This window comes from Enhydrobacter sp. (assembly GCF_030246845.1).
In the GTDB taxonomy this organism is placed as follows: Bacteria; Pseudomonadota; Alphaproteobacteria; order Reyranellales; family Reyranellaceae; genus Reyranella.
The window spans coordinates 5140895-5196379 of sequence record NZ_CP126889.1; the positions used below are offsets into that span (position 1 = coordinate 5140895).

54 protein-coding genes and 1 pseudogene (2 of these 55 only partly in view) are annotated in these 55485 nt (G+C 67.8%); 19 read left to right on the forward strand and 36 right to left on the reverse strand.

Annotated features, from left to right (window positions below; genetic code table 11):
• Positions 1 to 243, forward strand: partial view of an FkbM family methyltransferase gene (locus OJF58_RS25545; RefSeq protein ID WP_300780681.1) — the 3' portion only. Its footprint begins 837 nt before the window's first position; the window shows 243 of its 1080 coding nt (coding positions 838–1080); the start codon falls outside the window, past its left edge; the stop codon is at positions 241 to 243.
• A 1-nt stretch (position 244) separates the two neighbouring features.
• On the opposite strand, the gene OJF58_RS25550 is transcribed toward OJF58_RS25545, so the two are convergent.
• Together OJF58_RS25550 and OJF58_RS25555 are read right to left on the reverse strand one after the other, a co-directional pair.
• Positions 245 to 694 (reverse strand): DNA polymerase III subunit chi, encoded by a 450-nt coding sequence (locus OJF58_RS25550; RefSeq protein WP_300780682.1) that lies wholly within the window; start codon positions 692 to 694, stop codon positions 245 to 247.
• A 7-nt stretch (positions 695 to 701) separates the two neighbouring features.
• Complete coding sequence (locus tag OJF58_RS25555) at positions 702 to 2195, reverse strand: leucyl aminopeptidase (RefSeq protein ID WP_300780683.1); 1494 nt, start codon at positions 2193 to 2195, stop codon at positions 702 to 704.
• A gap of 146 nt (positions 2196 to 2341) precedes the next feature.
• Between OJF58_RS25555 and OJF58_RS25560 the strand changes: the two genes are divergently transcribed.
• A complete protein-coding gene (locus tag OJF58_RS25560; RefSeq protein WP_300780684.1) occupies positions 2342 to 3676 on the forward strand; it encodes a nucleotide sugar dehydrogenase in 1335 nt (444 codons plus the stop codon).
• Positions 3677 to 3690: 14 nt separating this feature from the next.
• Here the strand turns inward: OJF58_RS25560 and OJF58_RS25565 are convergent, their stop codons facing one another.
• The 5 genes from OJF58_RS25565 to OJF58_RS25585 form a co-directional block, all read right to left on the reverse strand.
• Complete coding sequence (locus tag OJF58_RS25565) at positions 3691 to 5268, reverse strand: hypothetical protein (protein WP_300780685.1); 1578 nt, start codon at positions 5266 to 5268, stop codon at positions 3691 to 3693.
• 24 nt (positions 5269 to 5292) lie between these two features.
• The gene (locus OJF58_RS25570) at positions 5293 to 6492 is read right to left on the reverse strand and encodes a tetratricopeptide repeat protein (protein ID WP_366526798.1); all 1200 of its coding nucleotides are present in this window, start codon (positions 6490 to 6492) and stop codon (positions 5293 to 5295) included.
• 72 nt (positions 6493 to 6564) lie between these two features.
• Complete coding sequence (locus OJF58_RS25575; protein ID WP_300780687.1) at positions 6565 to 7992, reverse strand: mannose-1-phosphate guanylyltransferase/mannose-6-phosphate isomerase; 1428 nt, start codon at positions 7990 to 7992, stop codon at positions 6565 to 6567.
• Positions 7993 to 8010: 18 nt separating this feature from the next.
• On the reverse strand, positions 8011 to 9159 hold the full coding sequence (locus tag OJF58_RS25580) for an AGE family epimerase/isomerase (RefSeq protein ID WP_300780688.1): 1149 nt from the start codon (positions 9157 to 9159) through the stop codon (positions 8011 to 8013).
• Positions 9160 to 9166: 7 nt separating this feature from the next.
• Entirely contained in the window at positions 9167 to 10156 is a 990-nt protein-coding gene (locus tag OJF58_RS25585) for a glycosyltransferase family 2 protein (protein ID WP_300780689.1), read from the reverse strand.
• 392 nt (positions 10157 to 10548) lie between these two features.
• On the opposite strand from OJF58_RS25585, the gene OJF58_RS25590 reads away from it, so the two are divergent.
• The 3 genes from OJF58_RS25590 to rsmA are packed head-to-tail and all read left to right on the forward strand — an operon-like array spanning position 10549 to position 13677.
• The gene (locus OJF58_RS25590) at positions 10549 to 11817 is read left to right on the forward strand and encodes a peptidylprolyl isomerase (protein WP_300780690.1); all 1269 of its coding nucleotides are present in this window, start codon (positions 10549 to 10551) and stop codon (positions 11815 to 11817) included.
• Positions 11814 to 12845 (forward strand): 4-hydroxythreonine-4-phosphate dehydrogenase PdxA, encoded by a 1032-nt coding sequence (gene pdxA, locus OJF58_RS25595; RefSeq protein ID WP_300780691.1) that lies wholly within the window; start codon positions 11814 to 11816, stop codon positions 12843 to 12845. Before OJF58_RS25590 ends, pdxA begins: the two co-directional genes overlap by 4 nt.
• Positions 12829 to 13677, forward strand: a complete 849-nt coding sequence (rsmA, locus tag OJF58_RS25600) for a 16S rRNA (adenine(1518)-N(6)/adenine(1519)-N(6))-dimethyltransferase RsmA (protein WP_300780692.1) — start codon at positions 12829 to 12831, stop codon at positions 13675 to 13677. The genes pdxA and rsmA overlap by 17 nt, the downstream gene beginning before the upstream one ends.
• 1 nt (position 13678) lies before the next feature.
• Here rsmA and gmk read toward each other — a convergent pair whose 3' ends face one another.
• Both gmk and OJF58_RS25610 read right to left on the reverse strand, forming a co-directional pair.
• Positions 13679 to 14329 carry a guanylate kinase gene (gene gmk / locus OJF58_RS25605; protein WP_300780693.1) on the reverse strand — a complete coding sequence of 217 codons (651 nt, stop codon included), beginning with the start codon at positions 14327 to 14329 and terminating at the stop codon, positions 13679 to 13681.
• Positions 14319 to 15200, reverse strand: coding sequence for a YicC/YloC family endoribonuclease (locus OJF58_RS25610; protein ID WP_300780694.1), 882 nt, complete (start codon positions 15198 to 15200; stop codon positions 14319 to 14321). Before OJF58_RS25610 ends, gmk begins: the two co-directional genes overlap by 11 nt.
• Positions 15201 to 15310: 110 nt before the next feature.
• On the opposite strand from OJF58_RS25610, the gene OJF58_RS25615 reads away from it, so the two are divergent.
• Positions 15311 to 16057 carry an SDR family NAD(P)-dependent oxidoreductase gene (locus OJF58_RS25615; RefSeq protein WP_300780695.1) on the forward strand — a complete coding sequence of 249 codons (747 nt, stop codon included), beginning with the start codon at positions 15311 to 15313 and terminating at the stop codon, positions 16055 to 16057.
• A 9-nt stretch (positions 16058 to 16066) separates the two neighbouring features.
• On the opposite strand, the gene OJF58_RS25620 is transcribed toward OJF58_RS25615, so the two are convergent.
• Positions 16067 to 16774 (reverse strand): VWA domain-containing protein, encoded by a 708-nt coding sequence (locus OJF58_RS25620; protein ID WP_300780696.1) that lies wholly within the window; start codon positions 16772 to 16774, stop codon positions 16067 to 16069.
• Between the two features lie 69 nt (positions 16775 to 16843).
• Between OJF58_RS25620 and OJF58_RS25625 the strand changes: the two genes are divergently transcribed.
• Complete coding sequence (locus OJF58_RS25625) at positions 16844 to 18361, forward strand: hypothetical protein (RefSeq protein ID WP_300780697.1); 1518 nt, start codon at positions 16844 to 16846, stop codon at positions 18359 to 18361.
• Between the two features lies 1 nt (position 18362).
• Positions 18363 to 19622: an MFS transporter gene (locus OJF58_RS25630; protein WP_300780698.1), complete on the forward strand. Its 1260-nt coding sequence runs from the start codon at positions 18363 to 18365 to the stop codon at positions 19620 to 19622.
• On the opposite strand, the gene OJF58_RS25635 is transcribed toward OJF58_RS25630, so the two are convergent.
• Both OJF58_RS25635 and OJF58_RS25640 read right to left on the reverse strand, forming a co-directional pair.
• Positions 19537 to 20469, reverse strand: a complete 933-nt coding sequence (locus tag OJF58_RS25635; protein WP_300780699.1) for a division plane positioning ATPase MipZ — start codon at positions 20467 to 20469, stop codon at positions 19537 to 19539. The genes OJF58_RS25630 and OJF58_RS25635 overlap by 86 nt on opposite strands.
• Positions 20466 to 22577: a molybdopterin oxidoreductase family protein gene (locus OJF58_RS25640; protein WP_300780700.1), complete on the reverse strand. Its 2112-nt coding sequence runs from the start codon at positions 22575 to 22577 to the stop codon at positions 20466 to 20468. Before OJF58_RS25640 ends, OJF58_RS25635 begins: the two co-directional genes overlap by 4 nt.
• A gap of 59 nt (positions 22578 to 22636) precedes the next feature.
• Between OJF58_RS25640 and OJF58_RS25645 the strand changes: the two genes are divergently transcribed.
• Positions 22637 to 24277 (forward strand): AMP-binding protein, encoded by a 1641-nt coding sequence (locus OJF58_RS25645; RefSeq protein WP_366526799.1) that lies wholly within the window; start codon positions 22637 to 22639, stop codon positions 24275 to 24277.
• Between the two features lie 114 nt (positions 24278 to 24391).
• Here OJF58_RS25645 and OJF58_RS25650 read toward each other — a convergent pair whose 3' ends face one another.
• Positions 24392 to 26146, reverse strand: a complete 1755-nt coding sequence (locus OJF58_RS25650) for an ABC transporter transmembrane domain-containing protein (RefSeq protein ID WP_300780702.1) — start codon at positions 26144 to 26146, stop codon at positions 24392 to 24394.
• Positions 26143 to 26448 (reverse strand): iron donor protein CyaY, encoded by a 306-nt coding sequence (gene cyaY / locus OJF58_RS25655; RefSeq protein ID WP_300780703.1) that lies wholly within the window; start codon positions 26446 to 26448, stop codon positions 26143 to 26145. The genes OJF58_RS25650 and cyaY overlap by 4 nt, the downstream gene beginning before the upstream one ends.
• Positions 26449 to 26579: 131 nt before the next feature.
• Between cyaY and rpmE the strand changes: the two are divergent.
• A pseudogene (gene rpmE, locus OJF58_RS25660) lies at positions 26580 to 26783 on the forward strand (50S ribosomal protein L31); the annotation flags it as partial.
• 165 nt (positions 26784 to 26948) lie between these two features.
• A complete protein-coding gene (locus OJF58_RS25665) occupies positions 26949 to 29000 on the forward strand; it encodes a molybdopterin-dependent oxidoreductase (protein WP_300780704.1) in 2052 nt (683 codons plus the stop codon).
• 7 nt (positions 29001 to 29007) lie between these two features.
• Here OJF58_RS25665 and OJF58_RS25670 read toward each other — a convergent pair whose 3' ends face one another.
• Positions 29008 to 30393, reverse strand: a complete 1386-nt coding sequence (locus OJF58_RS25670) for an MFS transporter (RefSeq protein ID WP_300780705.1) — start codon at positions 30391 to 30393, stop codon at positions 29008 to 29010.
• A gap of 94 nt (positions 30394 to 30487) precedes the next feature.
• On the opposite strand from OJF58_RS25670, the gene OJF58_RS25675 reads away from it, so the two are divergent.
• Positions 30488 to 31162, forward strand: coding sequence for a metalloregulator ArsR/SmtB family transcription factor (locus OJF58_RS25675; protein WP_300780706.1), 675 nt, complete (start codon positions 30488 to 30490; stop codon positions 31160 to 31162).
• Here OJF58_RS25675 and OJF58_RS25680 read toward each other — a convergent pair.
• The 3 genes from OJF58_RS25680 to OJF58_RS25690 form a co-directional block, all read right to left on the reverse strand.
• The gene (locus OJF58_RS25680) at positions 31149 to 31553 is read right to left on the reverse strand and encodes a nuclear transport factor 2 family protein (protein WP_300780707.1); all 405 of its coding nucleotides are present in this window, start codon (positions 31551 to 31553) and stop codon (positions 31149 to 31151) included. The two genes, OJF58_RS25675 and OJF58_RS25680, sit on opposite strands and share 14 nt — an antisense overlap.
• 68 nt (positions 31554 to 31621) lie before the next feature.
• Positions 31622 to 32530 (reverse strand): hypothetical protein, encoded by a 909-nt coding sequence (locus OJF58_RS25685; RefSeq protein WP_300780708.1) that lies wholly within the window; start codon positions 32528 to 32530, stop codon positions 31622 to 31624.
• A 246-nt stretch (positions 32531 to 32776) separates the two neighbouring features.
• Positions 32777 to 33088 carry an antibiotic biosynthesis monooxygenase family protein gene (locus OJF58_RS25690; RefSeq protein WP_300780709.1) on the reverse strand — a complete coding sequence of 104 codons (312 nt, stop codon included), beginning with the start codon at positions 33086 to 33088 and terminating at the stop codon, positions 32777 to 32779.
• 136 nt (positions 33089 to 33224) lie between these two features.
• On the opposite strand from OJF58_RS25690, the gene OJF58_RS27215 reads away from it, so the two are divergent.
• From OJF58_RS27215 to OJF58_RS25715, 4 genes are read left to right on the forward strand one after another with little or no spacing between them, the layout of a single operon-like run.
• Positions 33225 to 34304, forward strand: coding sequence for an AlkA N-terminal domain-containing protein (locus tag OJF58_RS27215; RefSeq protein WP_366526800.1), 1080 nt, complete (start codon positions 33225 to 33227; stop codon positions 34302 to 34304).
• The gene (gene ogt, locus OJF58_RS25705; protein ID WP_300780710.1) at positions 34297 to 34818 is read left to right on the forward strand and encodes a methylated-DNA--[protein]-cysteine S-methyltransferase; all 522 of its coding nucleotides are present in this window, start codon (positions 34297 to 34299) and stop codon (positions 34816 to 34818) included. Before OJF58_RS27215 ends, ogt begins: the two co-directional genes overlap by 8 nt.
• The gene (locus OJF58_RS25710) at positions 34815 to 35168 is read left to right on the forward strand and encodes a nuclear transport factor 2 family protein (RefSeq protein WP_300780711.1); all 354 of its coding nucleotides are present in this window, start codon (positions 34815 to 34817) and stop codon (positions 35166 to 35168) included. The genes ogt and OJF58_RS25710 overlap by 4 nt, the downstream gene beginning before the upstream one ends.
• 39 nt (positions 35169 to 35207) lie before the next feature.
• Positions 35208 to 35600, forward strand: coding sequence for a hypothetical protein (locus OJF58_RS25715; protein WP_300780712.1), 393 nt, complete (start codon positions 35208 to 35210; stop codon positions 35598 to 35600).
• Here OJF58_RS25715 and OJF58_RS25720 read toward each other — a convergent pair.
• Genes OJF58_RS25720 through OJF58_RS25740 form a run of 5 tightly spaced genes read right to left on the reverse strand, consistent with a single transcriptional unit; the run spans position 35578 to position 39489 of the window.
• Positions 35578 to 36042 (reverse strand): DUF934 domain-containing protein, encoded by a 465-nt coding sequence (locus OJF58_RS25720; RefSeq protein ID WP_300780713.1) that lies wholly within the window; start codon positions 36040 to 36042, stop codon positions 35578 to 35580. The genes OJF58_RS25715 and OJF58_RS25720 overlap by 23 nt on opposite strands.
• The gene (locus OJF58_RS25725) at positions 36029 to 37702 is read right to left on the reverse strand and encodes a nitrite/sulfite reductase (protein ID WP_300780714.1); all 1674 of its coding nucleotides are present in this window, start codon (positions 37700 to 37702) and stop codon (positions 36029 to 36031) included. The genes OJF58_RS25720 and OJF58_RS25725 overlap by 14 nt, the downstream gene beginning before the upstream one ends.
• Positions 37695 to 38009 (reverse strand): DUF2849 domain-containing protein, encoded by a 315-nt coding sequence (locus tag OJF58_RS25730; protein WP_300780716.1) that lies wholly within the window; start codon positions 38007 to 38009, stop codon positions 37695 to 37697. Before OJF58_RS25730 ends, OJF58_RS25725 begins: the two co-directional genes overlap by 8 nt.
• The gene (gene cysG, locus OJF58_RS25735; RefSeq protein WP_300780717.1) at positions 38009 to 39349 is read right to left on the reverse strand and encodes a siroheme synthase CysG; all 1341 of its coding nucleotides are present in this window, start codon (positions 39347 to 39349) and stop codon (positions 38009 to 38011) included. The genes OJF58_RS25730 and cysG overlap by 1 nt, the downstream gene beginning before the upstream one ends.
• On the reverse strand, positions 39346 to 39489 hold the full coding sequence (locus OJF58_RS25740; RefSeq protein ID WP_300780718.1) for a hypothetical protein: 144 nt from the start codon (positions 39487 to 39489) through the stop codon (positions 39346 to 39348). Before OJF58_RS25740 ends, cysG begins: the two co-directional genes overlap by 4 nt.
• 247 nt (positions 39490 to 39736) lie before the next feature.
• On the opposite strand from OJF58_RS25740, the gene OJF58_RS25745 reads away from it, so the two are divergent.
• Positions 39737 to 40186, forward strand: a complete 450-nt coding sequence (locus OJF58_RS25745; protein ID WP_300780719.1) for an Hsp20 family protein — start codon at positions 39737 to 39739, stop codon at positions 40184 to 40186.
• 106 nt (positions 40187 to 40292) lie between these two features.
• A complete protein-coding gene (locus tag OJF58_RS25750; RefSeq protein ID WP_300780720.1) occupies positions 40293 to 40859 on the forward strand; it encodes a DUF924 family protein in 567 nt (188 codons plus the stop codon).
• Here the strand turns inward: OJF58_RS25750 and OJF58_RS25755 are convergent.
• On the reverse strand, positions 40847 to 41791 hold the full coding sequence (locus tag OJF58_RS25755; RefSeq protein WP_300780721.1) for a fumarylacetoacetate hydrolase family protein: 945 nt from the start codon (positions 41789 to 41791) through the stop codon (positions 40847 to 40849). The two genes, OJF58_RS25750 and OJF58_RS25755, sit on opposite strands and share 13 nt — an antisense overlap.
• The gene (locus tag OJF58_RS25760; RefSeq protein ID WP_300780722.1) at positions 41788 to 42120 is read right to left on the reverse strand and encodes a carboxymuconolactone decarboxylase family protein; all 333 of its coding nucleotides are present in this window, start codon (positions 42118 to 42120) and stop codon (positions 41788 to 41790) included. The genes OJF58_RS25755 and OJF58_RS25760 overlap by 4 nt, the downstream gene beginning before the upstream one ends.
• 63 nt (positions 42121 to 42183) lie before the next feature.
• Here OJF58_RS25760 and OJF58_RS25765 point away from each other — a divergent pair, with 63 nt between their 5' ends.
• Complete coding sequence (locus OJF58_RS25765) at positions 42184 to 43131, forward strand: VOC family protein (RefSeq protein WP_300780723.1); 948 nt, start codon at positions 42184 to 42186, stop codon at positions 43129 to 43131.
• A gap of 22 nt (positions 43132 to 43153) precedes the next feature.
• On the opposite strand, the gene OJF58_RS25770 is transcribed toward OJF58_RS25765, so the two are convergent.
• The 11 genes from OJF58_RS25770 to OJF58_RS25820 all read right to left on the reverse strand — a co-directional run.
• The gene (locus OJF58_RS25770; RefSeq protein ID WP_300780724.1) at positions 43154 to 44023 is read right to left on the reverse strand and encodes a fumarylacetoacetate hydrolase family protein; all 870 of its coding nucleotides are present in this window, start codon (positions 44021 to 44023) and stop codon (positions 43154 to 43156) included.
• Positions 44024 to 44086: 63 nt separating this feature from the next.
• A complete protein-coding gene (locus OJF58_RS25775; protein ID WP_300780726.1) occupies positions 44087 to 46420 on the reverse strand; it encodes a xanthine dehydrogenase family protein molybdopterin-binding subunit in 2334 nt (777 codons plus the stop codon).
• Between the two features lie 39 nt (positions 46421 to 46459).
• Positions 46460 to 47689, reverse strand: a complete 1230-nt coding sequence (locus OJF58_RS25780; RefSeq protein WP_300780727.1) for a VOC family protein — start codon at positions 47687 to 47689, stop codon at positions 46460 to 46462.
• 9 nt (positions 47690 to 47698) lie between these two features.
• Positions 47699 to 48481, reverse strand: a complete 783-nt coding sequence (locus tag OJF58_RS25785) for an FCD domain-containing protein (RefSeq protein WP_300780728.1) — start codon at positions 48479 to 48481, stop codon at positions 47699 to 47701.
• A 7-nt stretch (positions 48482 to 48488) separates the two neighbouring features.
• Positions 48489 to 49196 carry an ABC transporter ATP-binding protein gene (locus OJF58_RS25790; protein ID WP_300780730.1) on the reverse strand — a complete coding sequence of 236 codons (708 nt, stop codon included), beginning with the start codon at positions 49194 to 49196 and terminating at the stop codon, positions 48489 to 48491.
• Entirely contained in the window at positions 49186 to 50931 is a 1746-nt protein-coding gene (locus OJF58_RS25795) for a branched-chain amino acid ABC transporter ATP-binding protein/permease (protein ID WP_300780731.1), read from the reverse strand. The genes OJF58_RS25790 and OJF58_RS25795 overlap by 11 nt, the downstream gene beginning before the upstream one ends.
• On the reverse strand, positions 50928 to 51779 hold the full coding sequence (locus tag OJF58_RS25800) for a branched-chain amino acid ABC transporter permease (protein WP_300780732.1): 852 nt from the start codon (positions 51777 to 51779) through the stop codon (positions 50928 to 50930). The genes OJF58_RS25795 and OJF58_RS25800 overlap by 4 nt, the downstream gene beginning before the upstream one ends.
• A 6-nt stretch (positions 51780 to 51785) precedes the next feature.
• A complete protein-coding gene (locus OJF58_RS25805) occupies positions 51786 to 53009 on the reverse strand; it encodes an amino acid ABC transporter substrate-binding protein (protein WP_300780733.1) in 1224 nt (407 codons plus the stop codon).
• A 122-nt stretch (positions 53010 to 53131) separates the two neighbouring features.
• Positions 53132 to 53839 (reverse strand): ABC transporter ATP-binding protein, encoded by a 708-nt coding sequence (locus OJF58_RS25810; protein ID WP_300780734.1) that lies wholly within the window; start codon positions 53837 to 53839, stop codon positions 53132 to 53134.
• Positions 53832 to 54581: an ABC transporter ATP-binding protein gene (locus OJF58_RS25815; protein WP_300780735.1), complete on the reverse strand. Its 750-nt coding sequence runs from the start codon at positions 54579 to 54581 to the stop codon at positions 53832 to 53834. Before OJF58_RS25815 ends, OJF58_RS25810 begins: the two co-directional genes overlap by 8 nt.
• Positions 54578 to 55485: the 3' portion of a branched-chain amino acid ABC transporter permease gene (locus tag OJF58_RS25820; protein WP_300780737.1), read on the reverse strand. The gene runs 58 nt beyond the window's last position; 908 of the gene's 966 nt are visible here — the last part of the coding sequence; its start codon lies off the right edge, out of view; it ends in the stop codon at positions 54578 to 54580. The genes OJF58_RS25815 and OJF58_RS25820 overlap by 4 nt, the downstream gene beginning before the upstream one ends.

Here is a 55485-nt window from a genome sequence, read left to right on the forward strand (position 1 = left end):
GATGCCGCGGCCGAGCTCGTGCTTGCGAGGCGCCACTCGTTCGAGCCGCTGTTCGCCGTCGACCGGGCCCTCGACGCCCTGGCGGCGCAAGCGCAGCCCGATCGCCTGCGGCCGCTTTCCTACGCCGACTACCTCGCCGAGTTCGAGAAGGACGAGCCGTCGTTCTACCGCCGCGAAGGTCCGATCGGGCTCGGCGAGCGGCTTTCGGCCGCCTGGAAGGCATACCGGCGCCCGCGGCGGTGAGTCACGCCTTCTTCTCCCAGCCGCCGCCCGTCTGCTGCCAATAGACCACCGTGTGGCCGGCGGCCTTGTAGGCTCTCCACCGCTCGCGGGCCTCGGCCACGGCCTGCTCGTCCCGCCCGTCGAACAGCTCGAAACAGCGCTTGTAGTCGTCGAGTCGCTCGGAGCGCGCGCGATCGCCGACGAACAGAAAGCGCGCGCCGTTGGGATTCTCGTCGCGATGGGTGAGCCAGATCGGTTGACGATCGGCCTCGCCTTCGCGCACCGAGCCGTGTGGCAGAAAGCTGTCGGCGCCGTAGGTCCAGAGATGCGTGTTGAGCGCCTCGACCCGCTCGGGCGAGCCCAGCAGGACGACCGCCCGTTCGCCCGCCTGCAGGGTCTTTACCAGCAGGCGGGGCAGCGTGTCTTCGAGCGAAGACCGGGTCAGATGGTAGAAGTTGATTTCGCTCGCCATCGCGGGCTCAGCGCTCGTAGTTGTCCGCAACCCATCGGTCGAGCAGCCGCACGCCGTAGGCGGTGGCGCCCTTGGGCGTGGTGTCGTTGCCTTTGGTCGACCACGCCATTCCCGCGATGTCGAGATGCGCCCACGCCACGCCCTCCTGCACGAAGCGTTGCAGGAACTGGGCCGCCGTGATCGATCCGCCATCGCGCCCGCCGCTGACGTTCTTCATGTCGGCGATGTCGGAATCGATCAGCTTGTCGTACTTCGGCCCGAGCGGCATGCGCCACAGCTTCTCGCCCACCTCCGACCCCGCCGCACGCAGCTTGTTCGAGAGCGCGGTGTTGTTCGAGAACAGGCCCGCGCGCTCGTGGCCGAGCGACACGATGATGGCGCCGGTGAGCGTCGACAGCTCGACCATCGCCTGCGGCTTGAACTTGTCCTGGGCGTACCACATGGCGTCGCACAGGATCAGGCGGCCCTCGGCGTCGGTGTTGATCACCTCGACGGTCTGGCCTGACATGGTCTTGACCACGTCGCCCGGCCGCTGGGCCTTGCCGTCGGGCATGTTCTCGACGAGGGCGCAGATGCCCACGACGTTGGCGCGGGCCTTGCGGCCCGCCAGCAGCATCATCGCGCCGGTGACGGCGCCGGCCCCGCCCATGTCCCACTTCATGTCTTCCATGCCGCCTGCCGGCTTGATGGAGATGCCGCCGGTGTCGAAGCAAACGCCCTTGCCGATCAGCGCGACCGGGGCCTGGCTCTTGGGCCCGTTCAGCCAGCGCATGACGAGGAGCTGCGAGTCGCGCTCGCTGCCCTGCCCCACGCCCAGCAGCGCCCCCATGCCGAGCTTCTTCATCTCGGCTTCGCCCAGGATCTCGATCTTGACGCCGAGCTTGGTGAGATCGCCGCGCGCGCGGCGCGCGAACTCGGCCGGATACAGGACGTTGGCCGGCTCGCTCACGAGGTCGCGCGTGAAGAAGACGGCGTCGACCGTCGGCTCCAGCCGCGCATAGGCGCGCCGCGCGTCGGCCAGCGTCGACACGACCACGGTGACCTCCTCCAGGGTCGGCTTCTGCTCGGGCTTCTCCTTGGTCTTGTACCTGTCGAAGCGATAGCCGCGCAGCCGTGCGCCGAGGGCGATGTGGGCCGCGATCTCGGCCGGCGGAAGTCTCGTTCCCTTGACCGGATCGACGACGACGGTCACGGCCTTCTGGCCTGCGGCATTGGCGTCGGCAACGACCTGGCCGCCCAGGCTTTCCGCGGCACGGACGTCGAGCTCGCGCGCCTTGCCCACGCCCAGCAGCAGCAGCCGGCCGGTCTTTTCCTGACCCAGCACGGTCAATGACTGACCCTTGGCGCCGGTGAAACGGCTTGCCGCGATGGCCCGTCCGAGAGCGCCGCCCGCCTGCTGATCGAGCGTCTTTGCCGTCGCCAGGAGCTGCCTTTCGGCCGCGACGAAGACAGCGACATTGCCGGAGAAGGCCTTGGGAAAGGCCGAAAATTCCACTTTCATTCAGTTTCCTCGCATTCTGGCCGATTTTTCGCCCCTGCGACCGGACGGCGCAAGCCGCGAATAGTACCCCTTCTGGCGGGCGATTCGGGGCTGGCGTCGCGGCGCGCGCGACAGTATCAGTACCGGCCCTCGAACTGGGAATGGAAATGACCTCAGCCTCTCTGCCTCGTGTTTCGGTCATCGGCCTTGGCAAGCTCGGCGCGCCACTCGCGGCGGTCCTGGCCAGCCGCGGTTTCACGGTCATCGGCCTCGACGTCAACAAGACGTTCGTGGATGCCATGAATGCCGGCAAGATGCCGATCGTCGAGCCGCAGCTCAACGAGCTGATCGCCGCCAACAGGGAGCGGCTGTCCGCCACCATGGACGCCAACGAGATCGTGCAGAAGAGCGACGCCAGCTTCGTGATCGTGCCGACGCCGTCCGACAGCACCGGCTTCTTCTCCAACCGCTTCGTGCTGCAGGCGATGGAGACGCTCGGCAAGGCGCTGCGCAACAAGAAAGGCTACCATGTCGTGGTCATCACCAGCACGGTGATGCCTGGCACGACCGGCAGCGAGATCAAGGCGGCCCTGGAGGCGGCCTCCGGCCGCAAGGTCGGACCGGAGCTCGGCCTCTGCTACAATCCGGAGTTCATCGCGCTCGGCAGCGTGGTGCGCGACATGCTCTACCCCGACTCCATCCTGATCGGCGAGAGCGACGCCAAGGCGGGCGACATGCTGCAGACGATCTACCTACGGCTCTGCGAGAAGAAGCCGCCGGTGCAGCGGATGAACTTCGTCAATGCCGAGCTCACCAAGATCTCGGTGAACACCTACGTCACGACGAAGATCTCCTACGCCAACATGCTGGCCGACCTGTGCGACCGCCTGCCGGGCGCCGATGTCGACGTGGTCACCAAGGCCCTCGGCGCCGACAGCCGCATCGGGGCGAAGTACCTCAAAGGCGCCATGGGCTATGGCGGCCCCTGCTTCCCGCGCGACAACGTCGCGTTCGCGGCGCTCGCCCGCAAGATCGGTGCGCGCGCCGACGTTGCCGAGGCGACCGACCGGGTCAACAACCACCAGGTCGAGCGCGTCACCGGCCTCGTGGCGAAGTTCGCCAGGTCGGGCACCCGCATCGCCCTGCTCGGCCTTTCGTACAAGCCTCACACGCCGGTCGTCGAGGAAAGCCACAGCGTCAAGATCGCGGCCAAGCTCGCCGATGCCGGCTACGTCGTGACGGTGCACGATCCGCTGGCGCAGGATTCGGCGCTTGCCGTGCTGGGCGACAAGGTGGTCGAGGCTTCCTCGCTCGACAGCACGGTGCGCGACTGCGATCTCTTGATCGTCGCCACCGGCTGGCCCGACTACAAGGCGATCGATCCGGCCTGGTGCAAGCGTAACGGCCAGCGCCTCACCATCCTCGACCTCTGGCGGACCCTGCCGGCGGACAAGTTCGCCGATGTGGCGGACGTGCTCTACCTGGGGTCGGGTCGCATGTAGCCCGAACGGCGCCGTCAGATGGCGTGCCGCCCCCTGAAGCGCAGCACCTTGCCCTTCATCCCGGGCGCAAGGCGCGGGATGCCGGCCAGGACCTGACCGCAGAACGGGTTGATGTTGGCGCTCACGTAGTCGGTGAAGAGCGGCCAGAAGCGGTTGTAGATCACGTTCACGCCGATGAAGCGGCGAGGCAGACGGCGTGCCCTGGGCCGCGTCTCGTCCTCCAGCGATGCCGCCTGTCTCAACAATCTGCTCACGACCTTCAGGCGCTTCTCGTCGAGCGGCTGCGGATGGCGGCCCGTTCGCACCGGATCGCTGATGCCCTGGGTCGCAAGGCCGAACTCGAAGATGAACATGTCCGACCGCCGCAGCAGCTCGGCGAAAGGCCCGGCCTCGACTCCCGGCAGGTCGGTCGGCAGGCCCTCGCATTCGTCGGGCACCAGGATGGGGCCGGTGAAGCCCATGGCGCGCCAGGCGATCGCGAAATGGCGCAGGAAGTCGGCACGCGTGCCCACGAGCATCAGGGCGGAGTCGCGCGGATAGGTCAGCACCTGGTCGCAGACGAACGGCAGCGTGTGCGGCAGGTCGTAGGTCAGATCGTGGAACAGGTGCCACTCGACGTTGGTCGTCCGATAGGGCTCGGTCGCGGGCTGGATCGCGGCGCCCACCCCGGCGGCGAAGCGTTCGAAGGCGGTGTCCCTGTCGAGCCGGATCTCCTCGATCTCGAGGTCGGGCCATCCCCATGTCTCGGCCTGCGCCGGCAGATAGGGCGAGGACACATTCCAGAGGAAGCGGTCGTGGTCGTTCATCTTGGTCTGGCGGCCCTTGTTGTTCGCGGCGGCGACCCGGGTGTGGTCGCAGTGATAGCCGAAGACCTTGTCGATCAGCGTGTCGACCGAGCCGCGATAAAGCGCAAGCCGTGCCGCCAGGTTGGAATCGCAATGCCAGCCCAGCAGCATCTCCTCGTCGAAGCCATGGATCGCGAACATGTCCTCGCGGAGCACGGCCTGGAAGTCGCCCAGCGCGTCGTAGCGCATGGGCATGTGATTGAGGACGACCTGGTTGAGGTGAAAGCGCATCGACCAGTCGCGCAGCTTGGCGAGGTTTGCGGCCGGATCGCGGCGGTCGAAGGCGGCTTCCCAAAGCATCTCCGGCAGCTCGAACCGCGGCACCTGATAGAAGCCGTCGGGAACGGCCGCCAGGATGTCGCTCAACGACTCCTTCTCGTTGCGCGGCACCAGCAGCATGTCGGTGTTGGTGTAGAGGATCCAGCGATTGCGCGGATTGGAGCGCCGCAGCGCCACGTTGCGCGACTGGGCCTCCAGCGCGACCAGATGCGTGCGCGCCCTCAGGTGCACGTGCTGCTCCGGCCGGACGCGGAAGATGCGCATCACCTTCTTGGCCTTGTCGGTCAGCGTGTCCTGGATCGCCTCGGGAAAGGTCGGGTGATCGTCCGGCGTGTTGTAGTCGACGAACAGAAGCTCGTCGTCGGGATCCGACATCACCTCGGCGATGGCGTTGAAGCTGATCGCCGCCCGCTTGTGCAGGTTGTAGCCGTGGCTGTCGTTGCGGCCGTACAGAATGACGGAAAACATCGGTTCCTCGCTCGCCTGGGGCAGCTAAGCGCCGAGCCGGGCCAGCTCGTGGCGCGCCGCGGCATGCTCGATCATCGACGGGGGAGCCTTCTCGACGACTTCCCCGAATCGTCTCCGCGCCTCGTCCGGATCGGCCGGCAGCGCAAGCGCACCGAGCTGGAAAAGGGCCTCCGCCGCGCGGTCACCGTTGTCGGCCCGCGCAAGCACCGCCTCGGCCGACGGCGGCTCGACATAGAGCTCGAACAACGGGCCCGGCCAGGAGTCATGTCGGGACATGTTGCCCGGCATCGTCGGATGCCCGAGGCGGTGCCGCGCCGCCAGCCGGTAAAGCTGCCAGTACGGATCGCACGGCTCCTTCTCCAGGGCGCGCTCGAGCTCGGGCAGGGCCTGCTCGTAGTCGGCCAGACGCAGCGCCACGCAGGCCCGGGCCGACGCCCGCTCCTTCGGCAAAAGATCGAGCTGAAGGCGCCAGTCGGCATCGGCATCCTGCAGACGGTCGAGCGCCATGCGGGCGATGGCGCGGCCGCTCAGGAAATCCGTGTTCCTGGGCTGCACGGCGCACGCGCTGTCGAATGCGGCCGCCGCCCGCTCGAGCTGCCCCATCATCAGCAGCGCTTCGCCCTTGAGGGCCAGCACATCGGAAAGCCCCGGCTTCACCTTGAGGGCAGCCTCATAGTCGGCGAGCGCCGGAGCGGGCCGGCCTTCCACGAGAAAGGCGTTGCCGCGGGCGATGAGCGGAAGAACCCTTTGCTTCACGGACTGGATGACCGTCGTGTAGGCCGCGATTTCCGCCGTCGAGCGTCCCGCACGGCGCAGCACGAAGAACCGATCGGGCGCGCCCGGCCGCAGCTTCCGCTTCAGCTTGCGTCCCGCCTCGTACAGGGACATCGCCTTCTCCGGCTGCCCCAGCATGTCGTAGAGCTCGCCCTGCGTCTCGAGCGCCGCGACGAGATCGGGGGCAATCGCCGTTGCGTCGGCGAGGGCGGCGGCCGCTTCCTCGAATTCGCCTGCCCGCACTAGGTCGTGAGCGCGGATGAAAAGCTCCTCCTCTTTCGTCCTGGGGTTGCCGGTCGACCGACGTCCAGCAAGGAAGTCGAGGCTCTTCCGCCAAGCACCCGCAATCTTGTCAGAAAGCCTTGTCACAATGCCGATCTCACTCAAACACCACCCTGCCCGGGCGCCGTGCCAATCGGGGCGGGCTGGACAAAGCGCCTGAACTTGCACGGTGCGCGCCGGCTCGGGCGCCGATGGACGTCCGCCGGAGCGTCCTCGCTGGATGCGCGAACACGGCCCGATTCACGAGCCGACCTGCCCGGCGTCAGGGGCCTCCTCATAGCGAACGAAATCCTCCTCGTCGAGGTGGTCGCCGGTTTGGACCTCGATGAATTCCAGCACCGCCGATCCGGGATTGCGAAGGCTGTGAGGCGCATTCCTGGGAATCAGCACCGAATCGTTGACGTTCAAGAGACGCCTCCTTCCGTCCAACAGCAGCTCGCCGCTTCCGTTCACGACGAACCAGTGCTTGTCGCGGCGGCGGTGGCTCTGCAGGGCGAGCTGCTCTCCCGAATTCATCGTGAGGTGCTTGGCCCTGAAGTACGCCCCTCGGCAAACCTCCTGGGCCGTGCCCCAGGAACGGTGGATCCTCGCATGCTCGGTTGCGGCCTTGTGATTGCCGTCGGACATGCGCTGCACGACATCCTTCAGCCGCGGCAGGTCGTCGTGATGGCCGACAAGGACGGCGTCGGGCATTGCCACGACGACGAGGTTCTCGACGCCGATGACGGCCGTCAGCGGCCCGTCGGACCGGATATAGGAGTTGCGCACCGCGTCGAGTTCGACCGGACCTTCGGTGACATTGCCGGCGCTGTCGGCCTCGCCGATATCCAGCATCGCCCCCCAGGTGCCGAGATCGGACCACCGGAAGCGCGCCGGAACGACCCAGCATTTGTCTGTCCGCTCCATCACGGCATAGTCGATCGACTTGGCCGGGGCCTTGGCGAAGGCTACGGGATCGAGGAAGACCGTCGAGCCGCGCCGGTTCGCCTTGGCGACGGCTTCCTCGGCCGCCGCCGCCATGGTCGGCTCGAAGCGTGCCATCTCCGACAGGAGCAGGGCCGGCGGGAACAGGAAGTTGCCGCTGTTCCAGAGCAGCCCTTCCGAGAGGTAGCGCAAGGCGGTCTGCGCGTCGGGCTTCTCCACGAAAGCCGCGACCTTGCGCACTTCGCCGATCCTGTCGCCGCCGGGCCTTATGTAGCCGTAGTCGGTCTTGGGTTCGGTCGGCGGGATGCCGAAGGTCACGATGCCGCCCTCGCGGACCGACTCGACGCCGGCCCGGCAATCGGCGCGAAACTCCTCCTCCCCGATCACCAGATGGTCGGACGCGAGCGCCAACACGATCTCGGCGCCGATGCTCCTGGCGTAGGCCGCCGCGGCCCCAATGGCGGGACCCGAATCGCGGCGCGCAGGCTCGATCAGGAGATCGATCTGGATGCCGAGCTCGCGCGCCTGCTGTTCCGCGGTGAAGCGATAGCTGTCGTTGGTGGCGATCACCGGGCGTCCGAACAGGGCCGTGTCGGCGACGCGCAGCAGCGTTTGCTGGAAGGTCGATCGCTCGCCCAGCAACGGCACGAACTGCTTGGGCATGCTTTCGCGGGACAAGGGCCACAGACGCTTGCCCGAGCCGCCGACGAGAATGATGGGGGTGATCGGTGTGGACATGGTCATCGAACGGCCGCCGGCACGCTAGGCCGCCTCGGCGAGGCGGTCGAGTTCGTCGACGGCGCACATCACGTGATAGAGCGTGCTCGCCGGCATGTTCTGGGCCGCCGGTGCGCCATCGGCGTCGAGGCGATCCATCCAGCCCCCTGGATGGCCGGCCGCGAGGAAGCGGCGATGGAGCAGGGTCGCCAGCTCGGCGGCCTTCGCGGCCGCTCCCGGCCGGCCGGCCGCGGCCTCGGCCACATTGGCCTTGAGCGCCTCCGTCATCGGCCAGGTCCGGTGCGAGGGCAGCCGATGCGTGCCGTCGATCGTCACCTCGTCCACCATCAGGCCGGCCTTGTCGTAGCCATGGCGCGCCGCGTGGGCGTAGAGCGCGTCGACATAGGGTTGCACGGTGCGGCCGGTCTCGCGCTCGAACCAGCGCAGCAGCCACACCCACTCCGAATGATGGCCGGGTTCGACGATGGCGCCCTTCTCCCCGGCAACGGGCTGCAAGGTCTCGTCGAAATATTCGCCCAGGATGCCCGGATGCGCGCGAAAGAAGCGCGAGGTGAAGAGGCCGAACATCTCGCCGGCGCGCGCCAGGTAACGGGCGTCGCCGGTGCCGGCCCAGAGGGAAAGCAGGGCCTCGAAGAGATGCATGTGGGGGTTCTGACGGCGAGCCGCGTCGGACAGCGGCAGCCCCTCGACATAGCCGCCGGAATGCCGCGCGTGCATCTCGCGGTCGATGTAGGCGAGGGTCTCGTCCGCCAGCGCCAGGGCCTCGCGACGATCGGTGGCGCGGATGTAGGAGGCGATCGCGAGCAGCGCGAAGGCATGGCTGTAGAGGTCGCGCCGCGGGTCGCCGATCCTGCCGTCCCCATGGACCGAAAACACCCAGCCGGCCCCGCCGTCCGGCTTGTAGTAGTCGCGCACCATCGCCTCGTAGGCGGTCTCGACGACCCGGACCGCCTCGGGATGCCAGCCTCGCCGCGCGGCAAGGCCATACGAAAAGATCTGCCGGGCCTGCACGATGAGCCGTGTCGCGACGTCGGACACCGGCTTGCCCTCGAGCGTGAGCGCCTCGCGGAAGCGGCCTGTCCCGGAGTCGAACCCGGCGGTCGCCCACAGGGGCAAGGCCTGCTGGACGGCCCATTCGCGCAAGAGCGCTGCACTTTCCTTCAATGCGTTCACGGACACCTCAAAGACCAATCATTGCCATGAGCCGGCTCGCCCAGGGCTGTTGTTGCGATTTCCTGATGGCATAGCGGACGGTCTTCACCGCATGCTCGTAGCGCGCGCCGCCGATCGCCGTCGTCAAGGTCTCCCGTCGCTCCAGCAGCACGCGAAGGACGAGATGGAGCACGCGCTGGCTGATCGGCCCCCAGCTCTTGCGCGATGTCTGCGACGCCCCGCCCAGCATGAGGCCGTCGGAATGCTTGTTCTTGCCGTGCATGCGATAGGCGTACAGGGCCTCGTGCACGGCAATGCCGCCCACGATCAGGATGCAGAAGGTGGAAAGATAGAAGTCGAGATAAAGTGGAAGCTGGTCGTCCCTGTCGGGCAGCACGAGCTCGACGACGTCGCGCCGGAACATCATGGCTGCCGTGCTGTTGGACGACCAGGTCGGCGTCCAGCGGCCATGGAAGGTCAACGCCGGATTCGCGGCGAATCGCACGCTGCCGCCCGCCGACTCGATCTCGGGCACCGTCTCCGCCTCGATCGGGCGATGCTGCTCGTGCTTGGGCGGCTGCTCGAACCACCACGCCGTCGCGGCCAGGAGCTCGCCCTTGCCGTTGATGAAGTGTGAATCGCAGTAAGTGAAGGCGACCGGACAGTCGGCGTTGAGATGCGCGGCCAGATGTCGCTCGACGAAGGTGTCGTACCAGACGTCGTCCGAATCGAGGAAGCAGACGAAAGGCGTGCTGAGCTCGGCGACGCCGCGTCGGACCGCACCCGTCTGGCCGCGGTTCGTTTCGAGCCGGATATAGCGGAAGCGCGGATCGGCCATCTTGGCCAGTGTCTCGCGAATCACCCGGTCCGAGCAGTCCGTCGACGCGTCGTCGACCACCACGACCTCGATGTTGCGCACGGTCTGACGTGAGGCCGAAACGATCGCCTCGGCGACATAGGCCTCGTTGTTGTGGTTGGCGATGACGACGCCAACCCGGGGCAGTGTGGCAATTCCCATGTATTGGTCTTCAGCCTGCCCGCTCATCCGGCGTCGTTACCGCGCAGTCACCACGCAGGGCGCCGCCCTTCCGGCGGGATACGCCGTCTCCCCATCCAATCATGCTCTTCGCCAACGACATCTCTCTGCTTTCAGCCCCTTGGGGCGCCCGCCGACCCGGGGTCCGCCAGCCGCCCCGCCGTCTTTCTTGCCATGCCCGCGCATCTTTGTCGCATGAACGGCATAATACGTGCTCGGGCCGACTTTGCCCATCGACAGCAACCCCGACAACGGGCTTGCCTTCCGGCCGGTCCTGGCCTACCGCCGCCCCAAATCCGCCATCGTGGCGCGTCATTGCAGGGACGGGCTCGCCGAATATAATGCAGCCCCCTCATCTCCCCTTACCCGGATAAATGCCAGCGTTGCTCCTCCGCGCCTTCTTGGCGACTGCCCTCGTTCTCTGCCCCGTGCTCGTGTCGGCGCAGAGCCTGCGCGTGGTAGCGCGCGTGAACGACGAGGCGATCACCGACTTCGATCTCAACGAGCGCATCGTCTTCGCCGTCAAGAGCTCCGGACTGCAGGACACGCCGGACATGCGCCAGCGGCTCGCCCCGCAGATCCTGCGCCAGATGATCGACGAGAAACTCCAGGTGCAGAACGCCAAGGCCCTGGGGCTGGCCCCGAGCGACGGCGAGGTGGCCGCGCGCGTCTCCGAGATCGAGCACTCCGCCGGCATGGCGCCCGGCACGTTCAAAGCCTATCTGCACAGCATCGGCGTGCCTTTCGACATCGCGGCACAGCAGATCGAGGCATCGATCGCCTGGGCGAAGATTGTCCGCCGCAAGATACGGCCGCACGTCGACGTCTCCGACACCGAGATCGACGATGCCCTGAATCGCGTGCGGAAGAATGTCGGCAAGACCGAGGCCCATGTGGCCGAGATCTTCGTCCCCATCGACCGGCCCGATCAGGCGGACGAAGCGCGCCGGTCGGCCGACCGGATCGTCGAGCAGATCAGACGCGGCGCTCCCTTTGCCGCCCTTGCCCAGCAATTCTCGCAGGGGCAGACGGCGAGGAACGGCGGCGATCTCGGCTGGATCCTGCCGGGCTCGCTCGATTCCGCGCTCGACGCGGCGATCGAGAAGTTGCCGCTGCGCCAGGTCTCCGAGCCGATCCGAACGGCCTCGGGATGGCATATCGTCTATGTCATCGACCGCCGACCCTTCGCCACGGCACGGCCGGACGACGTGCGTCTCAACCTGGTGCAGATGACGCTGGCGCTGCCCGCCAACGCAACGCCCGAGGAAACCAGCAACGCCATGGCCGATGCCCAGAAGGCTATGGCCGCGGTGCATCGATGCGAGGATCTGCACGCCCAGTCGCGAACGTTGAAGGGCGCGACGTCGGGCGATCTGAAGGGCGTTCGAGTGGGCGATCTCAGGGCCAACCCGCAGATGTACGAGGAGCTCCCCAAGCTGCAGGTGGGCGGCACCGCAGGCCCCTTCCGGGTGGCCGAAGGCCTGCAGGTCGTGGCGTTGTGCAGCAAGGAAGGCGCCGGCGGCCTGCCGTCGCGCCAGGCGGTCGCACAACAGATCCTGCTGCAGAAGGTCGAAGCCGGCGCGCGCCGCTACATGCGCGATATGCGCCGCGCCGCCACCATCGACATCAAGCGGCCGTCGTGACGGTTGCCCTGCCGCTCGCCGTGACGATGGGCGAGCCGGCCGGCATCGGCGGTGAGCTCAGCCTCAAGGCATGGCTGGCGAGGACGAAGGAGACGCGGCCGTTCTTCGTGCTCGACGATCCGGGCCGCCTCGAGACGCTTGCCCGCCACCTCGGCCTCGCCGCGCGGCTGAAAGAGATCGCGCGGCCGGACCAGGCGATCGAGACCTTCCCCTCCGCGCTGCCCGTCCTGCCCGTCCGCCTGCGCGTCCCGGTGCAGGCGGGCCGTCCCGACCCCGCCAATGCCCCGGCGACAATCGAGGCGATCGAGCGCGCCGCGGCGTTGGCCATGGCCGGCGAGATCGCGGGCTTCGCCACCAACCCGATCCAGAAGAAGACGCTGCAGGAGGCGGGATTCTCCCATCCGGGACACACGGAATTCCTGGCCGACCTCGCCGCGCGCGCCGCCGCGAAGCCGGTCGAGGTCGCGATGATGCTGGCCTGCCCCGAATTGCGCGTGGTGCCGGTGACCATCCATTTGTCGCTGGCCGAGGCCGTCCGCACGCTCGATGCCGCCGCCATTGTCCGCACCGGCCGCATCGCCGCTGGCGCATTGAAGGCCTTGTTCGGGATTGCCCGGCCGCGGCTCGCCATTGCCGCCCTCAATCCGCATGCCGGCGAGCAGGGTGCTATGGGCGACGAGGAAATCCGTATCATCGGGCCGGCGGTCGAAGCGTTGCGCAAGGACGGCATCGACGTTCGGGGACCGGCGCCGGCGGACACGCTGTTCCATCCCGCCGCGCGCGCGACCTACGACGTGGCGCTCTGCATGTATCACGACCAGGCGCTGATCCCGATCAAGACCATCGACTTCTCGGGCGGCGTCAATGTCACGCTCGGCCTGCCCTTCGTGCGCACGTCGCCCGATCATGGCACGGCGCTCGATATCGCCGGCACCGGCCGGGCGGACGCCGGCAGCCTGATCGCCGCGCTGGCGATGGCCGACGACATGGCGCGGCGACGGCAGAGCCGAGATGCGCCCGCCGCCTGACGGCGGGATCGCCGATCTTCCGCCGCTGCGCGAGACCATCGCCGCTCACGGCCTCGACGCGCGCAAGCGCCTCGGCCAGCATTTCCTGCTCGACCTCAACCTGACGCGGCGCATCGCCCGCGCCGCCGCGCCGCTCGACAAGGGGACGGTCGTCGAGGTCGGCCCGGGGCCAGGCGGCCTGACGCGCGCCCTGTTAATCGAGGGCGCGCAGCATGTCGTTGCCATCGAGGTCGATGCGCGCGCCATCGGCGCTTTGCGCGAGCTGCAGGCGGCATCCGACGGCCGCCTCGAGATTCGCGAGGGCGATGCCCTGGCGGTCGATCCCGCGACGCTCGGCCCGGGCCCCCGACGCATCGTCGCCAACCTTCCCTACAATATCGCAACCGCGCTGCTGGTCCGCTGGCTGCACGCGGCCGACGCGGTCGCCGAGATGGTGCTGATGTTCCAGAAGGAGGTCGTCGATCGGCTGGTCGCCCCGCCCCGCACCAAGGACTACGGCCGGCTCTCGGTGCTGGCCCAGCATGTCTGCGAGGTGCGCCGGCTCTTCGAGGTGCCGCCGGCAGCGTTCGTGCCGCCGCCCAAGGTCACGTCGGCGGTGGCGCGACTCGTGCCCCGGCCGGCGGATCGGCGCCTGTCGGATCTGGGCCCCCTGGAAACCGTGACCGCCGCCGCCTTCGGGCAGCGGCGCAAGATGCTGCGCCGCTCGCTTCAGGGGCTGTTCGGAGACCCCGTCGCTGTCCTCGAAGGGCTCGGCCTGTCGCCGAGGGCCCGCGCGGAGGAGCTCTCCGTCGACGATTTCGTGCGGCTGGCGAGGGCGCTCGGGCGCGGCTAGATCAGCGTCCCTCGCGCAGGGCTTTCACGAAGTCCGCAAGGCCGTACTGACGTTCGCGCTTCAGGCGCTCGGCGGTCAGGATCGATTTCAGCTCGATCAGGCTGGTGGCTATATCGCGATTGATGATCGTGTAGTCGTACTCCGCCCAATGGCTCATCTCGTCGGCCGCCTTCGCCATGCGCTTGGCCACGATGTCGGGCGAATCCTGAGCCCGCGTGATCAGGCGCCGTTCGAGATCGCGCGTCGACGGCGGCAGGATGAAGACCGTGACCAGGTCCTCGCGCCCCTTCTCCTTGAGCTGCTGCGTGCCCTGCCAGTCGATGTCGAACAGGACGTCACGGCCCTCGTTGAGCGCCGTCTCGACCGGTGCACGTGGCGTTCCATAATAGTGCTCGAAGACCCGCGCATGCTCGAGGAACTCGTCCCGTTCGATCATGCCGCGGAACGTCGCGGTGTCGACGAACCGATAGTCCACGCCGTCCCTCTCGCTCGGACGCTTCTCGCGCGTGGTGAAGGAGACGCTGAGCTGGATTTGCGAATCGTTGCCCAGAAGCTGCCGCGAGAGGGTCGTCTTTCCCGCGCCCGACGGCGAGGACAGCACCAGCATCAAGCCGCGGCGCTGGATCGCGGGCGCGTCGGCGTCATTCGACATTCTGGACCTGCTCCCGCATGCGCTCGATGGCTCCCTTCAGATCGATACCAAGGCGTGTCAGCTCGATATCGGCCGACTTCGAGCAGAGCGTATTGGCCTCGCGATTGAACTCCTGGCAGAGGAAGTCGAACTTGCGGCCCACGGGATTGTCCGGCCGCGCCTCCGCCAGCAGGCTGCGCGCCTGGCCGATGTGGGCCGCAAGGCGATCGAGTTCCTCGCGTACGTCGGCCTTGCCGACAAGCAGCGCGACCTCCTGCGCGAAGCGCTCCTCGGACAGAGCCGGCGTCCGCTCCAGCAACTCTTCCAGTTGCGCCTGGAAGCGCGAGCGGACGGTGCCGATCTGCACCTGCGCCCGCTCGGTCGCGCGGCCGCACAGCGTCTCGATCTCGTCGATATGGCCGCCGATCACGCCGGCCAGCGCCTTGCCCTCCGCCGCGCGCGCGTTCGCCAGCGCCGTCAGCGCCTCGTCGAGGGTCGCAAGCAGCGCCTTGTCCAGTGCCGCGAGCGCTTCCTCGCTCTCCTCCCCTTCCTCCTCTTCCTCGATCACGCCGCGCACGCGCAGCAGGCCGTCGGCCGTCGGGGCGGCGGCACCAGCCTTGCGCATCTCCTCGACCAGCGGCGCGAGATCGGCCAGCAGGGCGCGATTGATGCGCAGCGGCTTGCCCAGCCGTTCGCTGCCTGCGATGAGGGAAACGGTAACGTTGCCGCGCCGGAGCCTGGCACCAACCATGCCGCGGACTGAATTTTCCAGGCGTTCGAAACCCTGCGGAACGCGGCAGCGCACCTCCAGATTGCGGCCGTTGACGCTGCGCGCCTCCCAGACCCAGCGCCGCCGTTCATCCGATCCCTGCGCCCGGGCGTACCCCGTCATGCTTGCAATCAACAATCCAACTCCGCCTGGACTCCACTGGCCGCGACGCGGCGCGCCACTCTAGTATCGGGCCCACCCGCACACAATGCGAAGCGCCGACAGGTTATCCCATGAGCTTCACCAGCATCGTCATCACCGGCGCCTCGAGCGGAATCGGCGAGGCGCTGGCCTGCGCCTATGCCGCGCCGGGCGTCGCCCTGGCTCTCAACGGACGAGACGGCGAGCGCCTGCGGACCGTTGCCGAAGCCTGTCGCGCCAAGGGCGCAGCGGTCGATGCCCGACAGATCGATGTCACCGATCGCGCGGCCCTCGCCCAATGGCTCGCGGCCTTCGACGACGCGCATCCCGTCGACCTGCTGATCGCCAACGCCGGCATCTCGATCGACAAGGACAACTCCTCGCTCGACGACTTCTCGGTCATTCGCCGCACGATCACGGTCAATCTCGACGGCGTGCTGAACACAGTCGAGCCTCTTGTCGGGCGCATGATGGCACGCAAGCGCGGCCAGATCGCCGTCGTCTCCTCGCTCGCGGGCTTCATCGGCCTGCCCTACTCGGCCTCGTACAACGCCAGCAAGGCGGCGGTGCGCGTCTGGGGCGAGAGCATCCGCTACCCTCTGAGGAAGAGCGGCGTGGGCGTGAGCGTGATCTGTCCCGGCTTCGTCATCACCCGCATGACGGCGCAGGCGCCTTTCCCGATGCCGTTCCTCATGACCGCGGAACGCGCCGCCACGATCATCCGCCGCGGCCTTGCCCGCAACAAGGCGCGGATCGCCTTCCCCATAGGGACCAAAGCCGCCGTCTGGCTGGGCGGCGTGTTGCCCGGAAATTGGACCGCGCGGCTGCTGGGCGCCTGACCGCGCGGCCTACCTCATCTGGTTCGTGAGCAGCGCCGCCACGCCGCCCTTGTCCCTGCCGTATTTCAGGAGCGCCTCGCGCCCGCCGGCGGCATACGCCGCGACCGCGCCCAGCAGCCGCTTGAGCTGGTCGGGGCTGTTGCGGTCGAACCTGCAATAGGCCCCGCGCGTCAGCCTGGCGATCTGCGGAAAGAGGCGCGAGGCGGTGCGGTCCTGCCCCTCCTGGAAGACGAAGACCGGCAGGCCGAGCAAACCGAGCTGCCCTGCCTCGTGGCCGACCTGATCGACATCTTCCTCGCAGCAGTCGCCGACGAACACCAGCGCATCGAGCCGGCTTTCGCGACGCTGCTCTCCGGCATAGCGCAGCAGGCGTCCGATCTGCGTGCGCCCGGCGAGGCAACGCACGGCGCTCATCAGGCGCGCCAGCTCGCGACCGTTGGATGTCCAGCGACTCACCTTGAACTCGTCGAAGCCGCGATAGAAAGCAAGCCGCACGTCGAGACCGCCGAGCGTTTCCGCGGCCACGAACATCTCGCCCTGGATGCTGCAGGCATGGTCCCAGGTCGGCTCGCGGCTTGCCGTCGCATCCATGGCGAACAGCAGCCGGCCGTGTCCCTGCCCGCCGTGCGAGGCCGGCAGCCGCCCGACCTCGTGCACGAAGGTATCGACGGCATTGGAGGTCTTGCCGACCGCCGGCGTCTTGCGATCCTCGGCCATTCTTTACCCTCTCCCGAGCGTCGAATATGGTGCGCCGCGCTTGCGAATGCCACGAACAATGAATCGTCGTTGGAGCCCCTTCTGAAAGCAATCGATGCCCTGCTGGTGGTCGCCTCGGTCCTGGTCAGCACCGTCATTGCCGAAGGCGTCGTCCGCCATCTCGACGGCCTGCCGCTGCTCGTGCTGCCGCTGCCCGAGGGTGTCGGCAACGCCGTCACCGCCGAGCAGCGCGACGAGGTCCCTCTCGCGCCGGGCGTGTCGCGCGACTGGTTCTTCGACGATCCGCCGCCGCTGCCCAATCGCAGCGAGCCGCCGGACGAGTGGCAGCGACTGTTCGTCGAGGTGAGGGATCATCCGGCGAAGTACGGGCCGTTCCGTCCCGCCGACGTCTTCAAGGCGTGGAACTCGGTCTTTGCCGGCAAGGACGTTTGCCACAACGACTTCCTGCGCCGGGCACCGGGCATCCTCTACCTCTACGATCCGCCCGACGGGAAAGCCTATCCACGCTACCGGTTCCTGCCGAATGTCACCACGCCGCTGCGGCTGGTCACCAACCAGATCGGCTGGCGCGGACCGCCGATCGTCGAGCCGCGCCGGCCCGACACGATCCGCATCGTGTTCGTCGGCGCATCGACGACGGTAGGCGGCCATTTCCTGCCCTTCTCCTATCCGGAATATATCGGCCACTGGCTCGATCTCTGGGCGAGGTCGAAGCACCTCGACATTCATTTCGAAGCCCTCAATGCCGGCCGCGAAAGCCTCGCATCCCAGGATATTGCCGAGGTCGTGCGCCACGAGGTGCTGCCGCTCAGGCCCGACCTCGTCGTCTATTACGAGGGGCACAACCAGTTCTGGCTGCCGACCGTCATTCCCGGCCTGCCGCAGGAGGGCACGGCGCCCAAGCCCACTCTCGAGGTCGAGACGCCGCCCACCTGGCTGCTGGTCGCCACGCGATTCTCCGCGCTGGCCCGCCGCGTCCAGGCGGCGGTCGGCTATACCGGCGGCAACCTCGACGGCCGCGAATGGCCCAAGCCCGACTACGAGATCGTGATGCCGCCCGGCCTCGACGAGAACGACCCGGACATCTACGACCCGCGCCTGCCGCTGCATCTCGACGACATCGTGCGCGATCTCGACCGCATGCGCTCCGACCTCGCCACCGTCGGCGGCGAGCTCGCCGTCTCCTCGTTCGTGTGGATGGTGAAGGACGGCCTCGTGCTCAATCCGATCGCGCACAAGTACATCCTCGAGGATCTCAACATCAACGAGTATCCGCTGCGCTATCGCGACCTGGTGCGGCTTGTGACCTTCCAGAACCGCGTGTTCCGCAAGTATGCCGAGGTCCATCACCTGCCCTTCATCGATGTCGCGCGCCATATGCCGCTCGACCCCGACCTGTTCCAGGACGCGATCCACAACACCGCCGGCGGCGTGCGCGAGCGCGCCTGGGTCGTGCTGCAGCAGCTCATCCCGGTGATCGAGCGGCATCTGGCAAGCGGCGCCTGGCCAAGACCGTTGCCGAAAGACAGGTCGCCCTTGCCGACCTTCACGCCGCGGCGCATCGCCGTGGACTGCAAGAAGCCCTGACATGAACCGCGACAATCCGAGCTCGCTGCGGCTGCTGCTGCAGGTCTTCCTGCCTTTCGCGTTCGTCTACTTCGTCTCCTACATCGTGCGCGGCGTGAATGCCGTGATCTTCCCCTATCTGGAGCGCGACGTGGGCGTGACGGCGGCCGATCTCGGCCTGCTCACCTCCGCCTTCTTCCTGTTCTTCGCCGCCAGCCAGCCGCTGCTGGGCGTCGCGCTCGATCGCTACGGCCCGCGCCGCCTGCAGACCACGCTGATGCTCGTTGCGGCGCTCGGATCGGCGCTGTTTGCCGTGGCGACATCGCTGCCGCAGCTCGTGCTGGCGCGCGGGCTGATCGGGCTCGGCTTCGCCGGCGGCCTGATGGCGGCGATGAAGGCGATCACGCTCTGGTACCCGCCGCGCCGCTGGGGGCTGATCACGGGGTTCCACATGATGGCCGGCGGCGCCGGCTCAATGGCCGCCACCCTGCCGGTCGAATGGTCGCTGTCGGTCGTGAGCTGGCAGGGTCTCTTCTTCTGGCTGGCCGGCATCTCCCTCTTCGGCGCCCTGCTGCTCCACCTCGCGGTTCCCGAGCGCGCGCCGTCGGGCAGAGGCGGCACCCTGGCGGAGCAGTTCCGCATCACCGGCGCGATCCTGACCGACGGCTTCTACTGGCGGATCCAGCCGCTTCTCTGCGTCCAGCAGCTCGCCTTCATCGGCTGCATCACGCTGTGGATGGGGCCATGGCTGCGCGACGTGGGCGGCGTGTCCGACCAGGCGGCGCGCGCCGACATCCTGCTCTACGCGACGGCCGCCATGACCCTGGGTTTCGCGGTGAGCGGCCTCATCGCGGAGTTCCTGCGGCATCGCGGCATCAGCGACTTCGTCTCGTCGAGCTTCGTCAGCCTGCTGTTCGCACTGGTTGCGGGCTGGCTCGCCTTCTTTCCGCCCGCCGAGCCCGCCCTGCCGTGGATGCTGTTCGGATTCCTGGGCGCCTATCCCATCCAGTACTTCCCGGTGGTCATGGCGTCGTTCCCGGCCGACTATGCCGGCCGCGTCAGCACCAGCATCAACCTCCTGGTCTTCGTCGTGATCTTCGTCGGCCAGTGGGCGATGGGCAAGGTCGTGGAACTCTGGCCGCCGACAGCGACCGGCTACGCCCGCGACGGCTACACCTGGGCGTTCGGCGCGCTTTTCATCCTGCAGCTTGCTGCTCTGGCATGGCTTCTGCTGTCGCCGGGACGTCCGATGACGCAGGCGCCGCGGGCGGCGGCAGATTGAGCGCGGCGACGAGGTCGCGCACCTCCTGGCGCGCGGCGACATGGCTCAGGGTGAGCGAGGGCCCGCTGCCGCCGCGCTTGAGGTCGAGCAGCGTCAGTCCGTTCAGGAACAGCTCGCGATAGATCACGCGCTCGCTGAGGCCGGTGGTCGTGCGAAAGCCGATGCGCCGGGCGAGCGCCTCGAGCACGGTCCCCATGTCGCGCTTGTTGCGCGCGGCGAGCGACGACAGCCGATTGCGCATCACCACCCAGTCGACCGGGCGGCCGCCCTGGACGGCCCGGATCTGCCGCTGCTTCCACACTGCCTCGGCATAGACCGACGGCCGCACGACCTTGAGCGTGTCGGGATCGACGCGCGCCAGGAGATCGAGATCGATGAAACTGTCGTTCAGCGGCGTCAGCAGCGTGTCGGCCCAGGTATGCGCGAGCCGGGAAAGGTGAGTGTCGCTGCCGGGCGTGTCGATCAGCACGAAATCGGCGCCCAGCAGGGGCGGCTCGAGGGCCTCCTCGAAGCGGGCCTGCTCGTCGGCCTCCGCGGCGGCGCGATCGGCAAGGGTCGAGACCGTGACGGCCGCATGGGCCGGAGTCGGCAGATCGATCTCCTTGCGGCGGCTGTAGGCGATGCGGTTCTCGATATAGCGGCTGAGCGTTCCCTGGCGCGCGTCGAGATCGAGGGTCGCCACCGATGCGCCGTCGCTCATCAGGGCGACCGCGATGTGAAGCGCGGTCGTCGACTTTCCCGATCCGCCCTTCTCGTTGCCGATCACCACCACGTGCGCACGGCCGGGCACGCGCGCGGCCTGGGTCTGCGCGATGCTGGGATTGGCCGCGGGCTGGAAGGTGCTCACGCGGCCTTTCGGATCCAGACGGCCGTGTCGTGGAACACGGCGCCGCCGTGCGGCCAGCCGGGATCGGCCGAGGTCACGGCGTTGATGCCGATGCCGGTCTCGAAGTTGCGGTTGGGCCAGATGCCCTCGACCACCACGACGCCGCGCTGCTGTCCGGTCTTGGGCCGGGCATGCACGATGGTGCGGCCGCGCTCGTTGCCCAGCTCGACGCGGTCACCCTCGGCGACGCCCATGGCGGCGCAATCCTCGGGGTTCATCAGCGCCGTCGGCCGCACCTCGCGCTTCAAGCTGGAGGGCGTCTCGCTGAAGGTCGAGTTGAGGAAGGTCCGCGCCGGCGCCGCGACCAGCCGGAACGGCTTGTCGGCGGTCGCATTGTCGATCACGTCGAAATGATCGGGCAGCTTCGGCATGTTGGCGCCGCGCGGCCCGAACGCCGCCCAGTCGGGCTTGAAGCGGAACTTCTTGTCGGGCCAGGCGAAGCCGTCGAGGAAATGCGACGTCTCGAAGCCGAGATGGAAGTCCTGTCCGCCCTTCTGCCAGTTGGTCTCGGCATCCCACATGCCGGACACCTTGAGCGATTCGTCCATGATCTCCCACACCGTCATGTCGAAACCGCGATGCCGCGCGCCCAGCCTCTTCGCCAGCTCGCAGATGACATAGTGGTTCTCGCGGCATTCGCCGGGCGCCTCGATCACCTTCTTGGTGACCTGGAAGAAGGTATGGCCGCTCGCGGTGTAGAAGTCGTCGTGCTCGAGGAACATGGTCGCCGGCAGCACGATGTCGGCCAGCGCCGCCGTCTCGGTCATGAACTGCTCGTGCACGCAGACGAACAGGTCGTCGCGCTTGAACCCCTTGTGGACCAGCCCCTGCTCGGGACAGACCCGGGCCGGATTGGTGTTCTGGATCAGCATGCCGGTCACCGGCGGCCCGTTCTTCAGGGCTTCCGGATCGCCGGTCAGGATCGGCCCCAGCCGGGACTGGTCGAGCGCGCGGATCGACCTGTCCTCGACGTCGAGGCCGTCGATCAGCGTGCGGTCGAGCGGATACATGCAGGTATGGCCATAGAGCGCGCCGCCGCCCTTCGCCTTCCACGCTCCCGTGACGGCCGGCAGGCAGCTCGCCGCATGCATGTTGGCCGCGCCGTTGCGCGTGCGGCTGAAGCCGTGATGGCAGCGGATGAAGGGCGCCTTCGCCTGGCCGTACATGCGGGCGAAGGTCACGATCTTCTCGACCGAAAGGCCGGTGATCCGCGATGCCCATTCCGGCGTCCGCGTCGCGACATGCGCGGCGAGCTCGTCCGGCGCATCGGTGTAGCGCCGCATATAGTCCCAGTCGGCGTAGCCCTCCTTGAACAGGACGTGCATGACGCCGACCGCCAGCGCGCCGTCGGTGCTCGGCCGTACCGCGAGATGCATGTCGGCCTGCTCGGCCGTGCCGGTGCGATAGGGATCGATCACGACCAGCTTCGCCCCGCGCTTCTTCGCCCGCATGGCGTGGGTCATGACATTGACCTGGGTGTTCACGGGATTGCCGCCCCAGATCACGACCAGATCGGAATGCTCGTCGACCTCGCGCATGTCGGCGCCGCGCTTGACGCCGACGCCGGCGATCCAGCCGGTGTCGGAGAGCGTCACGCAAATGGTCGAGAACCAGCGCGAGTAGTTCATCGCATGACGCAGCCGGTTGATGCCGTCGCGCTGCACCAGGCCCATCGTGCCGGCGTAGAAATACGGCCAGATCGTCTCGTTGCCGTGCCGGCGCGCCCTGGCGATGAACTGCTCGGCGACGATGTCGAGCGCGTCGGCCCAGGAGATCTCGGCGAACTGCCTCGAGCCCTTCGGGCCCGTCCGCCGCAGCGGCTTCATCAGCCGGTCGGGATGGTGGATGCGCTCGGCGTAGCGCGCGACCTTCTCGCAGATCACGCCCGCCGTGTAGTCGTTGCGCATCGAGCCGCGGATGCGGCCGATGCGCCGGCTGTCGAGCCGTTCGACATCGAGCGCACAGGTGCTGGTGCAATCGTGCGGGCAGACCGACGGCACGATGGTGATCCCCGCTTCCGCGCTTCTCGCGCGTGCCGGCGGTGCGTAGGAATGGTCGTCCGGGCTCATGGCGAAAAGATACTCCCGCTGGCTTGGGATGGTCCACCTGCCATAAAGTGGCCTCCATCATGATTCCCCGCGGTTTTTCCTACGAAGAAGCGATGCGCCGGTTCCGCTGGCCTCGGCCCGACCGCTTCAACATCGCCCGCGCCGTCTGCGAGCGCCATCCACGCGAGACCCTGGCGCTGATTGTGGAAAACGCCGGCGGCAGCGTGCGCCACTGGACCTTCGGCCAGCTCCTCGATGCGAGCTCGCGACTCGCGAACGCTCTTGTCGCGCACGGCCTCGAAAGAGGCGATCGTCTGGCGGTGTTCCTGAGCCAGGGCGCGGAGCTCACGATCAGCCACCTCGCCGGCTATCGCATGGGCTGCGTCGTGCTGCCGCTCTTCACCCTGTTCGGCGAGGAGGCGGTCGAATATCGGCTGGCCAACGCCCAGGCCTCGGCGATCGTCACCGAGATGAGCCAGTTGCCCAAGCTGCTGGCCGTGCGCGACCGCCTGCCGCATCTTCGGACGATCATCGTCATCGGTGCGGGCGCGCACGGCGACGGTTTCCTCGACTGGGGCCGCCTGGTCGAGTCGGGCGCGGAAAGCTTCGCCACGGTCGACACCGCGGCCGAGGATCCCGCGCTCCTGATCTACACCTCGGGCACCACCGGCCAGCCCAAGGGCGCGCTGCACGCCCATCGCATGCTGCTGGGCTGCATCCCGCCTGTGGAGCAGTGGCTCGGCCACTGGCCGCGCGGCAACGAGGTCATGTGGACGCCGGCGGAGTGGGCCTGGATCGCGGGCCTCTACGATTCGCTCTTCCCGGCCTGGTACTACGGCACGCCCGTCGTGGCGCATCGATTCGCGAAGTTCGATCCCGAGCGCGCCTTCGCCCTGCTGGCGCGGCACAAGGTGGGCGTGAGCTTCATCCCGCCGACCGCGCTCAAGATGATGCGGCAGGTCGGCCGCCCGCGCGAGCGTTGGGACTACGAACTGCGAGCCGTCTGCACCGGCGGCGAGGCCATGGGCGAGGAGCTTCTGGCCTGGGGCCGCGAAACCTTCGGCACGACCATTTCCGAGGGCTACGGCCAGACCGAGATGAACATGATGCTGCTCAACTCGCCGGACTGGTTCGAGGTGCGCGCGGGCTCCTGCGGCCGCGCCTGCCCCGGTCGCAAGGTCGCGATCGTGGGCCCCGACGGCGAGGTCCTGCCGCCCGGGGAGGAAGGCCAGATCGCCGGCTGGCGGCACGATCCGATCGTCATGCTCGAATACTGGCGCAATCCCGAGGCGACGGCGCGCAAATATGCCGGCGACTGGCTGCTGACCGGCGATCTCGGCCGGATCGACGAGGACGGCTACGTCTACTTCAAGAGCCGCGACGACGATGTGATCACGTCCGGCGGCTACCGCATCGGCCCGGGCGAAATCGAGGAGTGCCTGATGAAGCACCCGGCAGTCGCCATGGTCGGAGTCGTCGGCGTGCCCGACAAGGTGCGCACCGAGATCGTGAAGGCCTTCGTCCAGCTCCGCCCGGAGATCGCGCCGACGGACGCGCTGAAGGCCGACCTCGCGGCGCACGTGAAGACCCGCCTCGCCGCGCACGAATATCCGCGCGAAGTCGAGTTCGTGGCCGAGCTGCCCCTCACCACGACCGGCAAGATCCTGCGGCGCGAGCTGCGCCGACTGGACGCCGAACGAAAGGCGGGCTCCGTCGGCTAAGAAAGACTCGATTGCTCAATCCTGCCACTGTCAAATTAGACGAAGACTGAATGTCGGCCCGGCTTTCAATTACCTGAGCACAAACGATAATCCATAACTTTCTTTGAGAAAGTTTCAGCTTGCGGCCGCAGACAGGTTGAACTGCAGCTCGGCCAGCCGGGCATAGAGGCCATCGCGACGGGCCAGCTCGAGATGAGTGCCGACATCCACCACCCGCCCCTCGTCGACCACCACGATCCGGTCTGCCTTCTGCACCGTGGCGAGGCGATGCGCGATCACCAGGGTGGTGCGCTTGTGCATCAGCCGGTCGAGCGCCTGCTGGACCGCCAGCTCGCTCTCGGCATCGAGCGCGCTGGTGGCCTCGTCGAGCAGCAGGACCGCGGGATCGCAGAGCAGCGCCCTCGCAATGGCGATGCGCTGCCGCTGGCCGCCCGACAGCCGCACGCCGCGCGCGCCAAGGTGCGTGTCAAAGCCCTGCGGCAGGGCCTCGACGAAGCCCAGCGCCGAGGCAGCCTCGGCTGCCGCCCTCACCTCGGCATCGGTGGCGTCCGGCTGGCCGTAGCGGATGTTGTCGGCGACCGTCGCCGTGAAGAGCACGGGCTCCTGCGGCACGATCGCCAGGTTGCGCCGCAGTTCCCGCAGCCGCAGCTCGCGGATATCCACGCCGTCGAGGCGCACCGCTCCGGCTTCGGGGTCATAGAAGCGCAGCAGGAGGTTGAACACCGTCGTCTTGCCGGCGCCCGACGGTCCGACGATCGCGACCGTTTCGCCGGGCGCGACGGCGAGGTCGAAGCGATCGAGCGCCCGCGTCTCCGGCCGGGTGGGATAGCGGAAGGACACCTCGTCGAAGGCAATCGCGCCGCGGACAGGCTGCGGCAGCGCCTTCGGCCGATCGGTCTCGACGATCACCGGCGGCTCGGCCTTGAGCTCGGACAGCCGCTCGGCGGCGCCCGACGCCCGCTGCAGGTCGCCGATCGTCTCGCTGATCGCCCCGCCCGAGCTCGCCACCAGCACGGCATAGAAAACGAAGGCCGAGAGGTCGCCGGCCGTGATGCGGCCGGCGATCACGTCCTGGCCGCCGATCCACAGCAAGAAGCCTACTGCCGCGAAGACGATGAAGATGACCAGCGTCGTCATGATCGCGCGGCGCGTGATGCGCTGGATCGCCGCCCCGAAGGCGAGTTCCGTCGCCGCGCTGAAATGCCGGGCCGCCCGTTCCTCCTGCGCAAAGGCCTGGACCGTGCGCACGCCGTCGAGAGTCTCGGCGCCTTCCGAGACGAGGTCGGCGATGCGTGCCTGCGCCTCGCGCGAAAGCGCCCGCACCCGGCGGCCGAACAGAATGATGGGTGCCACCACCACCGGCACGATCGCGAGGACCAGCGCGGCGAGCTTGGGATTGGTGACCACCAGCATGACGATGCCGCCCAGGCACATCAGTGTGTTGCGCAGCGCCACCGAGGCCGAGGAGCCGATCACCTGCTCGATGAGCTGGGCGTCCGAGGAGATGCGGCTCATGACGTCGCCCGACCGCTTGATCTCGAACCAGGCCGGCCCGAGCCGCACGACATGGGCGAAGAGATCGCGCCGCAAGTCGCCCACCACCCGCTCGCCGAGCCAGGAGACGAGGTAGAAGCGCGAGCCCGAGGCGAGCGCCAGAACGGCCGCGACCACCAGCACCGACGCCAGGGCATAGTCGAGAACGGCCGGCTGACCGTGGCTGAATCCGCGATCGATCAGCGCCCGCAGGCAGGCGCCGAAGGCCAGCACCGTGCCCGCCGCGACAACGAGGGACAGCAAGGCCAGCGCCACCCGGCCGCGGTGAGGCCGCAGATAGGGACCGAGCAGTCTCAGTCCTGCAAATCGGTTCATGCCGGCCGCCATCTCAAAGCAACGCCGAGCTCCTCCGAAAGGGTGGTGAGCAGATCGCCGCTTCCGCGCGTGTCCTGCCACAATCCCGACCCGGGGTCGAAGGCGTAATGGCGTGCGCCCGACCTCGGTGAGCTCAGCCAGATCTGCCGGGTGGGTGCATGTTTATTGACGATCCAGGTACCGCCCTCGCCTTCCACCGTCAGCACGCTGCCCTGCAGCTCCGCCTCCGCATGGTCGCCGATATCCTCCTCCAGGGCTTCCAGGAGGCTGTCCGCCAGGCTTTCAAAGGCTGAATCGGTCATGACGCCGGCCGGTCTACAAGCGTCGGAAAGGCCCGACAACCGGGCTTGTGGACACACCCCAGGGCCGTTATACAGCGGCCGCCATTGCGCAAGGCCGGTCGGAAATCGGCCCACAGGCGCCGGAGAAGCTTATGAAAGAGAAGATCCACCCCGACTACCACGAGATCAACGTGGTGATGACCGACGGCTCGTCGTTCAAGACGAAGTCGACCTGGGGCAAGGAAGGCGCGACCATGCGTCTCGACATCGATCCTAAGACCCACCCCGCCTGGACGGGCGTGCGCCAGAGCGTCGATCGCGGCGGGCGCGTGCAGCGCTTCAAGGACCGCTTCGGCATGACGGGCTCGGCCACCAGCGCGATGGGCGCCGGCACGAAAGCCTCCGGGACCAAGCCGGAAGTGGTGCCGGCGAAGGGCGCCGCCAGGGCCAAGAAGAAGTAGGGCCGGCATTTCCGCGAGCCTCTGATACACTGCCGTTTTCCTTCTCTCGGGAGACGGTTGGTGAAAAGAGTACGCGTCGTCTGTGCACACGATTGTCCCGACATGTGCTCGCTCATCGCGCATGTCGAGGATGGCAAGGTGGTCCGTGTGCAGGGCGATCCCGATCATCCCTATACGGCCGGCTTCGCCTGCGGCAAGGTCAACCGCGACGCCGACAACGTCAACTCGCCGGACCGCATCCTGACGCCGCTCAAGCGCAGCGGTCCGAAGGGCGCCGGACAGTTCGAGCCCATCTCGTGGGACGCGGCGCTCGACGAGATCAGTGCCCGGTGGAAGGCGATCGTCAACGAAAGCGGGCCGCTCGCGCTGCTGGGCTATGCCTACTCCGCGCACCAGGGCCTGATGAACCGGGGGCTGGTGAACGGGCTCTTCCACGCGCTGGGAGCGTCGCGCCTGCAGGCCGGCACCGTTTGCGACACGTGCTGCGAGACCGCCTGGGACCTGACGGTGGGGCCGGTCGGCGGGGCCGATCCGGAGACGGTCGTGCACTCCGATCTCGTAATCTCCTGGGGCGCCGATCTCGCGGCGACCAACGTCCATTTCTGGGCGCTGGTCGAGGAGCAGAAGAAAACGCGCGGCGTTCCCCTGATCGTCATCGACCCGCGCCGCACGCGCAGCGCCAAGGCCGCCGACCTCTACCTTCCCATCAGGATCGGCACCGACGCGGCGCTCGCGCTGGGCGTGATGCACATCCTCGTCCGCGACGGCCTTGTCGACCGCGACTATATCGCGACGAACACGCTGGGCTTCGAGCGCGTCGAGCGCGAGATCCTGCCCCGGTTCACGCCGGCGCGCGTCGCGGAGATCACCGGACTCGCCGTCGCCGACATCGAGAAGCTCGCGGCGATGTATGGGCGGGCGAAGGCGGCGCTCATCCGTCTCGGCGAAGGCATGACGCGGCTTGCCGCGGGCGGCCAGGCGCTGCGCGCCGTGGCGCTGCTGCCGGGCGTCAGCGGCCATTACGGCGTCAGGGGCGGCGGCGCCCTCCTCCTCACCGCCGCGTCCTGCGATCTCAACTACAACGCGATCCGCAAGCCGTCGGGTCCGGCGACGTCGCGCATGGTCAATCATCTGCGGCTGGGCGACGCCCTTCTCAACATGCAGGACCCGCCGATCCGCGCCCTCTACATCTCGGCCAACAATCCCGCCGTGACCTGCCCCGAGGTGCACAAGGTCCGGCAGGGCCTTGCGCGCGAGGATCTCTTCACCGTGGTGCACGATCCCTTTCTCACCGACACGGCGAAGTTTGCCGACATTGTGCTGCCGGCGGCGAGCTACCTCGAGACCGACGATCTCTACCGCGGCTATGGCGCCTACTGGATGCAATGGGGCCAGAAGGCGGCCGAGCCGCGCGGCCAGGCGCGATCCAATTTCGATGTTGCGCAGGCGCTCGCGCAACGCATGGGACTCACCGACCGCATCTTCACCCTCCCGCCGCGGGAAGCCGTGAAGAAGCTGTTCGAGGGCGCCACCGGCCCGGCTGCAAAGGCCGACCCGGAAAAGCTGCTGGCGGGCACGCCGGTGCACATTGCCCACGAGACGGACGGCCAGCCGTTCAGGACGCCGTCGGGCAAGCTCGAATTCTATTCCGCGCAGCTTGCCGGGCAGGGTTTGCCGCCGATGCCGGACTGGAACGAAGACCCGATCGAGACGGCGGACGCCAAGAAGTGGCCGCTCCGGCTTCTCACCGCGCCAGGCTATTTCCAGGCACATACCGCCTTCTCCGGCGTGGCCTTCCTGCGCAAGCGCGAGGGCACGCCGTTCTGCATCCTTCATCCCGACGATGCGGCCGCGCGCGGCCTGAAGGACGGCAGCAATGTCCGCCTGTTCAACGACCGCGCCGAGGTCGGCCTCCTCCTGCGCGTGAGCGACGAGGTGCGGCCCGGAGTCGTGCTGGTGCCGGGCCAGCGCCCGACCGGCGAGGCGCTGTCCGGCACGGTCAATATGCTCTGCTCCGACCGCTACACCGACATCGGCGAAGGCGCCACCTACCAGAGCACCTTCCTCGAGGTCGGGCCGTGGACCGAGACGTCGCGGGCCGCGGCGGAGTGATCGACCGTCAGCGGTTCAGCCGCAGGCTGGCGAGACAGGCAAGGGCTGCCGGCAGGACGAAACTCGCCGGCACCCAGAAGGCAGCCTCGGCCGTACGATCGCCAGCGGCCTCGTTGCCGAGGCCGCTGGCATTCGCCGCGAGGCCGGCAAGCGCCGCGCCCAGGGCGAAACCCATCTGCTGCACGGTCGGCACCGACGACGCGGCGACGGTTTCATCGCCCGATTGCGCTCCGCTCATGACCCGATGCGCCACGAACGGCCAGCATTGGCCGATGCCGACGCCCACGACCGCGATGGCAACGTAGAGCCAGACCGATCCGGATGCCGGCATGAGCCGTGCTATGCCCAGCAGGCCGACCGCCATGACGACCGGTCCGGTCTGCATCAGCCGATCGCGCCAGACGTCGGCCGCTCCGGCGGTCGCGAGGGAAGCTGCGGTCCATCCCATGGAGGCGCCGGCGACGGCGTAGCCGGCGGCCAGCGGATCGAGCCCGTGCAGGCGCTGCAGGAAGATCGGCACGTAGAGCTGCAGCGGACTGAAGGTGATGCAGAGCAGCAGCGCCAGCCACAGGCCGATGCCGGTCGGCGTGCTCAGGCGGAAGGAGTCCCGCGGCAGGAGCGGCATGACGGCATCGCGATTGAGCCGCAGCATCACGGCGAGCGACAGGATTGCGAACGCGATCAGCCCGGCCTTGGCGAGCGGTGCCACGACCGTAGACGCCGCCGAGGTGGCGGCGATGGCGAGGCAAATCAGAGCCACGCGCGCGGCTGGCATGCGCGGCGTCGGCGACCTTCCATCCGGCGCAGCGAACCGCAGGACGATGAACGCGCCCACGACCAGCAGCGCCGCGATGGCCGCCACCGAGACGAAGGCGCCGCGCCAGTCGCCGAGCCGCGCAAAGAGGCCGCCGACCAGCGGCCCCAGCAGGACCGACATGCTCCACATTCCCGACACCAGGGCGATCGCCCGCGCCCAGACGGCTTCGGGGAGCGCGCGGCGCACCACGACATAGGCCACCGCTGCCTCGAGTCCGCCGCCGAAGCCCTGCACGAGACGACCGGCGACGATCCAGCCCATCGTCGGCGCCGTGGAACAAAGAAGTGCACCCACGCCGAAGATCGTCACGCCGGTGCAGTAGGTCGCGCGCACGCCGAAGATGGTGGCCAGCATCGCCGCACAGGTCGCGGCGGTGATCGACGAGGCGAGGTAGGCCGTCGTGGGCCAGCTCATCATGTCGACGCCGCCCAGCTCGCCGACGATGCTGGGCAGGACCGTCGATAGCATCAGCACGTTCATGGATTGCAGCAGCACGCCGCACAGCAGCACGGCGAGCGTCGGCATCCACGCCGGCCGGAGAAGCGACCGCCACCCCGCGTCTGCTGCACCCTCCATGACGATCGCCTCCTCTCAAGACCCGGTGCACGGTTGCCGACGATCGACGTGCAGGTTATTTTAGGTAGTAATTCCTTTCTAAAATAACGGCGACATGAGTCAAGCCGAAGTCAGCGACCGTCAGCGGGACCGCATCCTGTTTCACCTCAAGACACGCGGGCCGCAGACCGCGGCCGAGGTCGGCCGGCGTTTCGGCATGACATCCACCGGCGCGCGGCAGCATCTGCTCAAGCTGCAGGCCGCCGGCCTCGTGGAAGCGGAAAACCGTCGTCATGGCTGGGGACGGCCGAGGCGATACTGGGGCCTTACCGCGCGAGGACATGGCCGCTTTCCCGACCGTCATTCCGACCTCACCCTCGAACTCCTGCGTTCGACACGCGCGATCTTCGGCGACCATGGACTGGAAAGGCTGATCGAGCACCGTCGCCGCACCGCGCTCGCCGACTATCGCAAGGCCGTCGGGAACGGACGTTCGCTGCGCCAGCGGCTGACGGCGCTCGCAGCGATGCGCAACCGCGAAGGCTATATGGCGAGCGTGGTCGAAGAGGCGAAAGGAACGTACCTGCTCGTCGAGGACCATTGCCCGATCTGTGCCGCCGCGGCGGCGTGCCAGGGCCTTTGCCGCTCGGAGCTCGCGATTTTTCGTGCCGTGCTCGGCGCCGGTGTCACGGTCGAGCGGATCGATCACGTCCTGGCGGGCGCACGCCGCTGTGCCTACCGCATCGGCGGATCGCCACGCCGGCCAACGACCGTGATCAAAGACGAATGATCGCCTCGAGGCGTTCCCCCTTCGCCGCCGCCCGCAGCGAGGCCGTGTCCGCATAGACGCGCTCTTCGAGGATTCTGCCGTCGCGCAGGCGGAACTTGTCCACGCCGCGCCAGTCGAAGCGCTTTCCGCCCGCCGTTCGGGTGTTCTGCCATTCGATGATCACGATATCGCCGCGGGCTGTCCAATCGAGCAGTTGCCAAACGCTGTCGGGCGCATGCTCCTTCACGACGTCCGTGAGCCGGCCCAGTTCCCGGCCGGCCACCGGCCGGTCGTAGAGCGGCGAATGCAGCCAGCCCTCCGGATGCCAGAGCGCGAGGAAAGCCTCGCCGCTCCGCGCCGCCCAGGCGGCGGCGAACCTAGTCACGAAATCCTGCACTTCAATATCGATCATCCTCGTCCCTCCTCTTGGGACGAGAATGACACCGACGGCGCGGGGCGCTGGCGGAGTTCGGACGCGACCTACCAGAACCGCGCGGCGCCCAGCCAGTACCTGACGCTCTTCTCGTCCCGATCGCGCCCGCCGAGGCCTGCGGCGACGCAGGCCGCGGCACAGGCGACCGCGAAGGTGGCGGCGGTCAGGAAGCCCGCCAGCGCAGTCTTCTTGCGTGCCTCGTTCGCGAGGTCGCGCGCCTTCTGCTCGGCCTTCTTCGCCTCGGCATAAGCTCCGTCGACGCGCTTCTCGGCGTCGGCCTGCGACAGGCCGGTCTGCCGTGCGACGACTGCCCCGAGATAGCCCTTGTCTTCGTCGGACAACGAGCCGCTGGCCAGGCTGCGGGTGAAGACTCGTGCAAGGGAAGCCGGATCGACCGCACCCTCGTTCTGTGTCGCGTTGGCTGGAGCATTGGCAGACGGCCGCAAAAGGAGGTCGGTGGCGTATTGCGCGGGATTTGGCACCGACGATGTCGCGGCGCCTGTTGCGCCTCCCGCTGCACCGGCCGTCACGGCCGAGGTTGCCTCGATCGCCGTCTTGGCCGCGCCGCCGACGCCCGATGCGACAACCGCGGCCGAGATGACCAGCCCGAGGGCCCAGACGGCGAAACCGTGGGCGCCATCGCGGAAATGGCGCTCGGTCTCCGCGCCGTCCGCCCACGGCGTGCGCATCCGGCCGGCCAGATAGCCGCCGGCGGCATAGCTGCAGACCTGCACCAGGGCGATGTAGAGCGTCGCCACAACCAGAAAGGTGGGGGCCGACAGGCCACGGTACGGATAGGGCGAGATCGCCGACAGGCCCAGCGCCGAGCCGAAGGTCAGCAGGACGAACGAGATCGCCGCCGCACCGATGGCGCCGGCGATGACAGGGCCCCATTCGAGATACTGAAACCGCGGCGCGCGAACGGCGACGTCGGCGGCCGGAACCACGTCGGACATGGCTCTCTCCTTTTCTGGGGCGATCAGCGCAGGCCGATGAAAGACAGGATCGCCATGACGATCACGACGAGCCCGACCAGGTAGATGATGGCGTTCATGCGCGTCCTCCGGGAGGCATCACGGCAGGAAAACGGCAGCGCACGCGCGAAGGTTGCCCGACGGCAGATCGCTTTGTCACAGCGGAGCCGGGGATCTCACCCGGCTCCAGGTCCGGATCTGTGACATTTCTGCGCCTCAGACTGTGCCTCAGACGAAGCGATGCTGGGCGCGCTCGCGTTTGGCGAGCCTCGGCAGCGCCTCCCCCTGGATCAGGGTCTTGAAGTGCTCGGTCTGCTGATGGGCGCCGAACGCGGCTTCATCCCGGAAGACCTCGTAGAAGAAGAATTTCGCCGGCTCGGTCAGGGACTGGTGGATTTGGAAAGCCTCGACGCCCGGCTCCCGTTGGGCCTGGGGCAGGAAGCGTTTCAGGATGTCCAGGACCGCATCCGCTTCGCCCGCCTTGGCTTCCCAGAAAGCCGTCACCACGAGCCCGCCGTTCGCGCTCTTCACATCGACCATGGGTTCCTCCTGTTGCTAAAGTCGATGTCCCGACGATAGGCAGGACCCGATGCCGAAGCTTCGGCAGCAGCCGAACCGATCAATGATGTCCGAAAACCGCCAGCACCGGACCGAGGGAAATGGAATGATTCCCGGCATGGAACCTTCCCGGGAACTCCTCGACCGCGAAGCCTGCTATCGCGTTTTCCAGACCCACGATGCCCGTTTCGACGGCCGCATCTTCGTGGGCGTCACCTCGACCGGCATCTATTGCCGGCCGATCTGCCCGGCCCGCACGCCGAAGTTCGCGAACTGCCGCTTCTTCGCCTCCGCCGCCGCGGCCCAGGAAGCGGGCTTTCGACCCTGCCTCAGGTGCCGGCCGGAGATCGCTCCGGAGCTCGCCTTCTGGCGCGGGACCTCCAATACGGTGAGCCGCGCCCTGAAGCTGATCGCCGAGGGCGCACTCGACGAAAGCGAAGCCGGCGTCGAGGCGCTGGCGGAACGGCTGGGGGTCGGCGGCCGGCAGCTTCGCCGCCTGTTCCAGCAGCATCTCGGCGCCTCGCCCATCGCGGTCGCCCAGACGCGGCGCGTATTGTTCGCCAAGCACCTCATCCACGATACGCATCTGCCCATGACGGAGGTCGCCCTGTCGGCAGGCTTCGGCAGCGTGCGGCGGTTCAACGAGACTTTCCGCAAGATGTTCGGCCGGCCGCCGAGCGCGCTGCGGCGCGCCCGCAAGGGGGCAAAAGGGAGCTCGGACACTTCCGCGGCCGAAGGCGTCACCCTGCGCCTCTCCTACCGCCCGCCCTACGACTGGCCCGGCATGCTCGATGCGCTGGCAGCACGCGCCGACCGGCGCGTCGAGCATGTCGAGGGCGATGTCTGGCATCGCATCATCGAGCTCGACGGCAGGACGGGCAGCGTCGCCGTCGCCCATCTGCCGGAGCGCCATGCGGTCGCCGTCACCATCCGCTTTCCGGAGGTGCGCGCTCTTCCGGCGATCGTGGCCCGCGTGAAGCGCGTATTCGACCTCGGCGCCGACATCGCCACGATCGGCAGCCATCTCGCCCGCGACCCCAGGCTCGCGCCGCTGATCGCCAAGCGGCCCGGCCTGCGGGCGCCCGGCGACTGGGACCGCGATACGGTCGGGGCTTCTCTCGACGAGCAGGCGCCCCCGGCATGGCGTCCCTGGCATGCCTATGCCGCCCAGCATCTCAGGATGGCCTCGCATGGCTGAGCCGCTTTCGCTGCTGATCGACCGGCTGGCCACACCGATCGGCGAACTGATCGTGCTCGCCGACCGCAACGCCAAGCTGCGCGCCATCGACTGGACCGACCACGAGGCGCGCCTGAAGCGCCTGCTCGACCGGTTCTACGGCAAGGCGCGCTACACCCTGACGCCCGCGCGCGATCCCGGCAGTCTGACGTCGGCCATGCGGCGCTACTTTGCGGGCGATATCGCGATCTTGCGCAGCCTTCCGGTCGCCACCAGCGGCACGCCCTTCCAGACCAGCGTCTGGCGCGCGTTGCGCCGGATCAAGGACGGCACGACCATCAGCTATGCCGAGCTCGCGACACGCATCGGCAAGCCCAGGGCAGTGCGGGCGGCCAGCCTTGCCAACGGGCAGAACCCCATCAGCATCGTCGTGCCCTGCCATCGCGTGATCGGCTCGAACGGCAGCCTGACCGGCTATGGCGGCGGCCTCGATCGCAAGCAATGGCTGCTCGCCCATGAAGGAGTGAGGCTATGAACGACCTGGAAACGCTTCAGGCGCTCAACCGCGACTACATCACCTCGGTGCAGAACGGCGACGCCAGGCGTTTCGAGGAGATCCTGTCGCAGGATTTCCTGAACACGAACCCCGATGGCTCGCTCGTCGACAAGCAGGGTTTCCTGAAGCAGATCGCCCCGCCGGTGAAGATCAGGGATCTCGCCTGCCACGACGTCAATGTGCGCCTGATGGGCGACTTCGCGATCGTGCACGCGCGCACGACCTACACCTTGCCGGACGGGCGGTCGGGCAAGGGCCGCTACACCGACATCTATGCGCGCCGCGACGGTCGATGGCTGTGCGTGGCCGCGCAGGTGGCGCGGAGCTGAGGCTTGTCGTTTGGCCGGCGATCATCATAATGAGTTGCCGTGCCTCTTCGCATCGACATCGACCACAGCCGGCGCCTCGTCCATACCAATGCTGAAGGTCTCGTCGGCCTGAGCGAGATCCTCGACTATTTCGACAAGGTGGCCGTCGACGACGCGATGCCTTACGCAAAGCTGTTCGATGCATCCAAGGCCCGGTTCTCGATCAGTGACGACGACATGATGGTTCTCGGCGCCCGGGTCAGCGCCTATGCCAGCATGGAGCCGCGCGGTCCGATCGCCCTCGTCGTCGGCTCCGACGAGGACTTCATCCTCGGCAGGCGTTTCGCCAATCTCGGCGGCGCGAAACGACCGCTCAGGATCTTCCGGAAGGTAGAAGAAGGGCGCACATGGCTGGCGACGCAGCCCGACGTCACTCCGCCGCCGCGAGCATGACGCGGCGGCCGAGCAAGCGAAGCTGCGAGGCCGTCGGCCGGCCATCCTCGGTGGGCTGATAGACGACGCTGAACAGGGTGCGCGCCTTGAGCAGCGCCTCGCCAAACCCCTTCTGCTCGCTCTCGAACGAGTCGAAGCCGCACCGCAGCAGGAACGGGAGCTGATCCTGCAGGACGTTCCCGACCGCGCGCAACTCGCCGCCATAGCCCAACCGCTCGCGCAGGATGCGGGCCTGGCTGTAGGCGCGACCGTCGCTGAACTTGGGGAAATGCAGCGTGATCAGCGTCAGCGCCGCGAGATGCGGCCGCAGCGCCTCCGCGTCGTCGGTGTTGAGGAGCGCCACCGCGGACCCGCGGCGGTCGCCGAGCCAATCGGCAAGCGGCGCCGGCGCCGGTCCGTCATCGGCAACCGGCGCCGCGGAACCTTCCCTATACAGCGGCATAGACACGCTCCTTGAACGGCTGGATGCCGAGACGTCGGTACGTGTCGACGAAACGCTCGCCTGCCCTCCGGGCGTCGAGGTAGACGGCGACCAGCGCCTCCACCGCCTCGACGACCCGGTCCGCCGGTACGGCCGGGCCGAGGATCGTGCCGAGCGAGGTCTGCCCGAAATCGACGTCGCCGCCGAGGCTGATCTGGTAGAGCTCGACGCCGTTCTTGTCGACGCCCAGGATGCCGATATGGCCCACGTGGTGATGGCCGCAGGCGTTGATGCAGCCGGAGATCTTGATCTTCAGATCGCCGATATCGTGCTGCCGCGCGAGCGCGGCGAAGCGAGTGGAGATGCGCTGCGCCACCGGGATCGAGCGGGCGTTGGCGAGCGAGCAGTAGTCGAGCCCCGGGCAGGCGATGATATCGGTGATCTTGCCGACATTGGCTTCGGCAAATCCCAGCCGGCCGAGCGCGCGATAGACGGCCGGCAAATCCTCGATCGCGACGTGCGGCAGCACGAGGTTCTGCTCGTGGCTGACGCGTATCTCGCTGAAGCTGTACATGTCGGCGATATCGGCCACGCCTTCCATCTGGGCCGCGCTGGCATCGCCCGGCGGCGCGCCGGCGGGCTTCAGCGAGGCCGTCACGATCGCGTGTCCCGGCACGCGGTGCGGCGCCACGTTCGACTTGAGCCAGAGCGCGAAGTCAGGGTCCCCGAGCTTCAACGCCTCCACCTCCGGAACGCGCGTGCGCCCGGGCCGAAGCGGCGGCGGTGCAAACTGTCGCGCGATGGCTTCGACGGTCTCGGGAGCGAGCTTGAGGGCGCTGTCCTTCATGGACCGGTACTCGGCCTCGACCTCCTCCCGCATCTTCTCGGCGCCGATCTCGTGCACCAGGATCTTGATGCGCGCCTTGAAGAGATTGTCGCGCCGGCCGTAGCGGTTGTAGACGCGCAGCGTCGCCTCGAGATAGGCGAGCAGCTCGTCCCTGGGCAGGAATTCCCGCAGCGTCTTGCCGATCATCGGCGTGCGCCCAAGGCCGCCGCCCACGATCACCTCGAACCCGACCTCGCCCTCGTCGTTGCGCCAGAGCCTGAGGCCGATATCGTGCACGCGCACCGCGGCGCGGTCGTTGGGAGAGCCGGTGATGGCGATCTTGAACTTGCGCGGCAGGAAGCTGAATTCGGGATGCAGCGTCGACCATTGGCGCACGATCTCGCACCACACCCGCGGGTCCTCGATCTCGTCGGCCGCCGCGCCGGCGAAATGATCCGCCGTGGTGTTGCGCACGCAGTTGCCGCTGGTCTGGATCGAATGCATGTCGACCTCGGCCAGCGCCGCGATCGCATCCGGCGCCTGCTCGAGCTTGATCCAGTGGAGCTGCAGGTTCTGGCGGGTGGTGAAATGGCCGTAGCCGCGGTCGTACTTGCGAGCGATCTCGGCAAGCTTGCGCAACTGGCGTGACGACAGCGTGCCGTAGGGAATGGCGATCCGCAGCATGTAGGCATGAAGCTGCAGGTAGAGCCCGTTGGTGAGCCGCAGCGGCTTGAACTGCTCCTCCGTCAGCTCGCCGGCGAGACGGCGGCGCACCTGGTCGCGGAACTGCTCGACGCGCTCGGCCACCAGCCGGCGGTCGTACTCGTCGTAGCGATAGAAATGCGTATCAGGCATAGCGCACCGCTTCGGCGGCGATGGCCGCGAAGGTGAGGCCGGAGGCACGGATCTTTTCCCTGAGCGACAGCGGCTCGATGTGCCCCGCCTCGTCCTCGACCACCGCCACCAGGAAGGGGTCGACGACCGTGAAGGATTCGACACGGGCGCGCTCGAGCAGGATTTCGGCCGCCCGCCTGTCGCGCGCCACCGCGGCCCGGTCGAGCCGCCCGGTCCACTGGCCGGCCTCGTCGAGGAAGACCACCATGCCGTCGGCGAGGCGGTTTGCAGACGCGATCTGGAGGTCGCCGCTGAGATTCTTGGCCATCACGACACCTGAGCAAGAGGTTGTTGCCGGACATCGGCGAAGGCCGCGACCTCGCCGACGATGATGAGGCTGGGACCGGCGTCGCCGCGGGAGGTGTGAGAGACGGCGAGCCGCGCCAGATCCGAAAGACGTCCGACCGAAACGCGCTCATCGGGTCGGGTGCCGTTTTCGACGATGGCGACCGGCGTCGAAGGGGACGCGCCGGCGTCCAGCAGGCGGTCGCGCACGGACACGGCTTCCGTGGCGCCCATATAGACGGCGACCGTGTGGCCCTGGGCGACCAGCGTCGGCCAGGCGGACGTCCGGGCCCCCGCCGCGGCATGGCCGCTCACGAAAGTGACGGCGGACGCGATACGCCGGTGCGTCAGCGGGATGCCGACCGAGGCGGCGACGCCCAGCGCGGCGGTGATGCCCGGCACGACCGATACCGGAAGGCCGGCCGCGCGCAGCGCCTCGATCTCCTCGCCGCCGCGCCCGAACACGAACGGATCGCCCGCCTTCAGGCGCACGACGATCTCGCCGGCACGGACGCGGCGGATCATCTCGGCCTCGATCTCCTTCTGCGCCCAGCTTGCGCGCCCCTTGCGCTTGCCGACGCAGACCAGCTCGGCGTCGCGCCGTGCGCGGCCGAGGATCGCCGGCGGCACCAAGTCGTCGTGCAGGATGACGTCGGCCTCCTGCAGAAGCTGCGCCGCGCGCAAGGTCAGAAGATCGGGATCGCCCGGCCCGGCCCCGACGATGTGGGCGATGCCGGATGGCCGGCCGGCATGTCGCGCGGCCTCGAGATCCCCGAGCAGGAGGCGGCGCGCGCCGGCCTCGTCACCGGACAGCATCAGACGCCCCGCCGGTCCCGCGACCAGACGCCGCCAGAACGCACGCCGGCGCGCCGGATCGCCGATCAAGGCGTTGGCCTGGGTACGGAACGACGCCGCGAGCCGCGCCAGCGCCCCCACCCGCTCGGGCAACAGCGCTTCGATCCGCGCCCGCAATTCCGTCGCCAGGGTGGGCGAGGTGCCGGCCGTCGAGACCGCCACCACCACCTCGTCCCGATCGATGATCGCCGGCACGATGAAATCGCTGAGGGCCGGACAGTCGGCGACATTCACGGGCAGCCGGGCGCTTCGGATGGCAGCAACCGCCGTCCTGTCGCTCTCGGTATCGCCGGTGGCCACGAAGGCCGCCGTGGCACCTGCCAGATGCGCGGGCGCGATCGCCTCGGCGCGCCGCACGACCGCCCCGGCCGACCGTGCGAGCGCAGCGCGCCGCTCGGCGGCCGCCCCCTGCCCAACCACGAGCACCGTACGACCGGCCAGATCGAAGAAAAGCGGCAGGTGCTTCATGACACCAGCGCGCGCAGTCCGACCGCGAGGGCGACCATGGCGAAGAGCTGGGCTGCCGCCCGGAGCCAGAGGATCGCGTCAGGGTGCCGTTCGTGGAAGCGGCGCCAGGGACTCGGCGAGAAAAGATCGGTCTGGGCCACGGATTGCTCCCACCTCGGTCACACGTTCGATCTGGTGCTTTTTCGCATGTCCGCCAGGGCGTGAATTTCCGAAGGTTCTCGGGCTTGGGACAAAATCTTCCGCCGGCAGGCCGCCGCGAGAAAAATCCGGTCCGGAGGGCAATCCGCCGCCCTTGAAGCGCCGCCGATCGTTCCTAGATTTTCACTGTCCGCCGTGCCCATCCCGGGGCGGCGACATTGACATCGCTCAGCTAGGAGGATGACTGATATGCGTGGATTCGACTATTCGCCGTTCTATCGTGCCACCGTCGGCTTCGATCGGATGTTCGACCTGCTCGACAGCGTGGCAGGCCAGGCTTCCGGTAACGGCTACCCCCCGTACAACATCGAGAAGGCAGGCGAGAACGCCTACCGCATCGTGATGGCGGTCGCGGGCTTTGCCGAGTCGGAGCTGAACGTGACCCAGAAGGAGAATGAGCTCCTGGTCACCGGCCAAAGCGCGCCGAACGGCGACGAAGGCAAGCAGTATCTCTATCGCGGCATCGCCGGGCGCAACTTCGAGCGCCGGTTCCAGCTCGCCGACCATGTGAAGGTCACGGGCGCGAGCCTTACCAACGGCCTGCTGACGATCGAGCTGCAGCGCGAGATCCCGGAGGAGAAGAAGCCCCGTGCGATCGAGATCAAGGCCGAGGCCGCCAAGCCCGCCCTGACGCACTGACTTCGACTGTCCGGAGCGATCTGCTGACGGATCGAAAAAGGGCGCCGCGGTTCTCCGCGGCGCCTCTTTTCGTTACCCTCCCCTTCTCCAGGCAGGGAGGGCGACCATGACCGCAAGCATCGCCGGATTTCCCGGCCCGCCGGATGCTCTCGCCATACTGGACTTTTGGCGGCAGGCGGGTCCCGCAATGTGGTTCGCCAAGGACGACGCGTTCGATCGCCGGTTCCGCGACAGCTTCCTTCGTCTCTATCGCGCGGCCGAGCGCGGCGACCTCTCGAGCTGGCTCGAAACTCCGGAAGGTGCGCTCGCCCTGGTGCTTTTGCTCGACCAGTTCCCGCGCAATGCCTTCCGCGGCACGCCCGCCATGTACGCGACCGACACTGTGGCCCGCAAGGCGGCCCGCAGCGCCATCGAAGCGGGCCATGATCGCGCCGTGCCGGCCGACCTCGCCGTCTTCTTCTATCTGCCGTTCGGCCACTCCGAATCGATCGCCGATCAGCGGCAGTGCCTTGCGCTGACCGAATGGCTGGACGAGCAGACCCGCTCGCGCGCCAGGCATCACCACGACATCGTCCAGCGCTTCGGCCGCTTTCCCCATCGCAATGCCATCCTCGGTCGCACGACCACGGCCGAGGAGCAGCGCTATCTCGACAGCGACGGCTACAAGGGCTGAGACTGCTTCGGCGCGTACTTGCCCGTGAGCTGCGGCGTGTGCGGTCCTTCCCCGCCCTTGTCCTTGTGCTGCGAGCGCGTGGTGCGCGCCCACGTACGCTTCAGCTCGTCCTTCACGCCGACATGCAGCGTGCCCACCTTCTCGATCGTGAGCTCGATCTTGTCGCCGTCCATGAAGGCGTTGAGGCCGCGATGGTTGGTGCCGGTGGCGAGGATGTCGCCGGGCTCCAGCGTATGGATCGAGCTCGCCCATTCGATGCAGCGCGGGATCCGGTGCGCCATGTCGTCGGTGTTGAACTTCTGCATCACCTGCCCGTTGTTGGTGAGCGTGATGCCGAGGTTCTGCGGGTCGGCGATCTCGTCGGCGGTCACGATCCACGGCCCGATCGGCGCGAAAGTATCGCGCGACTTCATCTGGAAGAAGACATTGCCCGGCGGCGGCAGGCCGCGCGCCGAGCCGTCGATGAAGCAGGTGTAGCCGAAGATATGGTTCATGGCCTCGGCCTGCGGCACATGCGTGGCGCGCTTGCCGATCACCAGGGCGAGCTCGGCCTCGCCCTCGAAGATCGTGGCCGGAACGTCCGGCAGCACCATCGTGTCGCCATCGCCGATCACCGCCGTCGCGGCCTTGTGGAAGGCGTTGATCTGCGGCTTCTGCGCAAGCGTGCCGTCCTCCATGTAGTTGACGGCCATGCAGACGATGTTGCCCGGCCTGGGAACCGGCGGCCGCAGGCGCACGTCCCCGAGTGGAACGCCCCGGCCGCTGGCCGCCTTCTCGACCTTGGACTTGTAGGACTCCCACCGCGCGATCAGGCCGAGGATCAGGTCGCGTTTGTCGATGTGCGGGATGTCTTTCACGGCATCGGTGACGTCGACGACGGTCTCGCCGCTGACCACGCCGAGACGATAATCGTTGAAATAGCAGAGCTTCACTTCTTGTCCCCCTCCTCGAGCACTTCCTTGGCGACATTGGCGGCCGACATCGCGGTGGGCCAGCCGGAATAGAAGGCGAGATGCGTGATGAGCTCGATCAGCTCGTCCTTTTTCACGCCGTTGGTGATGGCGCGGGCGAAGTGGCCGCGCTGCTGCTCGGTGCGGCCCAGCGCCACCAGCGCCGCACAGGTGATGAGGCTGCGGTCCCGCTTGGAAAGGCCGGACCGTTCCCAGACATCGCCGAACAGCACATTGTCCGTCAGGTCGATCAGCTTGGGAGCGAACGACCGCAGACGGTCGCGCGGACTGGGGACGGGTGGCTTGGACATGCTTTCCTCCTTTTCACCGACGGTCGGCACGGATAGCGTTGCCCCGAAGTCTCGGAGGAAACCATGCCCGCAATCAAGGTCGCCGATTTCGCCTTTCCGCGTATGGAGGCCCCCGACCTCGACGAGATGGAGGAATTCCTCACCCATTTCGGACTGACCCGCGCCGAACGCACACCGGATGCGCTCTATATGCGCGGGACGGACGGCCATCATCACCTGCACGTCGCCCACAAGGGCGGCACGAAGTTCATCGGCTTCGCCTATCATGCCGTGGACGAGGACGACCTCGACCGGCTCGCGAGGCTGCCCGGCGCCTCGGGCATCGAGACCCTGAACGAGCCCGGCGGCGGCAAACGGGTGCGGCTGACCGAGCCCAACGGCTATCAAATCGAGGTGATCGCCGGCCTCGAGCGCGGAGCACCGCGCAAGACCGAGCGCGACTTGGTCAATTCGGGCAGCGAGCCGCAGCGCCGCGCCGGCCGGGTCATGCGGCTCTCCAGGTCGCCGACGCCGATCCAGCGCATCGGCCACGGCGTGCTTGCCACGCCCAAGGTCAAGGAGACCGTCGCCTGGTTCCGCGAGACGCTGGGCATGATCCGGTCCGACGATGTCTATGCCGGCGAGAAGGACAATGTCGTCGGCTCCTTCAACCGCCTCGACCGCGGCGAGGCCTATGTCGACCACCACGTGCTGTTCTGCGTGCACAACGAGAAGACCGGCCTCAATCACGTTTCCTACGAGGCGCACGACATCGACGCCATCTTCCAGGACCACGAGTATCTGAAGCGGCTCGGCAAGTACGAGCACATGTGGGGCATCGGCCGGCACCTGCTCGGCAGCCAGGTCTACGACTACTGGTGCGATCCCTGGGGCCGTGTCCACGAGCGCTGGGCCGATACCGACCGCCTGAACGCCGCGAACGGCGGCAACGAGCTGAGCGTCGAGGAAGGCTTCCAGTCGCAATGGGGCGAGCGTCCGCCCGAGCGTTTCATCGGCCACGCCAGCCCGTGACCGCCGGCGGCAAGGCCGCCGCCTACTTCGTCTTCAGCTTGTCCGGCAAGCGTTCGTCGTTGCCGAGCGCCACACGGCGGACGGCGTCGCTGTCGGGACTCGAGGGGAAGCCGTCCTTCGAGCGCGGCGCCGGCGCCTCGACGACCTTGTTCGACAGCCGGCCGACGCCGGTCACCTCGACCTCGATCGTGTCGCCGACATCGAGCGGTCGCGAGTTGGCCGGCGTGCCGGTGAGCAGGATGTCGCCCGGCAGGAAGGTCATGTGGCGCGCCAGATCGGCGATCAGGTAGCCGCAGTCGAAGATCTGCTCGCTGACCGCGCCTTCCTGCACCACCTTGCCGTTCTTGTAGGAACGCAGCACCGACTGGCGCACATCGACGCCCGAAACCAGGCCCGGTCCGATCGGGCAGAAGCCGTCCATGCCCTTCACCCGCAGCATCGAGCCCGCATCGGTGTCGCGGAAGTCGTGGCAGCCGAAATCGTTCGCCGGCGCGAAGCCTGCGATGCAGTCCCAGGCTTCCTCGCGGGTCACGTTCCTGGTGATCTTGCCGAACACGACGGCGAGCTCGCCCTCGTAGTTCACGTATTTGTAGCCCCTGGGCCGGATCAGCTCGCCCTTGTGCGCGTTGAGCGCCGTCAAGGGCTTCTGGAAATAGGTCGGCGTCCTGGGCGGCGTGCGCGTGTTGTTGAACTCGAAATAGCGGGAGATGTAGTTCACGTGCACGCAGACGATCTTGGTCGGCGTGCAGGGCGGCAGATGGACCACCTCGTCCTCGCCGCAGGTGCGGCCGTCGGCAAAGACGATCCGGCCATCCCTGAACTCCACCCAGTAGGCGCTGCCGTCCTTCATGACGTGACGGACTTCCCTGCGCGTTCCCTCCAAAGCACTCATGCGAGTCGTTCCCTGTTGAAGATCGAACCAGACGTGAACCTTGTCGAAGGCCTCTCGCCTTCCTCAGCCGCCCTTGGCCTCGTGGATGGCCCGCCAGACGTTCTGGGCCGTGGCCGGCATGGCCACGTCCCTGACGCCGAGCGGCGCCAGCGCGTCGACGACGGCGTTCATCACCGCCGGCAGCGCGCCCACTGTCCCCGCCTCGCCGGCGCCCTTGGCGCCCAGCGGATTGTACTTCGTCGGCACCGGGTTGGACTTGATCTCCAGGCTGCACATCATGTCGGCGCGCGGCATGGCGTAGTCGAGGAAGCTCGCGGTCAGGAGCTGGCCGCTGTCGCGATCCCACACCACCTGCTCGCTCAGGATCTGGCCGACGCCCTGCGCCACGCCGCCATGGATCTGGCCCTTGAGCCCGACGGGATTCATCACCGTGCCGACATCGTCGACCACCGAGTAGCGGTCGAGCTGCACCTCGCCGGTGTCGGGATCGATCTCGACCTCGCAGATGTGGCAGCCGTTGGGATAGGTGTCCTTCTCGCCCTTGAAGGTGGCGTTCTCGTACAGGCCGCCCTCGAAGCCCGGCGGCCACCGTGCCGGCGTGAACGCCGCCATCGCCACCTGCTTCATCGACACCGACTTGTCCGTTCCGGCGACCTTGAAGCGGCCGTCGGCGAACTCGATGTCCTGCTCCCCCGCCTCGAGCAGATGGCTCGCGAGCTTCTTGCCCTTGGCGATCACCTTGTCGGCGGCGAGGAAGAGCGCCGAGCCGCCGAGCACCGTCGAGCGCGAGCCCATCGTGCCCATGCCGAACGCGACGCGGTCGGTATCGCCGTCGATGTACTGCACGTCGGCGGGATCGAGGCCGAGGCGCTCGTGCAGGATCTGCTTGAACATGGTCTCGTGGCCCTGGCCCTGGGCCTTGGTGCCCATCAGCAGCGCCGCCGTTCCGCCCGGGTTGAAGCGGATCTCGGCGTATTCGGGCTGGAGCGTGCCCGCCGCCTGCTCGATCGCATTGACGATGCCGAGCCCGCGCAGCTTGCCGCGCTTCTTCGAGGCCTCGAGGCGTGCCTTGTATCCTGCCACGTCGGCGAGTTCGAGCGCCATGTCCATGTTCTTCTCGAACTGGCCGCAATCGTAGAACGGGCCGACGGGACTCTGGTAAGGCAGGTCGGACTCGGCCAGCATGTTCTTGCGGCGCAGCTCGACGCGATCGACGCCCAGCTCGCGCGCCGCATCGTCGATCAGGCGCTCGATCAGGTAGATCGCCTCCGGCCGCCCGGCGCCGCGATAGGGCGCGGTCGGGTTGGTGTTGCTGAGCACGCCGACGACGTCGAGATAGGCGGTGGGGATCTTGTAGACGCCCAGCACCGTCACGATCATCCCGAAGGGCGTGAGCAGGTTGCGGTCGGAGCCGATATAGGCCCCGATATTGGCCAGCATGTTGAGGCGCAGCGCCAGGAACCTGTTGTCCTTGTCCAGCGCCAGCTCGATCTCGCCGATATTGTCGCGGCCGTGCTCGTCGGCCATCACGGCCTCGCTGCGCTCGCAGGTCCATTTGACCGGCCGCAGGAGCTTGCGCGCCGCCCACAGCGTGAGGCGATGCTCGACATACTGCCAGCCCTTGGTGCCGAAGCCGCCGCCCACGTCGCCCGCGATCACCCGCATCTTGCTCTCGGGCACCTTGAAGACGCTGTTCGCCAGCATGCTTCGCACGCGGTGGGGATACTGCACGTCGGCATAGAGCGTCATGCGGTCCTCGCCCGGATCGTAGGTGCCAAGCGTGCCGCGCGGCTCCATGAACTGGGCATGGACGCGGCTGATGACATAGCGTCGCCTGACGATCTTGGCCGCCGACCTGAAGGCCTCCTCCGTAGCGGCCTTGTTGCCGCGCTCGACATGGTTGGAGATGTTGTCGGGACACTCGTCCCACACGGCCGGCGCTCCGGGCTTCACGGTGTCCTCGGTCGAGGTGACCGACGGCAGAGGCTCGTAGTCGATGTTCACCAGCTCGGCCGCGTCCTTCGCCTGGGTCAGCGTCTCGGCGATCACCATCGCCACCGGGTCGCCGACATAGCGTACGCGGTCGGTGACCAGCGGCGGGCGCTGCGGCGCGAACATCGGCTTACCGTCCGGCCGCCTGCGCGGCATGTTCGCCTTCGGCATGCCGAGCCCGTCGGCCGTCACGTCATGGCCGGTATAGACGGCGACGACTCCGGGCGCCTTCCTCGCGTCTTCGATGTCGATCGAGCGGATTTTCGCATGCGCATGCGGCGAGCGCACGAACACCGCGTGGGTCTGGCCGGGCAGGTTCACATCGTTGATGTAGCGCCCCTGCCCGCGCAACAGCCGCGGATCCTCGAAACGCAGGACAGGCTGACCGATACCGTACTTGCTCATGACATGCTTGCTCCCGGCAATCCCAGTTACTCGAACTCTTCAGCCCAGCGGGCCCATGAAAGGCGGATCGGCGTAGGTATCCGACAGGGCCTCCAGCGATTCGGGCCATTCCTTGCCGATCGGCCTGCGCTCGGCGGCGGGGCGCGGTCGGCCGTCCCAGCCCACGCGCTCCATATAGTAGTAGAGCATCAGCGTGTGGCCGGCCGGATCGACGATATGCGCGGCATAGTCGACCCCCGGATAGAGTTCCCGCGGGATCGCCTCGGAGAAGCGCACATCTTTCTTCTTGAGGAAGCTGACCGCGTCGCGAAGCTGGCGGTAGCTGCCCACCTGCAACCCCATCGACGCGACGGAGGTATTCGGGTCGAGCCCCAGCTCGCCGCGCAAGGCCTTGGGCAACAGCGACAGGCTGTGATGCTCGCCGCCGTTCCGCAAATAGACGCAGCGGTGCCCCTTGAAGGTGACCACCTCGGTCGGCACGAAACCCATCGTCTGGGTATAGAATGCCTCCGAGGCACGGACATCGGCCACGAACAGGCTCATGGGGCCGATATTGACGATCTTGAACGGCCGCGGCAGGCGCACGCCGGCGACCACATATTCGTCGTCCAGCGGATCCCGGATCGTGTTGCCGGCGTGGATGTCGATTCCCTTGCCCAGGGCTTCCCGCACCTCCTCCGCCTCCGACATCTGCGGCAGCTCCGGCCGTTCACGGAAAGCGCGATAGTACATCGCCTCGGGCTTGCTGCGGCCGTTCCAGCCGATCTGCTCCATGCCATAGTACAGCTCGACCGTATGGCCGTCGGGATCGCGGATGTAGGTGTGCCAGTTGCTGCCCGGCATGTCGCGGCCGACCCGGCGTATCTCGACCTGCCTGTCGCGGAAATAGTCGGCCGCGGCGAACACTTCCTCCATCGAGCCGACCTGCCAGGTGATCTGGTTCACCGTGATGTCCCTGGACACCGCATCGTCGCCGAAGATAGCACCGAGTGACTTGTGCGCCAGGAGGAAGGCGTGATGGTCGGAATTGTGGCTCATGAAGACGATGCGCGGATCCTCCAGGCGCCGGGCCATTTCCTCCCGCCCCGGGATCTTGGAGAGGTCGCGCGTATCGGTGATGCGAAGGCCGAGCAGCTTCGAATAGAAGTCGATGCCCGCCTGAAGGTCGGCGACGTTGAAACCGAAATGGCCGAGGCGCCGGATCTTGAACGGCCGCGGGTAGCGCACGCCGCCGACGTCGTAGGCCGTGCTCTTGTGAACCGTGTCCATCATTGCCTCCTATGCCTTGCCCCTGCGTGTTGAACGGGTCGCCCGCCCGCCCGCTCCGCCCATCGTCAATCCCGGCACCTCGGAGGCCGCCTGTTCGACCGTCGTGCGGATATGCTTCTCGATCAGCCGGCAGGCGAGATCGATATCGCGCGCAAGCACGGCATCGCGCAGCTCGAGATGCTCGTTGGTTCGCCGTGACCGCGCGTGGATCATGGTCAGCCAATGGTAGCGCCGGGCCTGGTCGAACAGCTCGCCGCGGAAATGCAGCGACCACGGCGAGGTGCAGGTCGCCACCAGCGCGTCGTGAAAGCGCTTGTGCCGTTTGCCCCATTCGCGCTTCACGCTGACCGGATCGTCGGGCTTGGGCGGCCCGAGCTTGGACAGCAGGAAATAGGCGCTCACGATCTCGGCCTCCCAGGAGTCCGTCCCGTGCCGGATGGCGTCGGCCAGGGTCCGCGTCTCGAGATAGACGCGCAGCTCGGAAAGATCGAGAAAATCGGCCAGCGAGACCGGCGCCACCGCGAAGCCGCGGCCGGCCTCGGTCCGCGCCAGCCCCTCCGATACCAGATGGGAGAGGGCCTCGCGCAGGGTGCCGACCGAAGTGTCATAGCGCTGCCGCAGCTCGCCGAAGCGCAAACGCTGATCGGGCCTCAGGACACAGCACAGGATGTCTTCGCGCATCTGGCGCAGCACGTCGAAGGTCGCGGCATCCTCGCGCAGCACGTCCTGCGGAGCGGTGGTCGCGGCCGTCTGCGGAACCGGTTCCACGGGCATCTTAAGGATCTTCGCCATTGGTTGCTCAGACTCCGAGGTAGGCTTCACGAATATGAGGTCGCTGCAGCAGATCCGCGGGCAGCCCGGCGGTCACGATGCGCCCCTGTTCCAGGACATAGGCGCGGTCGGCAATGTCGATGGCCTTCAGGACATTCTGCTCGACCAGAAGCACGGCCGCGCCATCGTCGCGAACGCGCGCAATGATATCGAACATGTCGTCGACGATGGCAGGGGCCAGTCCCAGCGACGGCTCGTCGAACAGCACGATGCGCGGCCGCGCCATCAGCGCCCGGCCGATCGCCACCATCTGTTGCTGGCCGCCCGACAGCTCGCCGGCCGGCTGACGGCGCTTGTCGCGCAGGATGGGGAACAACTCATAGACGCGCTCCAGCGATCGGGTCCGCGCGGTCCGCGCCGCCGCGCGGTAGCAGCCGAGCTCCAGGTTCTCCTCGACCGACATCCTCGCGAACAACCGCCGCCCCTCCGGCACGAGCGCTATGCCATGACCGCAATAGTCGTGCGACTTGACGCGACTCATGTCGCGGCCGTCGACGCGCAGCTCGCCCCGCCGGTATCGCAGCAGCCCGGCAATGGCATTGATCAGCGTCGTCTTGCCGGCACCGTTGGGCCCGATCACCGAGACGATCTCGCCTGCGTCCACGTCGAGCGAGACGTCCCACACCGCGGGAGCGTCGCCGTAACCGACATGGAGGTTGCGCACCTCAAGCAGCATAGGCCTTGCCCAGGTATATGCTGACGACGCGGGGGTCGCGCATCACCTCGCGCGGCGCGCCCAGCGCGAACAGCTTGCCTTCGTTCAGGACGGCGACCCGGTCGGACAGCTCGACCACCGCCCTCATCAGATGCTCGACGAAGACGATGGTGGCGCCCTGGGCACGGATGGCCCGCACCAGACGGATCGCGTTGTCGACTTCCCCCGGATTGAGGCCCGACAGGACCTCGTCGAGCAGCAGCAGTTTCGGCCTGGCCGCGAGAGCGCGCGCGAGCTCGAGAAACTTGCGCTCGTGCAGGTTGAGGCCGGCCGGCAGGATGTCCTCCTTGCCGGACAGCCCGGTGAACGCCATCCAGTGCAGGGCCTCCTCGCGGATTTCGGCAGGTCCGCGCGCCGGTCCGCCGAAGGTGGCAGCCGTCACCACGTTCCCGAGCGCCGTCATGTTGGCGAAGGGCCGCGGGATCTGATAGGTGCGCGCCATCCCGCGACGCGCGATATCGTGTGCCCGGAGTGCGCCGATCTGCAGGCCATCGAGCGCTATGGTGCCGCCGCTCAGGGGATAATGGCCCGAAATGACGTTGATCAGGGTCGTCTTGCCCGATCCATTGGGACCGACCAGGCCCACGATCTCACCCTCGCGCACGTCGAGATCGACGCCCGCGAGCGCGAGCAGACCGCCGAAGCGCTTGGTCGCGCCGCGCACCTCGAGCAGGTTGCGACCACCAACGGGTCTTGCCGGCACGACCACGGGGGCGACCTCCGCGCCCGCCCGTAGCGCCACCACCGGCCGGCGCTTCAGCAGCTTGCGGATCGCGGGCACGATGCCGTCGGGCAACCAGAGAATGGCGACGATCAGGATCAAGCCCATGACGGCGCGTCCGATCATTGCCTGGTCGCCGCTGCTGAAGGAGTAGAGGAGCGTGGTGATGACGACGGCGCCGACGGCCGGACCGAACCAGCTCCGCGATCCGCCCAGCACGCTCATCAGCACGACATAGAGCGGCACCGTGAGCTCGAATGTGCCGGCGACGGTGATGAAGCCCACGAACATGGCATGCACGCCGCCGACGATGCCGGCAATGCCGGCCGACAGCGCGAAGGCCGCGAGCTTGTAGCGGAAGGTCGGCACGCCCTTCGCTTCCGCCACGTCCTCGTCGTCATGAATGGCGAACAGCCCCATGCCGAGCCGGGAATGGCTCACCTTCCAGGCGATGGCCAGCGTCGTCACGCAGATCGCGAAGGCGAGGAGATAGAGCGTGCCAGTCGGCGTCGGCATGAGCGGGGGCAGCGGCACCGCGCTCATGAAGATCCCACCGCCGCCGTCGATCGGCGTGTTGAGCACGATCGTGGCGACGACGAAGGTGACGGCGAGCGTCAGCAAGGCGAACAGCTCGCCGCGCAGACGGCGCAGACGGAAGACAATGGCGCCCACGCCGACCGCCAGCAATGCCGGAAGGATCGCCGCGACGGGAAGCGTCAGCAGGAACGGCACGTCGAACTTCGCCGCCATCACGGCGGTGGTGTAGAGGCCGATCCCGAAGAAAGCAGCGTGACCCAGGCTGAAATAGCCCGCGAAGCCGCTCAGCAGCGACCAGCTCGTGGCGAGGGAGATCCAGAAGAAAACGAGATAGAGGAAGGAATCATAGAACGCCGGCAGACCGGCCGTCGGCAGAAGCGCCAGGGCGCCGATCGCGAGCGCGGCGGCCAGCCGCGGAAGATCGCGGCCCGCGTTCATATCCACTCCGGGTCCCACAGCAGAACCACGATCAGCATCGAGAAGGAGACGACCGGCGCCCAGGCCGGGCTGAAGATCGCCATGGCCACGGACTGGCTGGCCCCGATCAGCATGCCGGCGAGCAGAGCGCCTAGCGGATTGCCGAGCCGTCCGATGATCACCACGGCAAACACCACGCCCAGCCAGGTCCAGATCTCGGCTGGCGCGAGCGTTGCAATCAGCGCGATGAAGGTGCCGGCAATGCCGGCGTAGCCCGCCCCGACGCCCGATAGAAGATACGCGAGCTGCCTGTGGTTGACGCCGTAGGCGGCGGCGATGCCTGCATCCTCGGCGCTGGCCCGCAAGGCCTTGCCGACGAAGGTCTTGCGCAGCCAGAGCCACGTCCCCCAGGCCAGCGCGCCCGCGACCAGGCAAAGCGCGAGCTCGAGCACCGGGATGAAGAACGGGCCGGCCTTGATCGAGCGCGTCGCGTAAGGCGTTTCGTAGCGGCGGAAATCGGCGGTCCAGTAGAGCTGGATGCCGGCTTCGAGGATGACGGCGACGCTGAAGGTGATCAGAAGCGACGCAAGCTCGTTCACTCTAAATCGGTCGAACAGCCAGTGCTGCGCCGCGCCGATACCGAACATCGCCGGCACCACCAGAGCCGCCGACCACCACGGCGCCACGTGCCAGGTCGTGCCCAGCTCGTAGACGATATAGGCCGAAAGGAACGCCAGCGCGAAGTGGCTGAGATTGACGAGGCGCAGCAGGCCCCAGCTCAAGCTCAGGCCCATGGCGAGCAGCCCGTACATGCCGCCCGCCAGCACGCCCGAGATCAAGGCCTGTCCGAGGAGCGTGGCGCTTGGCATCCACGCCTACGAGGCGATCAGCTTGACGCCGGGCGCGGCAAATTCCTTCGGCCAGACGACTTTCCATTCCTTGTGCTGGACCTGCTTGATCATCTGGGCGGCGTCGCCGTGATTGTAGGGGCCATCGAAGCGCAGCCGACCGTAAATGGTGTCGACCTTGTGCGCCTTGAGCCAGGCCGCGATCCTGGCGTCGTCGAGGCTGCCCGCCGCATTCACCGCCGTTTCGAGGATCTGCCACTCTGAGATCATGCCGCAGGCCTGCGCGTCGATGGTCGTGTACGGCAGATTGGCCTTGACCGCCTTCTCCTTGTATTCGGCGGCGTAGCGCTTCATGCCCGGCCGCGACATGAACGGCTCGTCGGGCTCGATGAAGGTCGAGCACAGGGCGCGATCCCCGTCGGGCGACAGCGCGAGCGGACCCGGCGCCGGGTAGAGGTGGAAGTGATTCCTGGGCGCATAGTCGAGCTTGCGCAGCGCCTCGAGCAGCAGATTGCTCTCGAGGCCGAGCGAGCCCACCCACAGGAAGTCCGGGTTGGCCTCCTTCACGCGCGCGGCGATGGCGCCGAAGTCGTGATTGCCGGACTCGTATTCGAGATAGAGCAGCACCTTGACGCTGCGGGCCTCGGCCTCCTTTTGCATGCCCTTTGCCATGAACTGCGCCGACGGGAACTTGCTCGTCAGCACCACCATCGTCTTGGGCGGCGTCGGAATGCTCGCCATAGCATCGAGAATGACGTTGGGATAGGTCTTGTCCGGCTCCGGACCAAATGGCGTGGCGGGAAAGGCGCGATCGTAGGTCTGCAGCTTGGGGATGCCCATGCTGCTCTGGATCATCACCTTGCCGTAGCGCTGGGCCACGCCCATTGCCGCCAGGATGGGCGCCGTCGCATAGGGGCCCTGGATCAGGTCGACCTTGTCGACGGTGATCAGCTTCTCGTAGAGGCTGCGCGCCATCTCCGGCTTGGACTGGTCGTCGAGCAGGACGTATTCGACGGGGCGGCCCAGAAGGCCGTTTCGACCGTTGATCTCCTCGACCATGATCTCGGCCGCGATCTTGTGGATCGCCGCCGTCTGGGCGAGGAACCCCGTCAGCGACAGCGTCCCGCCCACCTTCACCGGCTTGCCCGAGGGCGCGGCCCTCGAAATCGACGGCGCCGCGAACGACGCCGCCCCCGCTGCCATTCCAGCCAGCACGCGACGACGACGCCACGTCCCCACCCGTTCGATCATCGTTTCCTCCAGCCGGCGCGTTTGCTTTTCCCTGTCGGCGCCGTTGCCCGGATGGTGGGATAACGGTCGGAAGCTGTAAACGGTTTTTTCGAAAGTTTTGAACTTGGCCGAAATTTTCGAAACTAGCGGCCGGTCACCCCAACGAAGCGCTCGAGCGGCGCCGGATCGGCCAGCAGCGCGGCGCTCGGCGCTTCGAGGACGATGCGGCCGCGTTCGAGCACGATCGCCCGATCGGTGATGGGCAGGATCTTGTGTGCGTGCTGCTCGACGACGAGGCCGGCCATGCCCTCCTCGCGGAAAAGCCGGCCGAGCGTGCGCAGCACTTCCTCGACGAGGATGGGCGCGAGCCCCTCGGCCGGCTCGTCGAGCAGAAGCAGCTTCGGGTTCGTGGCGAGCGCGCGGCCGATGGCCAGCATCTGCTGCTCGCCGCCCGACAGAGCGCCACCGGAATTGCCGCGCCGTTCCCTGAGGCGCGGGAAGAGTCCGTAGATCCGATCCACCGTCCACGGCCCGGGCCGTGCGACCGCCGTCAGGTTCTCCTCGACGGAAAGGGAGTGGAAGATGTTGCGCTCCTGCGGGACCCAGCCGACGCCCAGCATGGCGCGCTGCTCCGGCGCAAGCCTCGTCATGTCCCGACCCGCCAGAGCCAGCGAGCCGGCGAAGCGGCGCGTGACGCCCACGATGCTGTCGATCAGCGTCGTCTTGCCGACACCGTTGCGTCCGAGGACGGCGAGCGCCTCGCCTTCGGCCAGCCGGAAGGCGATGTCGGACAGCACGACGGCAGGGCCGTAGCCTGCGCGCAGCCCGTCGACGGCCAGCAGTTCAGCCATGCCGGCTCTCGCCGAGATAGACCGCACGCACCCGCGGATCGCGGGCGATCTCTGCCGGCTCGCCTTCCACCAGGAGCCCGCCGTCCACCAAGACCGAGATGCGGCGGGCGAAGCTGAACACCAGATCCATGTCGTGCTCGATCAGCAGCACCGAGACATCCGCCGGCAGCGCGGCGATCGCGTCGAGAATGTCGCGCCGCTCCGCCTCCGGCACGCCGGCCGCGGGCTCGTCGAGCAGCAGAACCCGCGGGTTGCAGGCGAAGGCGACGGCGATTTCCAGCAGCCGCTGCTTGCCGTACGGAAGGGTATCGGTGCGGGCGTCGAGCGCGTCGGCCAGCCCGAATCGCCGCCCCACGGAATCGATCTCGCGCGCCAGGTCGTCGCCGCCGAGGGCGCGCCTGCAGCGATCCCCCTGCCCCAGCCGCTCGCCGATCGCCAGCGCCAGCGTCTCGAGCGGTGTCAGGTCACCGAAAAGCTGATTGATCTGGAAGGTGCGCACCAGCCCGCGCCGGACGCGCGCCTCGGGCGCGAGTCGCGTGATGTCCTCGCCCGCCAGCAGAACCTGCCCCGAGGTCGGCGTCAGCACGCCGGTCAGGAGGTTGACGAAGGTGGTCTTGCCGGCGCCGTTCGGGCCGATCAGCGCATGGCGCGCGCCGCGCTCGAGCGCAAAGGAGACGTTGCGGGTGGCGACCAGGCCGCCGAAGCGCCTGGCGAGGCCACGGGTTTCCAGTGCCGCCGTCATCGCCTCGCCTGCATCCACAGGCCGCGCACGCCAACCATCATGCGCTCCCGCCCGATCATGACGAACGCCACCAGGAACAAACCGATCCAGAACTGCCAGTATTCAGGCGTCAGGGCCGAGAGGCCGTCCTGCAGGCCCTGGAAGAGAATGGCGCCCACGATGCCGCCGTAGAGCCAGCCCGCGCCGCCGATGATCAGGACGAGCAGCACATCGGCCGACCGGTTGAAGTCGAAGAATTCCAGCGAGACGAAGGCCGTCGTCTGGGCAAGCAGCGCGCCGGCCGCGCCGGCGAAGGCCGCCGCCAGCGTGTAGGCGGCCACCAGGCGCCGATTGACCGGCACGCCGAGCGCCGAGGCGCGCAGACGGTTGCGGCGGATCGCCATCAGCGACAGGCCGAACGGCGAATGGACGACGGCGCGTGCGACCAGCATCAGCGCGAACAGGATCGTGACACTGTAGGCATAGGCGGTGCGGCCGTAGAGATCGAAGGGGAACAGACCCAGTACCGGTCCCATCACCACGCCCTGCAGGCCGTCCGCGCCGCCGGTGAGATCGCGCAAGGCATTGGCAAGCTCATGGAGCACCGAGGCGACGCCCAGCGTCACCATGAGGCGGGTGAGGTCGCTGCCGCGCAGCACCAGAAAGCTCGTGGCAAAGCCCAGCACCGCCGCCGCCAGCATGGCAAGCCCCAGACCTGCAAGCGGTGCGCCGGTCATCGCCTTGGCGGCAAGTCCCGCAACATAGGCGCCGAGCCCGAAGAAGGCGGCATGGCCCAGCGACACGATGCCGGCATAGCCCAGGATCAGGTCGAGCGAGAGCGCGAAGAGCGCCAGGATCGCGATCTGGTTCAGGATCAGATGCCGGCCGGCGGGCAGGAATATGGCGCCGAACGCCAGCAGCCAGA

Bases quoted from the DNA above. Each gene is read 5' to 3' on its own strand.
- OJF58_RS25550 (WP_300780682.1), bottom strand. From the start codon at position 694: ATGGCGAGCGAAATCAACTTCTACCATCTGACCCGGTCTTCGCTCGAA.
- OJF58_RS25555 (WP_300780683.1), bottom strand. From the start codon at position 2,195: ATGAAAGTGGAATTTTCGGCCTTTCCCAAGGCCTTCTCCGGCAATGTC.
- OJF58_RS25560 (WP_300780684.1), top strand. From the start codon at position 2,342: ATGACCTCAGCCTCTCTGCCTCGTGTTTCGGTCATCGGCCTTGGCAAG.
- OJF58_RS25565 (WP_300780685.1), bottom strand. From the start codon at position 5,268: ATGTTTTCCGTCATTCTGTACGGCCGCAACGACAGCCACGGCTACAAC.
- OJF58_RS25575 (WP_300780687.1), bottom strand. From the start codon at position 7,992: ATGACCATGTCCACACCGATCACCCCCATCATTCTCGTCGGCGGCTCG.
- OJF58_RS25585 (WP_300780689.1), bottom strand. From the start codon at position 10,156: ATGGGAATTGCCACACTGCCCCGGGTTGGCGTCGTCATCGCCAACCAC.
- OJF58_RS25590 (WP_300780690.1), top strand. From the start codon at position 10,549: ATGCCAGCGTTGCTCCTCCGCGCCTTCTTGGCGACTGCCCTCGTTCTC.
- rsmA (WP_300780692.1), top strand. From the start codon at position 12,829: ATGCGCCCGCCGCCTGACGGCGGGATCGCCGATCTTCCGCCGCTGCGC.
- gmk (WP_300780693.1), bottom strand. From the start codon at position 14,329: ATGTCGAATGACGCCGACGCGCCCGCGATCCAGCGCCGCGGCTTGATG.
- OJF58_RS25610 (WP_300780694.1), bottom strand. From the start codon at position 15,200: ATGACGGGGTACGCCCGGGCGCAGGGATCGGATGAACGGCGGCGCTGG.
- OJF58_RS25615 (WP_300780695.1), top strand. From the start codon at position 15,311: ATGAGCTTCACCAGCATCGTCATCACCGGCGCCTCGAGCGGAATCGGC.
- OJF58_RS25620 (WP_300780696.1), bottom strand. From the start codon at position 16,774: ATGGCCGAGGATCGCAAGACGCCGGCGGTCGGCAAGACCTCCAATGCC.
- OJF58_RS25630 (WP_300780698.1), top strand. From the start codon at position 18,363: ATGAACCGCGACAATCCGAGCTCGCTGCGGCTGCTGCTGCAGGTCTTC.
- OJF58_RS25640 (WP_300780700.1), bottom strand. From the start codon at position 22,577: ATGAGCCCGGACGACCATTCCTACGCACCGCCGGCACGCGCGAGAAGC.
- OJF58_RS25645 (WP_366526799.1), top strand. From the start codon at position 22,637: ATGATTCCCCGCGGTTTTTCCTACGAAGAAGCGATGCGCCGGTTCCGC.
- OJF58_RS25650 (WP_300780702.1), bottom strand. From the start codon at position 26,146: ATGAACCGATTTGCAGGACTGAGACTGCTCGGTCCCTATCTGCGGCCT.
- cyaY (WP_300780703.1), bottom strand. From the start codon at position 26,448: ATGACCGATTCAGCCTTTGAAAGCCTGGCGGACAGCCTCCTGGAAGCC.
- OJF58_RS25670 (WP_300780705.1), bottom strand. From the start codon at position 30,393: ATGGAGGGTGCAGCAGACGCGGGGTGGCGGTCGCTTCTCCGGCCGGCG.
- OJF58_RS25675 (WP_300780706.1), top strand. From the start codon at position 30,488: ATGAGTCAAGCCGAAGTCAGCGACCGTCAGCGGGACCGCATCCTGTTT.
- OJF58_RS25680 (WP_300780707.1), bottom strand. From the start codon at position 31,553: ATGATCGATATTGAAGTGCAGGATTTCGTGACTAGGTTCGCCGCCGCC.
- OJF58_RS25685 (WP_300780708.1), bottom strand. From the start codon at position 32,530: ATGTCCGACGTGGTTCCGGCCGCCGACGTCGCCGTTCGCGCGCCGCGG.
- OJF58_RS25690 (WP_300780709.1), bottom strand. From the start codon at position 33,088: ATGGTCGATGTGAAGAGCGCGAACGGCGGGCTCGTGGTGACGGCTTTC.
- OJF58_RS27215 (WP_366526800.1), top strand. From the start codon at position 33,225: ATGGAACCTTCCCGGGAACTCCTCGACCGCGAAGCCTGCTATCGCGTT.
- ogt (WP_300780710.1), top strand. From the start codon at position 34,297: ATGGCTGAGCCGCTTTCGCTGCTGATCGACCGGCTGGCCACACCGATC.
- OJF58_RS25710 (WP_300780711.1), top strand. From the start codon at position 34,815: ATGAACGACCTGGAAACGCTTCAGGCGCTCAACCGCGACTACATCACC.
- OJF58_RS25720 (WP_300780713.1), bottom strand. From the start codon at position 36,042: ATGCCGCTGTATAGGGAAGGTTCCGCGGCGCCGGTTGCCGATGACGGA.
- OJF58_RS25725 (WP_300780714.1), bottom strand. From the start codon at position 37,702: ATGCCTGATACGCATTTCTATCGCTACGACGAGTACGACCGCCGGCTG.
- OJF58_RS25730 (WP_300780716.1), bottom strand. From the start codon at position 38,009: ATGGCCAAGAATCTCAGCGGCGACCTCCAGATCGCGTCTGCAAACCGC.
- cysG (WP_300780717.1), bottom strand. From the start codon at position 39,349: ATGAAGCACCTGCCGCTTTTCTTCGATCTGGCCGGTCGTACGGTGCTC.
- OJF58_RS25745 (WP_300780719.1), top strand. From the start codon at position 39,737: ATGCGTGGATTCGACTATTCGCCGTTCTATCGTGCCACCGTCGGCTTC.
- OJF58_RS25750 (WP_300780720.1), top strand. From the start codon at position 40,293: ATGACCGCAAGCATCGCCGGATTTCCCGGCCCGCCGGATGCTCTCGCC.
- OJF58_RS25760 (WP_300780722.1), bottom strand. From the start codon at position 42,120: ATGTCCAAGCCACCCGTCCCCAGTCCGCGCGACCGTCTGCGGTCGTTC.
- OJF58_RS25765 (WP_300780723.1), top strand. From the start codon at position 42,184: ATGCCCGCAATCAAGGTCGCCGATTTCGCCTTTCCGCGTATGGAGGCC.
- OJF58_RS25770 (WP_300780724.1), bottom strand. From the start codon at position 44,023: ATGAGTGCTTTGGAGGGAACGCGCAGGGAAGTCCGTCACGTCATGAAG.
- OJF58_RS25775 (WP_300780726.1), bottom strand. From the start codon at position 46,420: ATGAGCAAGTACGGTATCGGTCAGCCTGTCCTGCGTTTCGAGGATCCG.
- OJF58_RS25780 (WP_300780727.1), bottom strand. From the start codon at position 47,689: ATGGACACGGTTCACAAGAGCACGGCCTACGACGTCGGCGGCGTGCGC.
- OJF58_RS25785 (WP_300780728.1), bottom strand. From the start codon at position 48,481: ATGGCGAAGATCCTTAAGATGCCCGTGGAACCGGTTCCGCAGACGGCC.
- OJF58_RS25790 (WP_300780730.1), bottom strand. From the start codon at position 49,196: ATGCTGCTTGAGGTGCGCAACCTCCATGTCGGTTACGGCGACGCTCCC.
- OJF58_RS25795 (WP_300780731.1), bottom strand. From the start codon at position 50,931: ATGAACGCGGGCCGCGATCTTCCGCGGCTGGCCGCCGCGCTCGCGATC.
- OJF58_RS25800 (WP_300780732.1), bottom strand. From the start codon at position 51,779: ATGCCAAGCGCCACGCTCCTCGGACAGGCCTTGATCTCGGGCGTGCTG.
- OJF58_RS25805 (WP_300780733.1), bottom strand. From the start codon at position 53,009: ATGATCGAACGGGTGGGGACGTGGCGTCGTCGTCGCGTGCTGGCTGGA.
- OJF58_RS25810 (WP_300780734.1), bottom strand. From the start codon at position 53,839: ATGGCTGAACTGCTGGCCGTCGACGGGCTGCGCGCAGGCTACGGCCCT.
- OJF58_RS25815 (WP_300780735.1), bottom strand. From the start codon at position 54,581: ATGACGGCGGCACTGGAAACCCGTGGCCTCGCCAGGCGCTTCGGCGGC.